The organism is Nocardioides alkalitolerans (assembly GCA_038184435.1).
GTDB lineage: Bacteria > Actinomycetota > Actinomycetes > Propionibacteriales > Nocardioidaceae > Nocardioides > Nocardioides alkalitolerans_A.
Window position 1 is genome coordinate 2,091,655 of record CP116227.1, and the last position, 57,671, is coordinate 2,149,325.

Consider the following 57,671-nt stretch of genomic DNA (forward strand, 5'->3'; position numbering starts at 1 on the left):
ATGTACGAGCGGGTGGTCGACGTCCCCCGCCTCCTCCACACGTACGGCGCGGGCGAGCCCCTCCCGCACCCCGGCCTCGCGGCGGCCCGGGACGCCCTGTCGGAGCACTACGCGGACGAGCTGGGCGAGCCCTTCACGACGGCGGGGTGCTGCTTCTACCGGGACGGGTCCGACTCGGTGGCGTGGCACGGCGACACCATCGGGCGCGGATCGACGCACGACACGATGGTCGCGATCGTCTCGGTCGGCGACCCGCGGCGGCTCGCGCTGCGCCCCCGGGGAGGCGGCGCGTCGATCGCCGTGACGATGGGCCACGGCGACCTGGTCGTCATGGGCGGCTCCTGCCAGCGCACCTGGGAGCACGCGGTGCCCAAGGTGGCGCACGCCGGCCCCCGCCTGTCGGTCCAGTTCCGCCCGGCCGGGGTGTTCTGACCCCGCGGCATGCTGGAGGGGTGAGCACCTCCGACGCCGACGGCCTCGAGCGCGCCGTCCTCGACCTGCTCGACCGGCGTGCCGCGGGCGCCACGATCTGCCCGTCCGAGGTGGCGCGGGCCGCCGCCTCCGACGGTCAGGAGTGGCGCGACCTCATGGACCCGGTGCGCGCCGCCGTCGGACGCCTGGTGGAGCGCGACGAGGTCGACGTGACGCAGGGCGGCGAGGTGGTGGACCTCGCGAGCGCACGCGGCCCCATCCGCGTGCGCCGGCGCGCCTGAGCGGACGGACGCGGTCCCCGAACCCCGCAACGGCACGAGGCCCCCGCTCCGGACGGAGCGGGGGCCTCGCGTGTGGTTCAGCGGCGGGCGGGACTCAGAAGTCCATGCCGCCCATGCCACCGGTCGGGTCGCCGCCACCGGCGGGCGCCTTCTCCGGCTTGTCGGCCACGACGGCCTCGGTGGTGAGGAAGAGCGCCGCGATGGAGGCGGCGTTCTGCAGCGCGGAGCGCGTCACCTTGGCCGGGTCGATGATGCCCTCGGCGACCAGGTCGACGTACTCGCCCGTGGCGGCGTTGAGACCGTGACCGGGGGTCAGGTTGCGCACCTTCTCAGCCACGACGCCGCCCTCGAGGCCGGCGTTGATCGCGATCTGCTTGAGCGGGGCCTCGATCGCGAGCTTCACGATGTTGGCACCGGTGGCCTCGTCGCCCTCGAGCTCGAGCTTGTCGAACGCGACCGCGCCGGCCTGGACGAGCGCGACGCCGCCACCGGCGACGATGCCCTCCTCGACGGCCGCCTTGGCGTTGCGCACCGCGTCCTCGATGCGGTGCTTGCGCTCCTTGAGCTCGACCTCGGTGGCCGCGCCGACCTTGATGACGGCCACGCCGCCGGCCAGCTTGGCGAGGCGCTCCTGGAGCTTCTCGCGGTCGTAGTCGGAGTCCGAGTTCTCGATCTCCGCACGGATCTGGTTCACGCGACCGTTGATCTGGTCGCCGTCGCCGGCGCCCTCGACGATCGTGGTCTCGTCCTTGGTGACGACGACCTTGCGGGCCTGGCCGAGGAGCTCGATGCCGGCGGTCTCCAGCGAGAGGCCGACCGTCTCGGAGATGACCTGGCCACCCGTGAGGATCGCGATGTCCTGCAGCATGGCCTTGCGGCGGTCGCCGAAGCCGGGGGCCTTGACGGCGACCGACTTGAACGTGCCACGGATCTTGTTGACCACCAGGGTCGACAGCGCCTCGCCGTCGACGTCCTCGGCGATGATCAGCAGCGGCTTGCCGGTCTGGATGACCTTCTCCAGCAGCGGCAGCAGGTCCTTGACGTTGGAGATCTTGCCCTCGACGAGGAGCAGGTAGGCGTCCTCGAGGACGGCCTCCATGCGCTCCATGTCGGTGGCGAAGTACGCCGAGATGTAGCCCTTGTCGAACCGCATGCCCTCGGTGAGCTCGAGGTCGATGCCGAAGGTGTTCGACTCCTCGACGGTGATGACGCCTTCCTTGCCGACCTTGTCCATCGCCTCGGCGATGATCTCGCCGACCGTGGTGTCCGCGGCGGAGATGGAGGCGGTGGAGGCGATCTGCTCCTTCGTCTCGACGTCCTTCGCGAGCTGCAGCAGCTGCTCGGAGACGGACGCCACGGCGGCCTCGATGCCACGCTTCAGCGCGATCGGGTTGGAGCCGGCGGCCACGTTGCGGAGGCCCTCGCGGACCAGCGCCTGGGCGAGGACGGTCGCCGTCGTCGTGCCGTCACCGGCGACGTCGTCGGTCTTCTTCGCGACCTCCTTGACCAGCTCGGCGCCGATCTTCTCGTAGGGGTCCTCGAGCTCGATCTCCTTGGCGATGCTCACGCCGTCGTTGGTGATCGTGGGCGCGCCCCACTTCTTCTCGAGCACGACGTTGCGGCCCTTGGGACCCAGGGTGACCTTGACGGCGTCGGCGAGGGTGTTCATCCCGCGCTCGAGACCGCGCCGGGCCTCCTCGTTGAAAGCAATGAGCTTCGACATGTTCTCCTGCGATTCCTTGTCTGCTGGAGAGTGGACAAGGCCCGGGTGGCCGCCCGCGACGGACGATCAGGCCGACCGGCGGACCCTTCCCGCCGTCGCTGCTGACCTCGACCCCACCGAGCCGGGTTGCTGCACGTTCGTTGTCACTCTCATGAGGAGAGTGCCAGCGTCATGTTTAGCACTCGCCCCCTGCGAGTGCAAGCAGCAGGTCAGCCGATGCGGGCGGCCACCAGGTCGGCGAAGTGGCCCGCCATCGCCGGTGCGACGTCGAGGTAGAGGCCCGGTTCGATCGCCTCCACCTCGCTGACCGCCCAGCGGTCGTCGTGGCGCAGGAGGTCGATCCGGGCGTAGTCCAACCGCTCCCCGCCCAGCTGCTCGGCAGCACGCACGGCGGCGATGGCCGTCGCGGCCAGGTCAGCGTCCAGGGGTACGGCGCGGGAGGAGCCCCCGAAGTGCTCGTGCACCCGGATCTCGTCGCCCGCCGGCACCTTGTCGACCTGGAGCACCGGCGTCCCGTCGAGCACGAAGACGGAGATCTCGCCGTCGGTGCGCACCGAGGCGACGAGCGGCTGCACCACCCACGGCGCCGCCCCCAGCCCCTCCAGACGGGGGTCGTCGGCGGAATCCGCCAGCACGACCCCGAGACCGCCGGCGCCCGTCGCCGGCTTGACGACGACGGAGCCCCACTCCGCCGTCGCCTCCCGCAGCACCGGCAGCAGGGTCGCGTCGCCGAGCGTGCGGGTCGGCACCGTCGGCACCTGGTCACCGAGCGCCACCAGGTAGGACTTGTCCGCGTTCCAGGCGAACGTCTCCGGGCCGTTCAGCACGCGGGTGAGCGCCGCCGTACGCCGCGCCCACGCCAGGAACTCCGGGAGCCGCCGATGGTAGTCCCACGTCGAGCGCACGGCGACGAGGTCAGCGGCCGACCAGTCGACGTCGGCGTCGTCCCAGACGGCCCAGGCGGCATCGATCCCGCGCTCCGCGAGCGCGGTGAGGAGCAGGTCGCCACCGTCCTCGCCGGTCGGGGCCAGCTGGTAGGTGGCGAGGAGGACCCGCGGGCGGGGCGAGGTGTCGGTGGGCACGGAGGAGGTCACGCGGCCGAGGTTAGGGCGTCGGGACCAGCCGGGCTCACGCCTCCCGGCGGTCGAAACCGCTGCCGTCGACCTGGTCGTCGATCCCCCAGTCGTCGTGGCCGACGTCGGGCATCGCGCGGAGGTGGGGGCGCTCGGCCGGCGCTTCCTCCGCCACCGCGGGCGCGTGGTGGCCGAACGGCACGGCGTCGACCTCGCCCAGCGCGGCGAGCACGGAGGGCAGCACGGCCTTGGCGGTCCGCTTGTAGCCGGCGGCGCTGGGGTGGAACCGGTCGAGGCTGAACATCTCGTCGGGGTTGGTGATGAAGAACGGGCCGACGACGTCGGCGAGCGACACCGCCCACGCGCCTGCACCGAGGGCGGCCTCCCGCTGGGCGGCGGCGAGCTGGCGCGACGCCCGCGACCCCAGCGACCGCAACGGCTGGGGCACCGGCCGCAGCGCCCCCAGGTCGGGGCAGGTGCCCACGACGACCCGCGTGCCGCGGGCCGTCAACGCCTCGATCGTCTCGCGCAGGTGCCGCGCCGACTCCGCGACCGGCACACGGTGCGTCACGTCGTTGCCGCCGACGACGACGACGGCGACGTCCGCGGCGTACGTCGCCGGGAGCGCCCCCAGCTGCTCGGCCAGCATGCTCGACTCGGCCCCCACCCGCGCTCCGGTGCGGAGCCGGACGGGACGCTCGGTGCTCCGCGCGACGTGCTTCGCGAGCCGGGCGCCGAAGGTGTCGCCCGGCACCTCGGCCCCCAGGCCCGCCGCGATCGAGTCGCCGAGCACGAGGAGCTCGACCGGGCGGCCGCCGTACCGCTTCTTGTAGACCTTGTCGGCGTCGAGGGCCTGCTCCCCCAGCGGCTTGCCGATGAGGCGTCGGGCCGTGGCGGCCTGGCGCTTGAGGATCGACCTCCCGCCGTACCCGACAGCGACACCGACCCCACCAGCAGCGGTCGCGACGGCCAGGGCCGCGCGCGCCTTCGACGTTGCAGACATGGGTCCTTGGATGCCCGACCAGCACGAGCACGAGGTGAACAGCACGCCAACCCCGGCCGCCCTGGCCGCGACGGTTGGTGGGGCCGGACCGGGGTGGCACTTTCCCCGGTCAGCCGGGGAACACGCCACTTAGACCATCAAATTTGATGGTCCAAGTGGTTGGTTCCCCGGTCAGCCGGGGAACCGACAGCTTTGACCATCAACCGACCGCTTTGACCATCAACCGACCGGTGAGGGTTGGGCGGGCGGGTCAGCCCCCGGCGACGGCCGGGATGATCGAGACCTGGGCGCCGGGGGCGGTCGGGGTCGCGAGGTCGTCGAGGAACCGCACGTCCTCGTTGCCGACGTACACGTTGACGAACCGGCGGAGGTCCCCGTCGTCGTCGAGCACGCGCGCCTTGATGCCGGGGTGGTGCGCGTCGAGGTCGTCGATGACCTCGGCCAAGGTGGCGCCGGAGGCCTCGACCTCGGACGCGCCGCCCGTGTAGGTGCGCAGGATGGTCGGGATGCGGACGGAGATCGACACGGAGTACCTCGGCTTCGGCGGGAGGGGTCGGTCAGGCGAGACCGGTGGCGGCGAACGCGGCGTACGTCGGCGCGATCGTCGCGGCGGGCGCGACCCGGTCGGCGACGGCGTCGAGTGTCTTGAGGCCGTGACCGGTGTTGATGACGACGGTCTCGAGGGAGGTGTCGAGCTGGCCGGTCTCGACGAGCTTCTTGAGGACGCCGACGGTGGTGCCGCCCGCGGTCTCCGTGAAGATGCCCTCGGTCCGGGCGAGCAGCACGATGGCCTCGCGCACCTCGTCGTCGCTGATGTCCTCCACGACACCGCCCGTGCGGCGGCAGACGTCGAGCACGTAGGGGCCGTCGGCGGGGTTGCCGATGGCCAGCGACTTGGCGATGGTGTCCGGCTTGACCGGCCGCACGACCTTCTTGCCGTCCTTGAACGCGGCGGACACGGGCGAGCAGCCGGTGGCCTGGGCGCCGAAGATCTTGTAGGGCTTGTCCTCGACGAGACCGAGCTTGATGAGCTCGGAGAAGGCCTTGTCCACCTTGGTGAGCTGCGAGCCCGAGGCGACGGGGATGACGACCTGGTCGGGCAGGCGCCAGCCGAGCTGCTCGGCGATCTCGTAGCCGAGCGTCTTCGAGCCCTCGGCGTAGAACGGCCGCACGTTGACGTTGACGAACGCCCAGCCGTCCTCCTCGCCCGCGATCTCGGAGGCCAGCTTGTTGACGTCGTCGTAGTTGCCCTCGACGGCGACGAGCGAGTCGGTGAAGACGGCCGAGTTGATGACCTTGGGCGTCTCGAGGTTGCTGGGGATGAACACGACGGTCTTGATGCCGGCGCGGGCGCCGGCCGCGGCGACGGCATTGGCCAGGTTGCCGGTGGAGGGGCAGGCGAAGACGCGGCTGCCGAGCTCGCGGGCGGCGCTCAGCGCGCAGGCGACGACGCGGTCCTTGAACGAGTTCGTGGGGTTGGTCGAGTCGTCCTTCACCCACAGCTTCTCGAGGCCGAGCGTGGCGGCGAGGTTCTTGGCCTCGAGCAGCCGGGTGAACCCGGGCTCGGTGTTGGGGCTGGTCTCGATGTCGGTCGGCACCGGCAGCAGCGCCTTGTAGCGCCAGATGTTGCGCGGGCCGGCCTCGATCTCCGCGCGGGTCACCGCGGGGAACTCGTAGGCGACCTCGAGGGGACCGAAGCACTCGGGACAGGCGTAGAAGGGACCGAGGTCCACCTGGTGGCCGCACTCGCGACAGGCGAGGGCCGTGGCGTTGCCGAACGCACCCTCCCGGAGGCCGTGACCGGGCGTGGCCTCGGCGTTCTCGGCGGGGGCGGGGCTGGTCTCGACGACAGACGTGCTCATGAGTCCTCCTCCTCATCTTCCCCGCGGCGACGGTCGCCGTGGGCGGATTTGGCACCGTTTCCACGACCGCCGCAATGGTGCGGCGGGGAGTTCGTGGCGGTTGCCGGGACGTCGACGGGCCGTTCCCTCAGTCCCTCTCGATGAGCTGTGCGTCAGGTTAGGAGGACGCCGCGGCGCGGGGCCAATCCCGGTCCCGCGATGTGGGACGCGGCGCCACATGTTGAGATGGTGGCGGGCGCGGCTCCGCCCCCGAGCCGGGTACGGCGCGGATCAGGTACGCACGGAGGCCGCGTCGGCCGTGAGGCGACGCAGCAGGTCGAGCACCCCGTCGGGGCCCTCGACGACGACGTCGGCCAGGTCGGCCAGCGCGCTCTCCTCGTCGGAGGCCGAGGCCACCAGCAGCGTCGGGAGGCCCTGGTCACGGAGCTCGGCGACGGCGTGGAAGGCCTCGACGTCGCCGAGGTCGTCGCCACCGAAGAGGAAGCCGCCGGCCCGCGTCTCGCGCACGAGGATCTTCACGGCCTCGCCCTTGTGCATGCCGGGCGAGCGCACCTCGATGACGTTGCGGCCCGGCTCGACGCCGAGGTCGTGGGTGGCCGCGAGCTCGGTCACGAGGGGCAGCAGCCGGTCGTAGGCAGCCTGCGGGTCCTCGAGCCGACGGGTGTGGACGGCGATCGCGAGGCCCTTCTCCTCGACGTACGCGTCCTCGGCCTTGGCGGTGCGCAGCACCTTCGGCAGGCCGAGCAGGAACGACGCCAGCCCGTGGGGCGGCCGCGGGGAGCGCACGCGGCGGTCCTGGGTGTCCCAGCGCTCGTTGCCGTACTGCCCGAACACGTAGAGGTCGCTGCCCGCGTCGTGCACCAGCTCGCCCACCTCGTCGAGGCCGCCGAGCGCGAGCACCTGGCGCGCGGGGCGGCCGGTCACGACGGCGACCGCGCGCACGTGGACGGCGAGGTCGACGAGCACCCCGGGGGCCTCGTCGTGGATGTGGGCGGCGGCGGGGTCGTCGACGATCGGCGACAGGGTGCCGTCGAAGTCGAGCGCGATCACGGAACGCGCGGCCACGCGCACGAGCTCGTCGTAGCGGCGCGATGCCTCCGCCGAGGTGAACTGCATGGCGCCTATCGAAGCACGCGCAGCGTCCATCCGCCGCACGGACGGCCCTCGTCGCGGCCCGGCGGTGAGCCAGGTCTCAGGAGGCGGAGTAGTCCGACGTCAGGATCACGGTCAGGCGGTCGCCCCGCATGGGGTCCACGGCCGGCATGAGGCGCGTGATGCCGAGGTCCTCGGCGAGCAGCTGGGCCTGCGCCTCGAGACGCTCGGGGTAGTAGACCGTCGAGCTCGGGATCGTGCCCACCCAGTTGTCGGAGCCGACGACCTGCCAGCCGGCCGCCGAGGCGGTCTCCCCCGTGCGCGACGCGAGGCCGGCGATCCCGGAGTTGTTGTAGACCTCCACGACGGTCTGCGACTTGTCGACCTCGGGCTCCTCCGCCGTCGGCGGCGCCGCGGGCTCGGGCTCCTCCGTGGCGGGGGGCTCGGTGGTCGAGGTCACGGCGGGCGCGGCCGCCGAGCGGATCTCCTCGTCGCCGTCGTCGCCCCCGGTGAAGGCGAAGGCCAGGCCGGCCATCACGACCGCGACGACACTCAGGGCGACGAGCGGTGCCGGGTAGGCCGCACCCCGCTGGTCACCGGTACGGCGCACGTCCGCGCGACGCGACATCGCGGGCCTCACGCGTCGAAGCCCAGGCGTCGGGCCGAGCGCTGCCGCTGCCGCGCCGCCCGGAGGCGGCGCAGGCGACGGACGAGCAGCGGGTCGGCGGCCAGGGCGTCGGGAGAGTCGATGAGCGCGTTGAGCACCTGGTAGTAGCGGGTCGAGCTCATCGCGAACTTCTCGCGGATCGCCTGCTCCTTGGCCCCGGCGTACTTCCACCAGTGCCGCTCGAACTCGAGGATGTCGAGGTCGCGCTCGGACAAGGCAGGGCTCCCGGGGGTGTTCCGCGCATCGGCGGCGACGGCGTTCGCGGCATCCATGGTCAGGACTCCCTCGGAGGATACGGTCCGCCGGCGGCTTCCGGACGCCCCGGCGGGTGACATCGGCCTCGATCGTACGCGCCGAATGACAGCAGTGTCATTCACTGCGCGGCGTGGCGTGGCGCCTCCCGCGAGCCACTAGGGTGGACGTCGTGGCTCGCACCGGCACGGCAGACCTGGTCATCGTCGCGAACCGACTTCCCGTCGACCGCACGACCAATCCCGACGGCAGCCGCGGGTGGCGTCGCTCCCCCGGCGGGCTGGTGAGCGCGCTCGAACCGGTGATGCGCTCGGGCGACGGCGCGTGGATCGGCTGGCCCGGCGTCGCCGGCCACGACGACCTCGAGCCCTTCGTCGAGGACGGGATGCAGCTCGTCCCCGTCGGGCTCAGCGCCGAGGAGGTCGAGGAGTTCTACGAGGGCTTCTCCAACTCGACCCTCTGGCCGCTCTACCACGACGTGGTCGCCAAGCCCGAGTTCCACCGCGAGTGGTTCGACTCCTACGTGAAGGTCAACGAGCGCTTCGCCGCCGCGGCGGCCGAGGTGGCCTCCGAGAACGCGACGGTCTGGGTGCAGGACTACCAGCTGCAGCTCGTCCCCCGGATGCTGCGTGACCTGCGGCCCGACCTGCGCATCGGCTTCTACCTGCACATCCCGTTCCCCCCGAGCGAGCTCTTCCAGCAGCTGCCGTGGCGCCGCCAGGTGCTCGAGGGCCTCCTCGGCGCCGACCTCGTCGGCTTCCAGCTGCCGGCCGCGGCGCAGAACTTCATCCGCCTCGTGCGCCAGCGCGTCGGCCACAAGACGCACCGCGACACCGTCTACCTGCCCGACGGTCGCACCGTGAAGGCCGCTGCCTTCCCCATCAGCATCGACACGGCCGGCTTCGAGGAGCTGGCCCGCTCCGAGAGCGTCGAGCGCCGTGCCCGCGCCATCCGCGAGGCGCTCGGCAACCCGGCGAAGATCTTCCTCGGCATCGACCGGCTCGACTACACGAAGGGCATCTACGCCCGGCTGCGCGCTTTCTCCGAGCTCATCGCCGACGGGCACTTCGGGGTCGAGGACGCGGTCTTCGTGCAGGTCGCCACCCCCTCGCGCGAGCGGGTGGAGCAGTACCGCATCCTCCGCGACGAGATCGACCGGCTCGTGGGACGCATCAACGGCGACCTCGGCCGCATCGGGCGGCCGGCGATCTCCTACCTCCACTCGTCCTACCCGCGCGAGGAGATGGCCGCGCTCTACCGCGCGGCCGACGTGATGGTCGTGACGCCCTACCGCGACGGCATGAACCTCGTGGCCAAGGAGTACGTCGCGTGCCGCTTCGACAACGACGGGGCGCTCGTGCTCTCCGAGTTCGCGGGAGCGGCGGAGGAGCTCCGGCAGGCCTGGCTCGTCAACCCCTACGACATCAACGGCATGAAGCAGGCGCTGCTCGCGGCGTACGAGGCCGACCCCAAGGACCTGAACCGCCGGATGAAGGCGATGCGGCGCACGGTGCGGGAGAAGGACGTCGCCTTCTGGGCCGACCACTTCCTCGAGGAGCTCGCCGCGACCCGCCCCGACCACGGCAAGCCGCTGCGGCCCGCGCGCAAGTCCTGAGGAACAGCCTGCGGGACCCTCCCCGCGGGGGGTGACTCGCGAGTACCTTTCGGGCCATGGACCTCCTCCCGAAGCCCGACCAGGTCGTCGCGGCCACCGGCAACGTGGCCCACAAGGTGCTGTACGGCGGGCTGGCGGACCTGCGCCCGATGCCCCGGGTGCTGATCGACGACGGGCAGCTGCGCGAGGTCTACCACTACCGACCCGACCCGTCCGTCCCGGAGACGGGCGACCCGGTCCTGCTCGTGACGCCGCTGGCCGCGCCGGCGACGTGCTTCGACCTGCGCCGGGGGTGCTCGCTGGTGGAGCACCTGGTGCGCGGCGGGCGGCCGACCTACCTGGTGGAGTACGGCCAGGTGTCCTTCCGCGACCGCAACCTCGGGATGGAGCACTGGATCTCGGAGGTCGTGCCCACGGCGATCCGCGAGGTGTCGGAGCACGCGGGCGGGCGCCCCGTGCACGTGGTCGGCTGGAGCCTCGGCGGCATCTTCTCGGTGCTGACCGTGGCGAACGACCCCGACCTGCCGGTGGCCTCGCTGTCGGTCGTCGGCTCGCCCTTCGACCTCAGCCGGGTGCCGCTCATCGCGCCGCTGCGTCCGCTGCTCAACCTCGACCTGCTGCCCCCGCAGCTGCGGGCCGTGACGCGGGCCTACCAGGCCTTCGGCGGCGCGCCCCGCCCGCTCGTGCGGTGGGCGTTCCAGCTCTCGGCGTTCCAGAAGCTGGTCACCAAGCCGCTGGCGCTGCTGCAGAACCTCGACGACCGGGAGTTCCTCGCCCAGATCGAGGCGGTGGACCGCTTCACGGCCGGGATGATCGCCTACCCGGGCCGCTCGTTCGGGCAGCTCTACCACCGCATGTACCGCGGCAACGCGCTCCTCTCGGGCGTCTTCGAGCTCGACACCCCCGACGGGATCGAGGAGGTCTCGCTCGACGCCATCATCTGCCCCGTCCTCGTCTTCGCCGGCGCGAACGACGGCATCGCCCCGGTCAGCGCGGTCAAGCCCCTGACGACCCTGCTGCCCAACGCGTCCGAGGTGCAGTTCGAGGTCGTGCCCGGCGGCCACCTGGGGATGCTGACCGGCCGCGCGGCGCGCACCACGACGTGGACCGCGCTCGACGAGTGGGTGGACCGGTGGTCGACGCCGACCCCGGTCGACGGGCCCGACGACGCCCCCACCTCCCCGAGCGCCCCCCGGGCCGACCGCATCGGCTCCAACCCGGCGCGCCGCTACGGATCGGCGTCGTCGCGTGCCTTCGGCTGAGGTCGCTCCGTCGGCGGCCTCCGGGGCGCTCCCCCGCTCCGTCCGCATCGGCTACGGCAGCGGGTCGGTGGCGACGGGCGCCTTCGGCACCGTCCCGGGCCTCATGCTGCTGCCCTACCTGACCGACCAGCTCGGCATCGCGGCGCTGCTGGCCGGCGCGATCGTGGTGGCACCGAAGGCCTGGGACGTCGTGCTCAACCCGATCGCGGGCCGCATCACCGACCGCAGCACCGATCCCCGCGGGCCACGCCGCCCGTGGCTGCTCCGCGCGGGCCTTCCCCTCGCCGTCCTGTTCGCCGTCATCTTCGCCTCGCCCGGCTTCGACTCCCGTGCCCTCGAGGCGGTCTGGGTGCTCGTCGCGTTCCTGGCGTGCGCGACGGCGTACGCGTTCTTCCAGGTGCCCTACGTCGCCATGCCCGCCGAGATCACCGACTCCTACGACGAGCGCACCCGGCTCATGACGTGGCGCGTCGCGCTCCTCGCGCTGACGATCCTGCTGGCCGGGGCGAGCGCTCCCGCGATCCGGGACGCCGTCGGCGGACGGGACGGCTACCGCGTCATGGGCGTCGCGATGGCCCTCCTCATCGCCGTGGGCGTGCTCGCGGCGTACGTCGGCACGCGGCGTGCGCCCGTCGGCGCGCCCGCCGCCGGGGTCGGCAGCCTGCACGAGCAGCTGCGGGTCGTGGCGCGGGCCCGCGACTTCCGCCTGCTGCTGACGACGTTCCTCCTGCAGGCGCTCGCCACGGGCACGATGCTGGCGGGCGTCGACTACGTCGCGCGCCACGTGCTCGGCAACGCGGGTGCGGCGACCATCCTGTTCGTGTGCTTCGTCGGGCCGGCGCTGGTGCTGACGCCGGCGTGGACGGCGTACGGCGAGCGGGTGGGCAAGCGCCGGGGCTACACCCTGGCGTCGCTGCTGCTCGCCGCGGGCGCCGTCGTGCTCGTCGGCGCGGAGGTGCTGCCGGCGGCCGCCGTGTACGGCGCGGTCGCGCTGGTGGGGGTCGGGTACGCCGGGTGCCAGGTCTTCCCGCTCGCGATGCTCCCCGACGCCGCGGCGGTCGACGCGCGACGCACCGGCGAGAACCGCGCGGGCGTCTACACGGGCGTGTGGACCGCCGGGGAGACGCTCGGGCTCGCGCTCGGCCCCGGTGTCTTCGCCGTCGTGCTCGCGCTCGGCGGCTACGTCTCCGGCACGGACGGCGGCACCAGCCAGCCCGGCTCCGCCGTCACGGCCATCGTGCTCGGCTTCTCGCTGCTGCCCGCGGCGCTCACCCTCGTGAGCCTGCTGTGGCTGCGCCGCTACCGCCTCGACGCGGCCACCGTGGCCGCCCCCGAAGGGAGTCCCGCATGAACGGCGACGACGTGCTCGCCCGGCTGGCCGAGCTGCAGCAGGGCGACCTGCCGACGCACGGCGGGCGGACGCTGGCCTACGTCTACGACTCGGGCCTGGCGGAGGTCGACCGCGTGGGGCGGGAGGCGGTGGCGGCGTACGCCGCGACGAACGGCCTCGACCCGACCGCCTTCCCCAGCACGCTGACGATGGAGAACGAGGTCGTCGGGTTCACCGCCGACCTCCTCCGGGCGCCGGACACGGTGGTGGGCACGGTGACCTCGGGCGGCACCGAGTCGGTGCTCCTGGCGGTGCAGGGCGCGCGGGACGCGCGGCCCGACGTGGTGGCCCCCCGGATGGTGCTGCCCTCGACGGTGCACGCCGCGTTCCTCAAGGCGGCGCACTACTTCGGTGTCGAGGCCGTCGTCGTGCCCGTCGGGGCCGACCACCGCGCCGACGTCGCCGCCACCCGGGCGGCCGTCGAGGCGGACCCGGAGCGCACGGTGCTCGTGGTGGCCAGCGCGCCGTCGTACGCCCACGGCGTCGTCGACCCCGTCACCGACCTCGCGGCGATCGCCGCGGAGCACGGCATCCGCTGCCACGTCGACGCGTGCATCGGGGGGTGGGTGCTGCCGTACGCCGCGCGCCTGGGCCGCGACGTACCCCCGTGGACGTTCGCGGTGCCCGGGGTCACGAGCATCTCGGTGGACCTGCACAAGTACGCCTACGCGCCCAAGGGGACGTCCGTGCTGCTGCACCGGACGCCGGAGCTGCGGCGCCCGCAGTTCTTCGCATCGGCGGACTGGCCGGGCTACACGATGCTCAACACGACACTGCAGTCGACGAAGTCGGGCGGGCCGCTCGCGGGGGCATGGGCGGTGCTGCGCACGATCGGCGACGAGGGCTACCTCGAGCTGACGCGCACGCTGCTCGACGGGGTCGACGCGCTGGTCGCGGGCGTGCGGGAGATCGACGGGCTCCACCTCGTCGCCGAGCCCGAGTCGAGCCTCGTGACGGTCGCGACCGACGGCACCTGCGACGTCTTCACCATCGCCGACGAGCTCGCCGCGGCGGGGTGGCTGGCGCAGCCACAGCTGACCTTCGCGGGCCAGCCGCCGACGCTCCACCTGTCGCTGAGCGCAGCGACGGACGTGGGGGCGTTCCTCGAGGCGCTCCGGGCGGCGGTGGCCGTGGCGGTCGAGCGCGGACCGGTCGCGGTCGACCCGGGCATCGTCGAGTTCGTGCAGGCGCTCGACCCCGCCGCGCTCTCCGACGCCGACTTCGACGGCCTGCTCGCCGCGGTCGGGATGGTCGGCGGCGAGGACGGCCCGGGCCTGCCCGAGCGGATGGGCGAGATCAACGCGCTGCTCGACGTCGCGAGCCCGCGGCTGCGGGAGGCGCTGCTGACGGCGTTCCTCGACCGCCTCGCGCGGCCGGCGCGGGGGAAGATCTGACGCACCAGGTGGGTCGGATCCTCCGCCTCACGCGTCCCGGCTCGGCGTCTCGCCCAGCGCCTTCGCGGCCTCGTAGATCTCGATGACGAAGTCGGGACCGTCGAACCGGTTGCGCTCCGGCACCTCCTCGCCCTCCGCGGCGGGCACGATCATGAAGGTCTCACTGGCGAGCCGGTTGCCGACCTGGCCGGTCTTGCGGGAGACGACGTTGCCGGTGACCTCGACCTTCCCGATGGCGCCGTTGAACCACTTCACCTCGCAGCTGTGCGGGCGCACGAGGTAGCCACCCTTGCTGGTCTCGAAGTCCGGCGCGTCGTCGAGCTCGTAGCTGATGGCGGTGATGCGGCGCGGCTTGCTGAGGCGGACGGCCATGGGGGCTCCTGGCGTACGGCGACGGGTCGGCCCGCGACGTACCCGACGGTCGCCCGGGCAAACGCGGACCCGCGGGTTGGGAGGCCCTGTCACCGTGAGGGGCATGAGCGCACCTCGGGTCTTCGACCACGTCATCGTCGGCGGCGGGATGGCCGCCGACGCCGCAGCGAAGGGCATCCGGGAGCGTGACACGGATGCCTCGATCGCGATCCTCGGGGAGGAGCCGACGGCGCCCTTCCCGCGCCCGGCGCTGTCGAAGAAGCTGTGGACGGACCCGGACTTCACGTTCGACGACGCGGCCCTGGAGACCGAGGAGCAGACGGGCGCGACCCTGCGCCTCGACGACGCGGTCGTCGCGATCGACCCCGAGGCGCGGGAGGTGCGCACGCGCACGGGCGAGGTCTACGGCTACGGCAAGCTGCTGCTCGCCACCGGCGGGCGGCCGCGGCGGATCGACGGGCTCGACCCGGGCGAGCGGGTGCTCTACTTCCGCACGCTGACCGACTACCACCACCTGCGTCGACTGTCGGAGGACCACCCGCACGTCGCGGTGGTGGGCGGTGGCTACATCGGCTCCGAGATCGCCGCGGCGCTCGTGCAGAACGGCTGCACGGTGACGCTCGTCCACCCCGACGACGTGCTGGGCGGCTCGATGCTGCCGCCGACGCTGGCGCACCGCTACGAGACGCTCTTCGTCGACGCCGGCGTCACGCTCCGTCCCGGCACGAAGGTCAGCTCGGGCACCGCCGACGCGACGGGCGCCGAGCTCGTCCTCGACGACGGGTCCACCCTCACGGCGGACGTCGTCGTGGTGGGTCTCGGCATCGAGCCCGCGGGCGAGCTGGCCGGCGACGCCGGCATCGCGCTCGCCGACGACGGGAGCATCGAGGTCGACCGCCACCTGGCCACCAACGTGCCCGACGTGCACGCGGCCGGTGACGTCGCGACCTACACCGACCGCATCCTCGGCCGCACCCGCGTCGAGCACGTCGACAACGCCACCACGATGGGCACGGTGGCCGGGCGGATCCTCGCGGGCAGCGACGAGACCTACGACCACACCCCGTACTTCTACTCCGCCGTCTTCGGCACCCGCTTCGAGGCCGTCGGCACGCTCGACGCGTCGCTGCCGATCATCGAGGACCACCTCGACGACAAGCGGGCGGTGGCCTACTACCTCGACGAGGCCGGACGCGCCGTCGTCGGCGTGCTGCTGTGGGCCGTCGAGGAGCGTCGCGACGCCGCCCGCGAGGTGCTGGCCTCCCAGCCCCTCGCCGGGGGCGCGGACCCCGCGACGCTGGTCGGTCTCATCGGGGCATGATCGGGGCGTGAGCCTGCACGGACTGGTGGAGAAGGGTCTCGTCGCCGCGGACTGGGCCGAGGCGATGCGCGAGGTCGACCCGACGATCGACGAACGGGTGGCCGCCCTGGGGCAGTTCCTCCGGGCGGAGATCGCGGCCGGGCGGCCGTACCTGCCCGCGGGCGAGCACGTCTTCCGTGCGTTCGCCCGGCCGCTGGCCGACGTGCGGGTGCTCGTCGTGGGCCAGGACCCCTACCCCACGCCCGGCCACCCCATCGGCCTCAGCTTCGCCGTCGCCCGCGACGTGCGTCCGATCCCCCGCAGCCTCGCCAACATCTACCGCGAGCTCCACGACGACCTCGGCGTCACGCCGCCGGCGCACGGCGACCTCACGGCCTGGGCCGACCAGGGCGTCATGCTGCTCAACCGGTGCCTCACGGTGCGCCCCGGCGCCTCCGGGTCGCACCGCGGCCAGGGCTGGGAGCACGTGACGGCGACGGCGATCACGGCGTGGGTACGACGCGGTGGACCCCGCGTCGCCCTCCTCTGGGGCCGCGACGCGCAGGGCCTCGCCCCGCACCTCGGCGACGTGCCCTCCGTCGCGTCGGTGCACCCGTCGCCGCTCTCGGCCAGCCGGGGGTTCTTCGGGTCGCGGCCGTTCTCGAAGGTCAACGCGCTGCTCGAGGAGCAGGGCGGCGAGCCCGTCGACTGGGCGTTGCCGGGCTGAGGGTCGCGGGCGCGGCGGGCCGGGACTCCATCTGGCCCCGGAAATGTGCGCCTGGGGCAGGTCAGAGGCGGGCGGTTTCAAGGGGTTAGTGCAACGCCCTGTGTGGATGGGGTGTGTGGTGGCGATCTTGAGGTCGGTGCGGCTGGTGTTCTGGGCTGCGGTCGGGGAGGGGATGTCGATCGATGCGGCCGCGAGGTCTGCGGGTGTGTCGAGCCGGGCTGGGCATCGCTGGTTCGCTCAGGCTGGCGGGGTGAAGCCAGTTGCTGCACCGACCGCAGCCGGGTATCGACGGCTCTCAATCCTCGAGCGTGAACGGATCCATGCCGGCATGGAGCGAGGTGAGTCGATCCGGATGATCGCGGCGGCGCTCGGTCGGGCGCCCTCGACGGTGAAGCGTGAGATCGACAAGAACCTGTTCCACCAGCGGTACGGCTCCCCGGGTAGCCGTGGCCCGAAGCGGCGGGTGCCGTGGAACTACTCGCCCCACAGCGCGCAGCTACGGGCAGAGCGTCGGGCTCGTTGCCGGGCCCGGCCCGCGAAGCTGGTGCTGAACCAGCGGCTGCGGCAGGAGGTGCAGAATCGGCTGAGCGATGAGCACAGTCCCGCTCAGATCGCCTGGCGGCTGCGCCGTGACTTCCCCGACGATCCGGAGATGTGGGTGTCTCACGAGACGATCTACCAGTCGCTGTATGTGCAAGGCCGCGGCGCGTTGCGTCGCGACCTGCATACCCGGCTACGGACGGGACGAGCGTTGCGCAGACCGCGGCGCCGAGACGGTGAGCGACGCGGTCGGATGCCGGGCATGGTCAACATCAGCGAACGCCCCGCCGAGGTGGCCGACCGAGCTGTGCCCGGGCATTGGGAAGGCGACCTGATCATGGGCGGCACCGCCTCACGCAGCGCGATCGGCACCCTGGTCGAGCGGGCCACGCGTTTCGTGATGTTGCTGCACCTGCCCGAGGGCTACGGCGCCGACGCCGTCGAGCGCGCCATGGTCACCACGATGAGCCAGCTGCCCGAGGTGTTGCGCAAGACCCTGACCTGGGACCAGGGCCGAGAGATGAGCAACCACGTCCGGATCGCTGCCGCAACGGATCTGGAGATCTACTTCTGCGACCCCCACTCGCCCTGGCAACGCGGCACCAACGAGAACACCAACGGGCTGCTGCGTCAGTACTTCCCCAAGGGCTCCGACCTATCGGTCTATCAGGCCGACTACCTCGACCACGTCGCCCGCAAGCTCAACAACCGGCCACGCGCCACCCTTGACTGGAAGAGCCCAGCCGAAGCCCTCGACGAACTACTGTCCAACCCGACAGGACCAACCGGTGTTGCGCTAACAGGTTGAAACCGCCGCGACCGGGACTGCCCCAACGTCCCATTTCAGGAACCGGGCCGGCCCGACGTCAGCCGTCGAGCGTGCGCAGGTCGGACTCGTCGAGGTTGCTGCGCATCGTCGACGCGATCGCGGTGAGCTGCCGCACCTGGTCACGGTCGAGCCCGTCGAAGACGAGCTGGCGCACGGCGCGCACGTGGCCGGGCGCGGCGTCGACGAGCACGTCGTACCCCGCCGGGGTCAGCGTGCACTCCGTGACCCGGCGGCTGGTCGGCGAGGGCCGGCGCACGATCCAGCCGCGCAGCTCCAGCTTCTTCGCGACGTGCGAGAGACGCGAGAGGGAGGCGTTCACCCGGTGGGCGAGCTCGCTCATCGCCAACGTGCGCTCGGGGGCCTCGGAGAGCATCGCCAGCACCTGGTAGTCGAAGTGGGTCATGCCCGAGTCGCGCTGGGCCTGCGAGTCGAGGGCCGGACCGAGGCGCAGCAGCACCCCCACGAGGGCGAGCCACGCGTCCATCTCGTCGTCGTCGAGCCAGGGTGCGTCCGCCACGGTCCGCACCCTAGGCCATGGTCGAGGCGCACCGAGCGGGTGCGATCGAACCGAAATGCTTGAAACTTCAACCTTGTTGTCCTAGCATCGCACCGACGACAAGGAGAACCACCATGAGCACGCAGTCCGACCGCATGCCGGCCCTCTACATCGGGCACGGAGCCCCGCCGCTCCTCGACGACCCGGTGTGGTCCGGACAGCTCGCCGCCTGGGCCGCGACCATGCCGCGCCCGAAGGCCGTGCTCATCGTGTCCGCGCACTGGGAGTCGGCGCCGATCAGCCTCTCGGCCTCGGGCCCGGGCGTCCCGCTCGTCTACGACTTCGGCGGGTTCGCGCCGCACTACTACCAGATGCAGTACGCCACCCCCGACGCGTCCGCGCTGGCCGCCCGGGTGGCCGCGATGATGCCGGACGGCGAGCCGGTCCACCAGCACACCTCCCGCGGCCTCGACCACGGCGCGTGGGTGCCGCTGAAGATCATGTATCCCGAGGCCGACATCCCGGTCCTGCAGATGTCGCTCCCCACCGACGACCCCTACCGTCTCCTCGCCCTCGGCGAGCGCCTCCGCCCGCTGCGCGACGAGGGCGTGCTCGTCATCGGCTCCGGCTTCCTCACCCACGGCCTGCCGTTCCTCCGCGACTTCAGCATCGACGCGAAGGCGCCGGGCTGGTCGGTCGACTTCGACCTCTGGGCCGCCGACGCGCTCTCCCGTGGCGACGTGGACGAGCTCGCGGCGTACCGCTCCAAGGCCCCCGGCATGCCCTACGCCCACCCGAGCGTCGAGCACTACACGCCGCTCTTCATCACCCTCGGCGCTGCCCTGAAGGCCGACGAGCCGGGTGACCAGCGCATCGACGGCTACTGGATGGGCCTCTCCAAGCGCTCGCTGCAGATGGCCTGACGCCCTCACCCGTCCGCGGGCGGCGGGTCGGCGGGTCGTCGTGGCAGGATGCTCGGCCGTGAAGATCCTGTCGATCCAGTCGTCGGTCGCCTACGGCCACGTCGGCAACTCCGCCGCCACCTTCCCGCTCCAGCGCCTGGGTCACGAGGTGTGGCCGGTGGTGACGGTGCACTTCTCCAACCACACGGGGTACGGCGCGTGGCGCGGCCCCCTGCTCGCCCCGAGCGACGTCGCGGACGTCATCACCGGCATCGGCGAGCGGGAGGTCACGGGCACCGACGGCAAGCCGGTGAGCGTGCTCGCGACGGCGGACGCGGTGCTCTCGGGCTACCAGGGCGCGGAGGACGTCGGCGCCGTCATCCTCGACGCGGTCGCCCGCGTCAAGGAGCTCAACCCGGCCGCGGTCTACTGCTGCGACCCCGTGATGGGCGACGTCGGCCGCGGGATGTTCGTGCGGCCGGGGATCCCGGAGTACATGCGCGACCACGTCGTGCCCCACGCCGACATCCTCACGCCCAACCACTTCGAGCTCGACTTCCTCAGCGACCGCACCACACGCACCGAGGCCGACGTGCTCGACGCCGTCGACGCCGTCCGCGACCGCGGCCCCCGCGACGTGCTGGTCACCAGCGTCATCACCGACGAGACCCCCGCGGGCACGCTCGAGGTGCTCGCCGTCTCCGACGACGGCGCCTGGGCCGTGCGCACCCCCCAGCTCCCCATCGCCCCCAACGGTTGCGGCGACCTCACCTCGGCGCTCTACCTCGCGCACCTGCTGACGACGCGCTCGCCCCAGCTGGCCCTCGAGCGCACCACGTCGAGCGTCTTCAGCGTGCTGGAGGCGACGATCGCGGCCGGGACGCGCGAGATCCAGCTCATCGGCGCCCAGGCCTCCATCGCCAACCCGCCCGAGCGGTTCCAGGCGCGCCAGCTGCGCTGAGGTCGCAGCCCCGGCCCGGCCCGGCCCCGGCCCCTGCCCCGGCCCCGGCCCCGGCCCCGGAAAGAAAACGCGGACCGCGCCCGACCGGCCCAGATCCGGTCGAAAGAAAACGCGGACCCGAGCCCCCTCCCGATCGGCGTGTCGGGCCCACGGGTCCGCGTTTTCCTTGCCCCGGCCTCCGGCCCCGCGCACTTTCTTTCTCTGCGTCCGCGTTTTCCTCAGCCCGGTGCCGGCGCCGCCCCGACAGGCGTACGACGCCGGGAGCGGCGCCACGCACGCCGTACCGTCCCGTGGTCGTGGCCCCACCGCCCGGGAAACGACCCCCTGCGGCCACAGATCGAACCGGGAACATCTTGCGCCCCCATCTAGTTCAATGTTCAACTAGATCACCCGAGCCGAGGAGACCCCGATGCCTGCTGTGAACGTGCCCGACTGGACCGTCCTCCCCCGTACCGTCGCGGCGCTCCCCGGCGCCGAGGACCGTGCGGTCGTCAGCGTGACCACCGCCCCGCAGGGCTACGAGGGCGAGGGCTTTCCCGTGCGCCGCGCCTTCGCCGGCGTGGACGCCCGCCTGCTCGACCCGTTCATCCACCTCGACCAGATGGGCGAGGTGGAGTACGCGCCGGGCGAGCCCAAGGGCACCCCATGGCACCCGCACCGCGGCTTCGAGACCGTGACCTACATGATCGACGGGGTCATGGACCACCAGGACAGCCACGGCGGTGGCGGGTCCATCACCGACGGCGACACGCAGTGGATGACGGCCGGCTCCGGCCTGCTCCACATCGAGGCCCCGCCGGAGTGGCTCGTCAGCAAGGGCGGCCTCTTCCACGGCCTGCAGCTGTGGGTGAACCTGCCGAAGGCGTCGAAGTGGCTGCCGCCGCACTACCAGGACCTCCGCTCCAGCGAGGTCGGCCTCGGCACCTCCCCCGACGCGGGCGCGCTCATCCGCGTCATCGCCGGCGAGGTCGACGGCATCCACGGTCCGGGCAGCACCCACACCCCGATGGCGATGGTGCACGCGACCGTCACGCCGGGCGCCGAGGTCGTGCTCCCGTGGCGCACGGACTTCAACGCGCTGGTCTACGTGATGTCGGGCAACGGGTACGTCGGCGGTGAGCGCCGTCCGATCGGCACCGGTCAGCTCGCCGTGCTCGGTCACGGCGAGACGGTCACCGTCGGCGCCGACCGCGCGCAGGAGTCGCGCCACGAGGCGCTCGAGGTCGTGGTGCTCGGCGGCCAGCCGATCCGCGAGCCGATCGCCTGGATGGGCCCGTTCGTCATGAACACCCGCGCCGAGGTGCTGCAGGCGTTCGAGGACTTCAACAAGGGCCGGCTCGGCACGATCCCGGCGGTGCCCCACGGCGACGTCCAAGGCGAGATCCGCTGACGCGGAGGCCCGACCGAGGGCCGGCAGGACGAGGAGGAGGGCCGCCTGCGGGACTCGAACCCGCAACCTTCGCATTACAAGGGCGCTGCGCTACCAGTTGCGCCAAGGCGGCATGCCGCGTCGGCGAGCGAGCGGCACGGGCATCGTAGAGGGCTGAACGGCCCGCGATGTTCTAGGGTCGGGCGCGGAGGAACCCATGGCACTTCGCATCGTCGCGAGCCGGCCCGACCCGGCGCTCCTCGCCCTGCCTTGGGCGACCCCGCTCGAGGAGTGGACCGAGCACGTGGTCCCGCTCCCCCGCGGCCTGTCGCGCCACGTGGTGCGCATCGTCCAGCTGCCCAGCACGCGCGGGCCGGGGCCGATCGTCGCGGTCAAGGAGACCGTCGAGCAGATGGCGTTCCGGGAGCACCGCACGCTGCGCGACCTGCAGCGCGCGGGGCTCCCCGCCGTCGTACCGCAGGGAGTGGTGACCGGCCGCACCACGCCGGACGGCGAGGAGCTCCCCGCTGCCCTGCTGACGGAGCACCTTCGCTTCTCGCTCCCCTACCGCAGCCTCTTCGCGCGCGGCTCCGGGACGGACTACGTGCCCTCGCTCGTCGACGCGCTCGTCGTGCTGCTGGCCCGGCTGCACCTCGCGGACTTCTACTGGGGCGACGTGTCGCTCTCCAACGTGCTCTTCCGGCGCGCCGCGGGCGGGTTCGCGGCGTACCTCGTCGACGCCGAGACCGGCGAGTGGCGCAATCCCCTGTCGGACAACCTGCGGGCGTACGACGTCGAGGTGGGGTGCCAGAACGTCTTCGCCGAGCTGCTCGACCTGCAGGCCGCCGGGTCGCTCGCCGCCGACGTCGACATCCGCGGGGTCGTGCGGATGGTGCAGGAGCGCTACGAGGCGCTGTGGGCCGAGCTCACCAGCACCGAGGAGTTCTCGACCGACGAGATGTGGCGGATCGAGCGTCGCATCGACCGGCTCAACGAGCTCGGCTTCGACGTCGAGGAGCTCGACATCGTGACGGACTACGACGGCGACCGGGTGCAGATCCAGCCCCGGGTCGTCGAGGCCGGGCACCACTGCCGCGAGCTGCGCGCCCTCACGGGTCTCAACGTCGAGGACGCGCAGGCCCGGCGCCTGCTCAACGACATCGCGGCCTTCACGGCCCACCACGGCCTCGGCGGCGCGGACCGCTCGCTGGTGGCGCACCGGTGGCTGACGGAGGTCTACGAGCCGTTGTCGGCGATGATCCCGCCGGACAGCCGCGGCAAGCGCGAGCCGGCGGAGGTGTTCCACGAGGTGCTGGAGCACCGGTGGTACCTCTCCGAGCAGGCCGGCCACGAGGTCGACATCTTCCTGGCGGCGCGGGACTACGTCGATCACGTGCTCACGCGCCTCGAGGAGGAGGCCGTCACGCCCGACGTCGCCACCGAAACCGAGTCGATCGAGGACGCGTCCCGCCCGTAGGTTCCTCCCATGGCCCTCCACACCCGCCGGCTCGGTCCCGACGACACCCAGGAGGTGCTCGACCAGTCGCTCGCGCTGGGGGTCGAGGCGTTCGGGCCCTACCCGGCGCACCTCCCCCGGCCGCCGATGCCGGAGCCGGGGTCGTGGCCCGACGGGGTCTCGATGTGGGCGACGTTCGAGGATGCCGCCGACGACGCCGGGGACCCGCGCATGGTCGCCCGCGTGCGCACCCACGCCTACACCTCGTGGTGGGGCGGCGCCGCGATCCCGACCTGCGGCTTCGGCGGCGTGGTCGTGGCGGCCGAGCACCGCGGCGCCGGGCTGCTCACCGAGCTGTTCGCCTCGTCGCTGCGGGAGGCCGCCGACCGGGGCGACGCCATGTCGGGGCTGTTCCCGACGGCCCCCGGCATCTACCGGAAGTTCGGCTACGAGGTCGCGACCGCGCTCGACACCGTGCAGGTCCCGCTGGCCGACCTGGCCGGGGTGCGGCCGGCGCCGTCCGTGCGGGTGCGCCGCGCGACCCCCGCCGACGAGCCGGCGATCGCCGCGACGTACGACCTCTGGGCCCGCGAGCAGAACGGGCCCCTCACCCGCCGCGGCCCGCTCTTCGCGAAGCCGAAGGAGCGCGGCCCCGCCGAGGGCGTGACGCTCGCCGAGGAGCGGTCGCCGGACGGTGGGTGGCGGGCGGTCGGGTACGTCGCGTGGGAGCGGGAGGCCGGGTACGGCGCGGACAAGTCCCTCCAGGTCGACGACCTGGTCGCGCTCACGGGCGACGCCGCCCGCGCGCTGTGGAAGGTGGTCGCGTCGTTCTCGTCGGTCAACGGGTCGGTGCAGCTCGAGACGTCGGACCCGGACGCGGCGCGCCTCGTGCTGCCGTCACTGGCGTGGCAGCGCGTGAAGTCCCACCCCTACATGGTGCGGGTGCTCGACGTGCCCGGGGCGCTGCTGCCGCGGACCTATCCCGTGGACGGGACGGCCGTGTTCGAGGTGGCCGGGGACGTGCTGGGGCTGGTCGAGGGGACCTGGGAGCTGGGGGTGGTGGACGGCGTCGCGTCGGTACGGCGCGTGTCCGGGGCCGAGGCGCCGCGGCTGACCGTCAACGGGTTGTCGCTGCTGCAGGCCGGGGCGCAGTCGTGCGCGAACCTGCGGATGCTGGGGGTGCTGGACGGGCCGCGGGAGCACGACGGGCTGCTCGACGCGTGGTTCGGGGGGCGGCAGGTGCACGTGCGGGACTACTACTGACCACCTGACACGTCGCTAAGGTGGGGGTCATGTCGAGCCCCGAGGCAAACAAGCAGGGGGTTGCCGGTCACGCCGTCAGCCCCCAGCACCCCTGATCCCGGTCCCCTGACCGGCGCTGGCGCCGTGACGAGACGTCCCTGTCGACCTCGTCCCTCGGAGCCCACCCGTGCCTGCCCTGCCCAGACTTCCCCTTGCCCTCTACCTGCTCGCCCTGGCGGTCTTCGCCATGGGTACGTCGGAGTTCATGCTCGCCGGCCTCGTGCCGCCGATCGCTGTGGACCTCGGCGTCTCCGTCGGCGCTGCCGGCCTGCTGACCTCGGCGTTCGCCGTCGGCATGGTCGTCGGGGCCCCCGCCATGGCCGCCTTCGCCCGCCGGTGGCCGCCGCGCGCCACCCTGCTCGGCTGCGTCGTCGTCTTCGCGCTCTGCCACGTGGTCGCCGCGACCACCCCGGACTTCGCCGTGCTGCTCGCGACCCGCGTGGTCGCGGCCGTCGCCAACGCCGGCTTCCTCGCCGTCGCGCTCGCCACCGCGACGCGCATCGTCCCGCCCGACCGCACGGGGCGCGCGGTGGCCGTGCTGCTGTCCGGTACGACGATCGCGATGGTCGTCGGCGTACCCGCCGGTTCCCTCCTCGGTACGGCGCTGGGCTGGCGCTCCACGTTCTGGGCGGTCGCGCTGCTCTGCGTGCCGGCGGCGCTCGGGATCGTGCTCGGCGTGCGGGTCGGTCGTGTGGTCGATCCCGACGAGCGCCACACTCCCCTGGGCCGCGAGCTCGCTGCGCTGCGCGCACCTCGGTTGCTGGTCGTGCTGCTGCTCGCCGCGCTGGCCAACGGCGGCACCTTCGCGGCGTTCACCTTCCTCGCGCCCGTCGTGACGGAGACGGCCGACCTCGGTGAGGCGTGGGTGTCGGTGGCCCTCGTGCTGTTCGGGGTCGGATCGTTCCTCGGGGTCACCGCCGCCGGGCGGCTCGCCGACCAGCACGCCCGGACCACGTTGCTCGCGGCGACGCCGCTCGCGGTGCTCGGCTGGGCGCTGCTGGCCCTGCTCGCGGCACACCCCGTCGCCCTGCTCGGGCTGGTCCTCGCGCAAGGTGCGGCGGCGTTCCTCGTCGGCAGCGTGCTCATCGCGCGGGCGCTGCACGCCGCGACGGACGCGCCCACGATGGGCGGCTCCTACGCGACGGCCGCGCTCAACCTGGGCGCCACCGTGGGTCCGGCACTGGGTGCGGTCGCGATCGCTGGCGCAGGCGCGCGGGGGCCGCTGGGGGTGGCCGTCGCGCTGAGCGCGCTGGCCCTCGTCGTGCTCCTCGGGGCGCGACGCGTCGTCGTACCGCGGGAGTGACGGCGCCGCGGGTGGGATCGGTTGCTCATGGAGCAACGGATCCCACCCACCGCGTCAGAGCGTGCGGATGAACGCGTCGACCCGCTCGCGCGTGATGACGAAGCCGGGCGGCAGGTCGGCCATGTAGCCGTGGCCGCCCGGCTCGATGTCGAACGGCGGGTCGCCGCACGGCAGGTGGGGCAGCAGGGTGTCGGAGTCGAACGGCTCGTCCTCGGCGACGAGCTCGACGGTCGTGGGGTCGATGACGCGGATCTGCAGCTGTGAGCCCCACACCTCCCACGTGGTGGTGCGCCCCTCGATCTGGTCGGTGCACTCGAGCCGCACGTACTCCGACCCCGGCACCACGTCGACGCAGATGAGCGCGTTGAGGTCGTCCCACTCGTTCACGTCGGACGGGAGCGCCCACGGGCGGTCGAGGCCGATCGGCGTGTAGAAGCCGCGCAGCTCCGGCGCCTGGTCGGGCACCTCCAGGTCCTCGATCGCCATGAGGGCCTGCATCTGCTCGACATCGCCCGGATAGGGCTGGGCCCCTGCCACGACCGCTTCCTGGCGACAGGCGGGCCCCATCTCGACGGAGGTCGGGTCGATGGTCGGGAGCTCGGTCGGCGTCGTCGATGCCTCCGACGACGCGTCCGGTGGCCCGGAGCGGGACTCGTCCGGCGACGCACCGCTGCACCCGCTCGCCGCCAGCAGGAGCACGAGCCCGGCCCACCCGGCCACCCGCGCCTCGCGCGATCGACCGCGCATCCGCTCCACCTCCCTGACGAGTGTTGCCAGAAAATTGTTACCACACATATGTTTGCCCGGTCGTCTGGTGGGGAGGACGACCGCAGGGCTCTCACCGGGGGGAGCCTCGGGTTTCAGGGGGAGACTCATGGCAGACGTAGTTCTCGACGACGAGCGCGTGGCGCTCGTCCGCGCCGCCATCGGACGGCTCACCGAGAGGCTGGCGCAGTGCGCCGACGGCATCGCCGCCGTACCGTCCCGCAGCTTCGGCGGCTCCGCCGTCGGCATCGAGGCAGCGGCGCAACGAGCGGGCGCCCTGCGCACGCAAGAGCTGGAGCTGCGGTCGGTGGTGCAGTACCTCGACGAGGTCCTGGGCGCCTTCGACGCGGCGGCCGACGACGTACGCACGTCCGACGAGCACGCCAGCGACCTGCTCCACGAGGTGCTGATCACCCTGAGCACCGTGGCCGACCGCGTCGGGCGGTGCGCCCGCGAGGCTTTCTGATGGGCCCGAACGAGCGCGCCCTGCTCGAAGCGCTGCAGGGCGCGGACGACACCGACCCGACGGCGGCGATCGGCGCGGGACCCTTCGCCGTCCTCGGCAGCCTCGCCGCCGTGGGCGACACCCACTGGTCGGGGGTCGGGCAGGAGGTCGCCGACACCCGCACCGAGCTCGGCCCCGTGGTCAGCGACGTGCGCGACGGCACCGTCCTCGGCGCCACCCCCGCCAGTGCGATGCTCGCCTCCATCGAGCGCGCCGCCGCCGACCTCACGGCGCGCGTCGAGGCGCTCACCACAGGCGCGGGCGCCGAGGCGACCGCGGGGTGGGCGCTGTTCGCGGCCCGGGCGGCGTACCAGTCCGAGGGTGACCCCGCCCCCGCCCCCGCTCCCCGCGCGACGCCCGTCCCCGCCGGTACGCCGCCGGATGAGCGCGTCGCGACGGCGCTCGCCGACAGCCAGGCGCGCCAGGCCCACGAGCAGGCGCTCGCCGCGCGCGAGGCCCGGATGGGCCAGATCCTCACCACGCTGACCGCCGAGCTGGCCGCGTCACGTGACGCGTTCGCGGCGATCAACGCGGAGACGGGGCGGGACCGTGGAGGCGACGGAGGTACGTCGCAGCACGACGCCCGCGGCACCGGAAGCGGCACGGTGACGGCCGGCGGTGCGGGTGACGTCGTCCCTGCGCGCGCTGATCTCGATGGGTCGCAGCCGCACACCGGACACTCGGCAACGAGCTCGCCGCACGGCCTCGTCCTGGGCAGCCCGGCATCGGCCGACGCCGGGACCTCCGGTCCCGCGGGCGCCGGTCTCACCCTCGGCGGCGGGCTCGCGACGGGCATCGGCGCCGCTGCGGGTGCCGCGGCGCTCGGCGCCGGTGCCGTCGTCGCCGCGCGCCGGGCCCTCGGCGGCCTGACGGCGCGCGGAGCCACCGGACCGGTCGGCTCGGCGAGATCGACCACCCGCACCACCGCCCGGCCCACCTCTCGACCAGGTGTCCTCGGCGCCCCGGCGACGGCAACGTCCACCGCGAGCCGGGCGGCCAACAGCACGGCCCGACCGGCGGGCACCGGCGGAACGCGCGGCGCTGGACCGCTCGCGGCCGGGCACTCCGCGAGCAACGCCGCCGGCGGACGACGCGGCCGCCGCACCGACCGCGACCGCGCCGCTGACCGCGTCCACTACCCCGGCGACGGCGACGGGCTGGACGACCAGCCGAGCGGACCGCCGGTCCTGCGCTGACGCCGTACGTCCACGCTCATCTCACTCTCGGGGGAACATCGACATGCTGGAGCTCGACGTCGACGCCGTCACCACGGCCGGCACGTGTGCTGCCGCCGCCGGCGAACGCCTCGCCGCCATCACCACGCCCGACGCACTCGCGGGGGTCGCCAGCGCGCTCGGCCTCGGCCAGACACCGGCGGCCGTCGCCGCGGTGACGGCGCGCTGGGAGGGACTGCGTACGGCGCTGGCGACCGGCATGACGACCTACGGCGCCGGCCTGGTGGAGGCCGCGGCGACGGTGCAGGAGACCGACCTGGTGCAGGTCGGTCGCTACGACGCGCGGACACCGCTGTGAGCGCCGTGCTGGGCTGGCGCCCTGACGTGCTGGCTGCTGCGGCCGACGCCCTGGCCGCCGCGCGGACGCAGCTCGCCGCGCTCGAGGGCGACGTCGAGGCGGCGCGGCCGCCGCGGACCTGGCAGGGCGCGGCAGCGGAGGCTGCGCGGGCGCAGTTCCGGGTGCTCGACGCCGACTACCTCGACCACGTCGCCGAGGTGACCGTCGTGGTCGCGGCGCTCGACGAGGCGGCCACCACGATCCAGCGCGCGCTGCGGGACATCGACACCGCCCTCGCCGCCGTCCGCGGCCGCGGGTGGAGCGTCGTCATCGTCGGTGACGCCGTGACCTGCACGCCTCCGCCCGCGAGCGACGGCGACCTCCTCACGCCGCTCGAGCGTCCGGCGATCACCGAGCTGACCACGCAGATCACCGACGCGATCGCCGCGGCGCGGGACGCCGACGCCGCCCTGGCCGCCGCGCTCGCGTCGGTGGCCAACGGCGAGGTCGACACGACCGCCCAGTCCGCACCGCGCGCCGCATTGCCTCCCGAGCTGCGCGCGCTCAGCACTGCCGACCTGCTGGAGCTGGCGCTGGACGACCCGGGCGCGGTCGCGCCGTACGCCGAGTTCCTCACCACCGCCCAACGCGAGGCGATCACCGCCCGCCTGACGAGCGAGAACCTGGCGGTCGCCCAGCTCGGCGCCGAGCCGGTGACCGAGGCCGACGGCGAGCGCGTGCTGCGGATCGCGGGCGCGACTGCCGCCTTCGCCGCCGATCCGGGCATCGCCACCGGCGTGCTCGAGCAGCTGGGGCCCGAGGGCTTCCTCGACGCGCAGCTCACGGCCCAACCGTGGAGCACCAGCCTCGGCGACGTCACCGCAGGCGACCCGGTCGGCGCGCACCAGAACGCCATGCGGGAACTGCTGGCCCGCGGTGACGCGCTCGACCCCGTCTGGGCCGATCGGCTGGTCGCGCACGCCGGGGCGACGACGTACGGCGCACCCGACGGCAGCGCCGGCGTGAACGGCCTCCAGGTGCTCGGCCCGCTGCTCGCCGGGGAGGGCCACGCGCCCCACCTGCTCACCGCGGCCGGGGGCGCGATCCTCGACCACGAGCGCGCCGTGCTCGTGGCGAACGGCGGCGAGCCGCACCCCTGGGCGCCGGACGGCAGCACGTGGCGCACGGACTACGGCGACGGCCGCGGCACAGGTGCCGACCCGCTCGTCGGCGTGCTCGACGGGGTGGCCCACACCCCGGAGGCGGCGACCTCGTTCGTCCTCGACCTGGCGCCGCCGGAGGGCGCGGGGACGGACTTCGCGACGTACGACGGCTCTGAGCTTGCCTATCTCCTCAAGGACCGCAGCTGGCCCGACGAGAGCGGTGGCTCGCTCGTCGGCCACGAGGCGCTGCGCGACACGCTCGCGGCGGCGGTGACGCCGGACGCCGGCTACGCGCCCGGCCCTGGCGACGACCCCCGCTCCCCCGGCACCCGCGCCGCGGAGGCGATCGTCGGCGTCGCGGGCAGCGACGTCGACCACGTGGGGTCGCTGACGGCGCCGTTGGCAGAGGGGTACGCCGCGGTGCTGGCGACGCACGTCAACGACGTGTTCGGGGTGTACAACCCCCTGGCCGAGGCGTCTCCCGCCGCCGCGATCCCCGGGTGGTATGACCCCCCGTGGGGACATGCGGACTTCGCGACGGCAGCCCTCGACAACCTGCTCCCCGCGATCGGCGGCCACCCGGAGGCCGGCGCGATGCTGGCGCAGCAGACCCGTGCGTACGCCGAGACCGGCCTGCTGACCACGCTTCAGGGCGCCGAGCACCTCGACGCCGACGGGTGGGAGGACCGGGTCGAGCACGCGCGCCTGACCTACGTCGAGGAGCTGGGCACCGTCCGGGGGCACCTGTCGGACGGGTATGCGGCGGCCGCAGCCGCGAACCAGGAGGCCTCCGACGCCGACGCCAACGAGCGGGGCTTCTTCGAGGCGCTGGAGCACGGGACCGGCTACGCGCTCACGATCGGCGCGGGCGAGGTCGTGAACACCGCCACGGAGCGCTACGGCCTCGCGGGACCGTTGTCGGGCGTGCTGGGCGATGTCGTCAACGCAGGGGTCGACTGGTCTGTGAGCGAAGTGTTCGAGGAGCCGCCCCCGGTCGACACCTCCCGCGAGAGCGCCTGGCAGGCATCGCTCGACCTCGGCGACCTCCGTCTGCAGAACACCCTCGTCATCAACAACGCCGTCTACGAGAGCGTGCCGGTGGAAGAGCTGCCCGATGAGCTGCGAACGGACGACGGCGCGCGGGTGCGGATGACAGAGATGACGCCGGAGCAGCAGAACGCGTGGGCGGCCCACACGCTCTCAGGGACGTCGCGGTGGTCGTCGGCCGCAACCGCGCTGGCGATGGCCGAGGACCGAGGCTCTCGGACCGGCGGCGACTCGTGAGACGGCCCGCCCGACGCACGCTTCTGATCGCTGGCGCCGCGCTCCTGGTCATCGTCGGCGTGACACTCGTAGCGCTGCGCTCGGGTGACGACCGGGGACCCAGCGACGACCTCAGGGAGGCCGTCGCCGACGAGCCGGTCGGCGCCTGGTGGAGCACCGAGATCGAGGGGGCTGGCGCGCCCGGCAGCCCGGACCGCGTCCGCCACCTGCTCACCGAGGTCGCCTGGAACGACGGTCAGGCTGCCGCCTTGGCGCGCGGCCTGGCGGAGTCGACGGCGACGCTCGCGGACGCAGCACCGGACCGGTACGACGCGGCCCGCGACCGTGCGCGTGCCCTGCTCGTCGGCATCGGTGGCGCCGACCAGGACGTGGACGTCCGGCTCCAACCTGCGGTGCTCGACTTCCTCCAGCCGTGGACAGGTGCGATGAACGAGGTCCTCACCGGCATGATCGTCCCGGCGCCGCCAAACGCCAATCCCGACGACACCACCGAGGCTGGTCGACTCGCGCTCGCGCTCTGGTACGTCGGCCCCGATCCCATCGACGTCAGCGCGCCCGAGGAATGGCTCGTCGACAGCGACGTCCTGCTCGACGCGTTGGCGAACGTGGGCGACGACCCCGACGCCGCGGCCGAGTTCGTCCGCGCCTGGGCCGCGTGGACGGTGCCGCTCGCCAGCGCCGATCTGATGGCGGGTGGTCATGCCGAGACGGTCGGGCTGACCTGGTTCGCGCCGCTCGCTGACGCCGTCGCCTCCTTCACCTACGACCGCTGCCTCGGCGAAGCCCGCGGCAGCACCGCGTGCCTGTCGGAGGAGATCGCCACTCTCGTTGTTCCGTCCGCGCTGCGCGCCGCGTACGACGCGGTGCCGCCCTCGCTGCTACCGGAGCGCGTCGTCGTGAGCGGCCAGCGGGTCGACTGGGAGAAGCTTGATCGGAACCAGCGGGCGGCGCTCGCCATGTGGTGGAATTGGGACGGCTACCCGGGGCCGAGGGACTTCTGTCCCGGGCTGGTCGACAGCTGGAGTGCGTGTCCCGCGCCCGAGGTCGACGTCGGAGGATGGCGATGAAGCGCCTATTCCGCCGGTCGGTGCTGGCGGCCGCACTGGTGCTCACTTTCGTCGGGGTGGTCGCCGTTCTGCTGCGGCCCGACGACGGCCGCGCTCCGAGCGACGACCTCGTCACCGCAGTCGCGGACGACCCCGTGGCCGTGTGGTGGAGCAGCGAGGACGAGGACGCTGGTGCGCCCGGCAGCCCCGAGCGGCTCCGTCACCTGATCACCGAAGTCGGCCGAAGCGACGACCAGGCAGCGGCTCTGGCCCGCGGTCTCACGGCATCGACCGCCGGCCCGTAGGACGCGGCTCCCGAGCGGTTCGACGCGGCCCGCGACCGCTTGCGATCCCTCGTCAGCGCTCTCGGGGACCCGGACCTCGTCGTTGGCACACGACTGCAGCGGGCCCCCCTCAAGTTCCTCGCACCGCGGACCGGCACCTTCTCAGCAAACACAGGTCGGATCTCCCCGCGCGAGGTGAGCGCTTCCGATGATCCCACGGGGCGTCTCGCTCTGTGGCGAGCCGGTGACCCCCAACCTCCCGTGACAGCCAAACCCCTTTTCAGCGCAATGGCGGAATCTGGGCGACGTACGCGACTACCGCGATCCGGCGCCGCTAGTCGTGGACTTGGGCTGCACCACGTCTAGGCCGGAACGGTACGTCATCCTTCGTGCGCGGCCACACCGACTAGATTGCCCAGCTGGTCGCCCTCTAGCCGTCGGTGTGCTGGGCGGTGACTGGGGGCGCACCGTCGAACGTCGGTGGTCCGCGCCGGCGGCGACAATCGTGGGCGCGCTTGGTCCGCGAGCGGTGCTTGCGCGCTGCAGGGTCCGTAATGCACTGTGAGAACCGGGCCGTTAGCGGGTGCTCAGATCGGTGACGTTGCGCTCGACGTGCGAGAACGTACCTGTCGCACAGTTGTCGGACCGGACGTGCTTGATGGCGAGCGCGTCGGTGGACGACCTCGAGGATGAGCAGGCCGAGGCGCTCGTGACATGAGGAGTCGTTCCAATGATCCAACTCGCGGAACTGTTGGAAGCCCGCCGAACGGGCGACCCAGTTCGTAGGGTACCGGCACCCCATTGGCTACGGCCAGACGACTTGAGCGCGGCAGCATATGCGGACAATTACGTGTACGCAGAAACAATTCGCGATGCAATCCTGAGCAAGGAGAGGAGCGACCCCAGGGGCATCAGCCTGGTTGGACTGGTGATCATCGGCGACCTGACCTTGAGCTCATGCAAGTTGAACATTCCGCTCAGCATCAGCGGCTCGCACGTCCTCGGAAAAGTTGAACTTACCGATTCGCGAACCATGCGCCTGAAGCTCTCTGACCACCGCTCCCCAACGGTATATCACGAACCTGTCTCTCTAAGTGGCGCGGAGATCGATGGGGCGTTGTTTGCTGCGTCCGCGCAATTCCGCGACGGACTGAGCATGATTAGCACCTCGATTCACGGACTGGTCTCACTATTCAATGCTGACTTTTCTGCCACAACTCGAAACTCCGCACTAATTGCAGACGGCCTGCGCGTCGAGGGAGACACGCTCTTATCCGAGGCGTCCATGCACGCTTCGGTGTCGATGCGGCGGAGTGAGATTGGGGGCGACCTCATGCTTGGCGGCGTGAGCTTCGACCGCCCATATGCAGCGGCGTTTATCGGAGACGGCATGCGCGTCGGTGGATCGCTCCTAGCTCCCGATACAACAGCCGCGGGCTCAATCTCGATTGTCGGTGCGAAGATCTCAGGACAACTTGTTCTCGGCGACAGTGTTCTCGTGGCGCCACCCGAGGAGGGGGCCTCGGTAGTCGCAGACGGCGTCACAGTCGGATCGGACTTCGTCGCAGACCGGCTTTACTCGTTGGGCGCACTGCGCATGCCCGGGGCAGTAATCCATGGTCAACTGCGGTTACGTTCGGCCAACCTTCTTGGATCACCAATAGCATTTCTCGGGGACTCGATGGAGGTGCGCGAAATCGCCTCATTCGAATCAACTTATGCGCAGGACAGTTTTAGACTCATTGGCTCTGAATTCAAAGGTCAACTCGATCTGCAGAAGTTCATTCAGCGAGGCTCATCCGATTCGGAAGAGGCGACTATGCTGCTTGAGGGGATCAGAGTTTCGGGCGGCGTTTTCGGGGAAAAGGTTTCTGCAACTGTCTCAGTGTCGTTCGCCCGAGCGCGGATCTCGGGCGCCTTGGATCTAGAGCATCTCAATATGCACACCGATTCGTCCCAACCTGAGCTCAATCTACGCGGCATGGTTCTAGACGGCGACCTACTCCTACAAACCGTTTCCGGGGCACCGTCAATAGGCCTGTCAGACGCTCGGATTCACGGATCAGTCACATTGGCGGAGTCCGCAGTTGATCTCGTCCGCGCAGATCGACTTGAAGTGGCCGGCGTGCTTGATCTTTCAACCAAAAAAAGATTCAAAGCCTCTTTCGAAGGTGCTTCAATATCAAGGTTCCATATTCGGAACAATCAGAAGCCAGTCGACTTGATCGCAATGGAGAGCGTTTTTGGCTGGAAAATCGGAGCATTCAGCGGTCCTCCCTTTCAGAATGTTCGACACGTCGAACAGTGGCTATCGTCGTCCAGTTCACCTGAGTCCTCAGACGGCGGCCAAGCCTGGGAGGAAGTTGCACGAGCATTCGAACGCGGCGGTCGCCCCGCTGACGGAAGGTGGCTGCGTTACCGTTCCTCGGTTCGATCGACGCGGACAGCTTCCACCTCCGCGCGAGCTTGGCGAACTGCATATCGAGCCATTTGTGGTAGCGGACATTATCCGTGGATGGCTGTGGGCTGGTTGATTGTCGTCTTTGTTGCCGCCTTCGCGGCGGCCTCGCTGTCGGGCCCCAACTTCACAACGGCCGCCACAATTGGGATTCGTGCGGACCTCTCGAGTTCGAGCCCGACAGGAGAACAATCGTTTATCAAACCCACCGTGGGGCGACCGAAAGCATCTCAATGGAACCAAAATTGGGAAGTTTCGCAATTTTCGGCAACCTCCTACGCAGCAAGTATTGCATTCCCGGTTACCAACTTATCGGTGTCCGACTCTTGGACTCCGCCTCGTGGACCTCTGAGTTTGTACTTTTCGCTACTGAAGGCGGCGGCATGGATATTAACGGCACTGCTACTTGCGGGAGTGGCAGGCGTGCTCCGACGTGTACCGTAACCTATTCGGCTTTCTCATTGGGCGAAGCTAACACTTCAAGACCCCTATGCCGATGTCCAGCAAGCTGCGCCGCGCAAACGCAGGGACACCGCCGTGCGGGTTCGCGCGCTGAATCAGCTCTCAACCATGCGAGCAACCCAGCCTCCCTGGCGGGGAACCTCTCTCTGACTGAGGACACCCGTCTGGTGCAGGCACCCAGAGGTGCAGGGGCTTCGATAATCGAGGCTTGATCGCTCACAAAAGGAGTCGCCAACACGGTTGCCACCAATTGTCGACGTCACGCCCCGGGATTTTCGCTGCGCGGGGCCCCGACTGCTTCGCGCCCGCACTACGACGGCGACCTGCTGCATCGCTGCCGCGTCGTTGATCCACTTCATGGTCACGTCGTTGCCAGACGCTAGGAATGAGATGGAGCGTCCCACCATTCCATTGGCCTGCTCGAACAAAGAGACAATGCCGAACGGAAACGGCTCAAGATCGCAGCCGCCGAGGTTCTTCGCGTTACAGAGGATCCGGCTGTCCGTCGCGATCAGAACACCCGTCCGAACAGTGTCCAAGCCAAGACTCTTGACTTCGTAGGTCCATTGGACGCGCCTTGCCACCTGCTCACCAGGGTTCCGGTATGCGATGGCTCGTTTCAGCAACTTGTCAAGGTTCACAGTGTAGTGAATTTAGCGCCGACGCTGGCCCCGGCCTACGGCGCCTGCGTCTCCGACCCGTCTCCCGTCGCGGCATCCCCGCCGTCACCATCCTCCAACGGCACCACATCCGTCGGCCCCGTCGGCGCGGTCGGCTCGATCGGCTGCTCGACGTCCCCCGCGGCGTACTCCAGCGGCACGTACTCCCCCACGTCGAACCGCCCGTTGGGCTGCAGGATCACCCACTGCATCCCGACCGGCCGCCCGTCGCGGTACGTGATGAGCGTCGTCTCCGCCTGACGCCGTGGCTTGCTGCCGACGGCGATCGCATAAGCGGCACCGCCGGTCGTGCCCGCCGTGAACGTGTAGCCGATCTCCCCGTTCTCGCCCTCGACCGGCGTCGGCCCGGAGCGCACGTGGATGTGGCCGCCGATCACCAGGTCGACACAGCCGGCCGACAGGGCGTCGCGGCCCAGCGAGGCGTCGTGCACGAGCAGCGTGTTGATCCGCTCCTCCGACGCGCAGGCATCCTCGGTGATCCGGTCGCGCACCTCGTCGAAGGTCAGGCCCGGCTCGTCGCGCCAGTTGCCCAGCCCCGAGGAGCGTGGGTCGTCGATGCCCATCAGCGTCGAGTCACCCGGGCCGTCCACGACGGAGCCGTCGAGGCGCACCCACCCGAGGTCACCCAGGTAGTCGCCCACGAAGTCGCCGTGGTCGTGGTTGCCGATGACCGACCAGCGGTCGTAGTCGGAGAACGCCCGCTGCACCGAGTCGAGCGAGAACGCCTCCCACGGCTGCCCGGTCGACGTGTCGTCGCCGCCGTCGAACACCGCGGTCGCGCCGGCCGCGTCACCGATGGCGCGGGCGACCGGGTCCATGCCGATGTTGTCGTGGCGGTCGGTCACGAACACGACCACCGTCTCGTCGTCCTCCGGCTGCCGCAGCTCGAGGTCGTCCACCTTGTCGACGGCCGCGGAGTAGAACGTCAGCGACGTGTCGTAGGTCGACACCGCGCTCTCGATGAGACGCCGCGACTGCGTCGTCGTCACGTCGGAGCGCAGCTCCAGCGACGCTGCCTCCGCGGGGAGCGGGACCTCGGGGCCGAGGAAGTCGGCCAGCGTGATCCAGGTGTCGTCCTCGTCCTGGGCCTCCCCCGTGGTCACGTCGTCGCCGTCCCACGGCTGCCACACGAGAGCCACGGCGACCGCCAGCGCCGTCCCCGACGCCAGGCCGCGACGGCTCACCGCGCCGCGCACCAGCTCGCGACGCCGCCGCGCGCCGAGCAGCAGCCAGAGGGCGACCGGTACGGCGCCTGCGACCGCCCCGCGCAACGCCGCGGAGATCGCCATGTCGGTGACGAGGTCCGTCACCTTCGCGATCTGGGCATCGGGCTGGGAGGCGATGAACGCATACCGCGACACCAGTTCCTCCGTCGTCGCCGCCTCCGTCTTGCCGAGGCGCACGTCGACCCCGACGGGGCTGTCGATCGGCAGCCGCACGTCGGGCAGGATCGCGCCCGGTTCGACGACGGCATACTGCGAGAGCGTCGGCCGCACCACCGCGTCGTGGCCCGCGATCACCGTCTCCCGGCTGCTGCCGAGGAAGAGCATCATCCCGACGACGCCGGCGATGACCACCCACGCGGCCAGCAGTCCGAGGACGGTGACGGCCCGCGCCGTACGGCGGCGGAGCCGCCCCTCAGCGAGAGCGGGCGCAGCGGCGGAGGACGCCTCGGTCACGAGCCGGCGAGCCTCGCCTGCGCGACGGCGTAGAGCGCCACGGAGGCCGCAACCCCCGCGTTGAGCGACTCGACGTCGTTGGCCATCGGGATCGAGACGAGCTGGTCGCAGTGCTCGCGCACGAGCCGCGACAGGCCCGCGCCCTCGGAGCCGACGACCACGACGAGCGGGCCGTCGGCGAGGTCGAGGGCCGGGAGGTCCACGTCGCCCTCGGCCGCGAGACCGACGACCATGAGGCCGGCGTCGGCGTAGGCCTTCAGCTGCCGGTTGAGGTTCACCGTCTGCGCCACCGGGATGCGGGCGGCCGCACCGGCGGAGGTCTTCCACGCCGACGCGGTCATGCCCGCCGCGCGTCGCTCCGGGATGACGACGCCGTGGGCGCCGAACGCCGCGGCCGACCGTACGACGGCACCCAGGTTGCGCGGGTCCGTCACCGAGTCGAGGGCGACGATGAGCGCGGGCTCGCCGAGCTCGTCCGCGCGGTCGAGGAGGTCGTCGGGGTGGGCGTACTCGTAGGGCGGGATCCGCGCCGCCAGGCCCTGGTGCACCGCACCGGAGGTCAGGCGGTCGAGCTCGCTGCGGCTCACCTCGAGCAGCGGGATCGTCCGCTCAGCGGCCTCGGCGAACGCCTCGCGCAGCCGGCCGTCGCGCTCGGCGCCCTCCGCGACGTACAGCGCGTTGATCGGCACGCCCTCGCGGAGCGCGTCGACGACGGGGTTGCGCCCGGCGATCCACTCCGCGTCGCCGCTGCCGCGCTTGCGCTGCGCACGCGGGGACGACGAGCGCTTCGCGGCGAGGCGCTCCTTGGCCTTCTTCGCCTTGTGGGTCTTGTGGTATTCGCGGTCCTCGGCACGCGGCGTCGGCCCCTTGCCCTCGAGACCACGCCGCACGCGCCCGCCGGACCCCGCGGTGGGGTTGCCCTTCGAGCTCTTGCGGACCGATCCGCGTCGCTGGGAGTTGCCCGCCATGTCCTACTCGTCTCCTCTAGTTCGTGCGCGCTGGGTGCGCGTCACGCGATCGTCCAGGTCGCCCCGTCGGGCGTGTCGGTGACCTCGATGCCGGCCGCCTTGATGCGGTCGCGGATCGCGTCCGCGGCCGCGAAGTCCTTCGCCGCCCGCGCCGCCGCCCGCTCCTCGAGCAGGCCGGCCACGAGCACGTCCACCGCCGCGGTCAGGCCAGCGTCGGCCGACGGCGTCGGCCACGCCTCGTCGGCGGGGTCGAGGCCGAGCACCGCCAGCATGGCGCGGACCGCCACGCCGTGGACGCGGGCCGCGGCGGCGTCGCCAGCGGCCAGCGCCTTGTTGCCCTCGCGCACGGCGTCGTGCAGCACGCCGACCGCCGTCGACGTGCCGAGGTCGTCGTCCATCGCCGCCACGAAGCCCTCGGGCAGCACGTCGAGGAGCGATCCAGGGAGCTCGAGCGCGCCCGTCGCCGCCGCCCGCTCGAGGAAGTGCTCGACCCGGGCGAACCCGGCCGCCGCCTCCGCGAGCGCCTCGAAGCTGAACTCCACGTGGGAGCGGTAGTGCGCCGCCACCAGGTAGTAGCGCAGGTCGATGCCCCGGAACTCCTCAAGGATCACCGGGATCGACAGCGTGTTGCCGAGCGACTTGCTCATCTTCTCGCCGGCGGTGGTGATCCACGCGTTGTGCATCCAGTACGACGCGAAGTCACGCCCCGCGGCACGCGACTGGGCCTGCTCGTTCTCGTGGTGGGGGAAGCGCAGGTCGAAGCCGCCGCCGTGGATGTCGAAAGCGTCACCGAGGTACTTCCCCGCCATCGCCGAGCACTCGATGTGCCACCCCGGACGGCCACGGCCCCACGGGGAGGGCCACGACGCGGTGAGCGGCTCGCCCTCCTTGTGGCCCTTCCAGAGGGCGAAGTCGCGCGGGTCGCGCTTGCCGCGCGGGTCGGCGTCGGCCGCCGCCTCCATGTCGTCGATGCCCTGGCGCGTCAGCTCGCCGTAGGCGGGCCACGAGCGCACGTCGAAGTAGACGTCGCCGGAGCCGTCCTCCGCGGCGTACGCGTGCCCGCGCCCGATGAGCTCCTCGATGAGCTCGAGCATCTCGGGCACGTGGCCCGTCGCCGCCGGCTCGTAGGTGGGCGGCTCGACGTTGAGCGACGCGTACGCCGCCGTGAGCTGCCGGTGCATGAGCTGGGCGTGGGCGTACCAGGGGCGTCCCGCCGCCGCGGCCTTCGTGAGGATCTTGTCGTCGATGTCGGTGACGTTGCGGATGAAGGAGACCGCGTAGCCGCGCACCTCCAGCCAGCGCCGCAGCACGTCGAAGTTCACGCCCGAGCGCACGTGGCCGACGTGGGGCTCCGACTGCACCGTGAGACCACAGACGTAGACACTGACCTCGCCCTCGCGGAGGGGTCGGAAGTCACGGACCTCGCGGGTCGCGGTGTCGAAGAGCCTGAGCGTCACCCGGATGAGTCTAGAGGCGGTCGGACGCCACCTGCGCATCCCGGACGACCGCCGCGCTCGGTGGATATCGCCCCCGGCACCGCGCACCTACGGTTCCCGCTCAACCCGGGCCGCACGAGGCGGTCCGACCCGAGCGAAGGAGAGGCCGCATGCCCGTCTCCACGGACCTCACCGGTCGCACCGCCGTCGTCACCGGCGGCGCCACCCTCATCGGCCGCGGCGTCGTCGCCGCGCTCGCCGAGGCGGGCGCGAACGTCGTGGTCGCCGACATCGACGAGGCGGGCGGCCAGGCGGCCGCCGACGACCTCGCCGCGGCGCTCCCCGCCGGCAGCGGCGCGGTCACCTTCACCCGCACCGACGTCACCGACGACGCCGCGCTCACCGCGCTGGTCGAGGGCACCGTCGCCGCGCACGGCGGCATCGACATCGTCGTCAACCTCGCCGCGACGTACCTGGACGAGGGGTTCGCGACCCCCCGCGCCGACTGGCTGACCGCGCTCGACGTCAACCTGGTCAGCATGGTCGCGCTCGTGCAGGCGGCCCACGGCGCGCTGAAGGCCAGCGAGCACGCCGCCATCGTCAACTTCACCTCGATCTCGTCGTCGGTCGCGCAGACCGGCCGCTGGGTCTACCCCGCCAGCAAGGCCGCCATCGCCCAGCTCACGCGCTCGATGGCCATGGACCTCGCCGCTGACGGCATCCGCGTCAACTCCGTCAGCCCCGGGTGGACCTGGTCCGCGATCATGGACGGCCTCTCCGGCGGCGACCGCGCGAAGACCGACCGCGTCGCCGCGCCGTTCCACCTGACCGGGCGCGTCGGCGACCCCCACGAGATCGGGGCCGTCGTCGCCTTCCTCGTCTCCGACGCCGCCTCCGTCGTCACCGGTGCCGACTGGGCCGCCGACGGCGGCTACTCCGCCATGGGACCCGAACAAGCCGTCCCCGCCATCCCCCTGCTCGCCGAGTGAGTGAGGACCACACCATGACCAGCCCCAGCCCCACGAAGAAGAAGATCGGCATCGTCGGCGCCGGGTTCGCCGGCCTCTCCTCGGCCCGCGTGCTCAGCGCCCTGGGCCACGACGTCGTCGTCTGGGAGAAGACCCCCGACGTCGGCGGCGTCTGGAGCGCCACGCGCCGTTACCCCGGCCTCAAGACCCAGAACAACAAGGGCACCTACGCGCTCTCCGAGCTGCCGATGCCGAAGGACTACCCCGAGTGGCCCTCCGGCGCGCAGGTGCAGGCCTACCTCGAGCAGTACGTCGCCGAGTTCGGCCTCGAGCCGCACCTGCGGCTGGCGACGGAGGTCGTCGCCGCCGAGCCCACGCCCGGCGGTGGCTGGGACGTGACGACGGCCAACGAGGAGGGCACGCTCACGACCCACGTCGACCACCTCGTGCTCGCCAGCGGCATCTTCTCCCGGCCCTTCGTGCCGCCGTGGGAGGGCCGCGACGTCTTCGAGAAGGTCGGCGGCGAGGTGCTCCCCGCGGGCGACCTCCACAGCCTCGACCAGGTGGCCGGCAAGGACGCGATCGTCGTCGGCTACGGCAAGTCGGCCTGCGACATCACCGTCGAGGTCTCCACCGTCGCCGCGTCCACGACCGTCGTGGCCCGCGAGCTGCTGTGGAAGCTGCCGCGCAAGCTCCAGGGCGTGCTCAACTACAAGTTCCTCATGCTGACCCGCATGGGCGAGGGGCTGTTCCGCTACCGCTCCGTCAACGGCATGGAGAAGGTGCTCCACGCCCGGAACTCCCTGCTGGCCAACCAGATGGTCGGCAGCGTCGGCGGCGTCTCGACCCGCCAGCTCAAGCTGAAGCAGCTCGACCTCGTCCCGCTCGGCACCTTCGCCGACATCGCCCGCTCCACCGTCTCGCTCGCCACCGAAGGCTTCTTCGAGGGCGTCGCCGACGGCCGCATCACCGTGCACCGCGACATCGTCATCAGCCGCCTCGGCGAGCGCGACGGCAAGCCGATCGCCGAGCTGGCCGACGGCACCGTCATCCCCGCCGACGTCGTGCTCGCCGCGACCGGCTGGACCCAGGAGATCCCGTTCCTGCCCGACGACGTCGTCGCGCGGTTCACCAACGACCAGGGTGACTACCTGCTCCACCGCCAGATCCACCCGATCGGTGTGGAGGACCTCAGCTTCGCGGGCTACAACTCGTCGTTCTTCTCGCCGCTCTCCGCCGAGGTCTCGGCGCTGTGGATCGGGTCCTACCTCGGCGGCGGCCACACGCTGCCCGACGAGGACACGATGCGCGCCGAGGCGGAGGAGATCCTCGACTGGATGCGCGAGCGCACCCGCGGCCAGCACGCCCGGGGCACCAACATCATCCCGTTCTCGGTGCACAACATCGACGAGACGCTCGACGACCTCGGGCTCAACGTCGGCAAGGCCACCAAGGCCAAGCAGTGGCTGCTGCCGCTCGACCCGAGCGACTACGCGGGCGTGCTCGGCAAGCTGCGCGCCAGACTGGCCCGATGAGCACCTACGACGCCATCGTCATCGGGGCCGGCATCAACGGTCTCGTCGCCGCCGCCGAGCTCGCGGGCGCCGGCTGGTCGGTCGCGCTCGTCGACGAGCGCGACCGGCTCGGCGGCTTCATCGCCTCCGACGAGCTGACCGCCCCCGGCTACGTGCACGACACCTTCAGCTCTTGGCACCCGCTCTTCGTCACCAGCGGCGCCTACGGCGTGCTCGGCGACGACCTGCACCGCCACGGGCTGCGCTACTGCAACACCGACGGCGCCGTCACCGCCTCGGTCTCCGAGCGCGGTGCGGTCGTCGCCGACCGGGACCCCGGCACGACGGCGGCCGGGTTCACCGACGGGGGCGACGCCGCGGCGTACGCCGCGATGCTCGGCCAGCTCGAGAGCTGGGCGCCGCACGTGTTCGGGGCCCTGGGCTCCGAGCTGCGACCGCAGGACCTCGTCGGCCTCGGCGCCCGCGCGGCCCGCGGGCTCGGCGTCGACGGCCTGCGCGAGCTCGTGCGGGTCAGCGCCCAGAGCGGGCGCGGGCTCGTGCGCGAGCGGTTCGTCGGCCACGAGGTCGACCAGCTGTGGACGCCGTGGCTGCTCCACGCGGGGCTCGGGCCCGACCACGCCACGGGCGGCCTGATGCTGCCGGTCATGGCGTTCTCCATGCACGCCGCCGGGCTCCCCGTGGTCGAGGGCGGCGCCGGCTGCTTCGTCGACGCGTTCGCCGCCCTCCTCGCCGAACGCGGGGTCGACGTGCACCTCGGCTCCCCCGTGACCCGCATCGAGGTCGCCGAGGGGCGGGCGCGCGCCGTACGGCTCGGCGGAGCGGCCGACCGCCAGCGCCTCGTCGCGCGTCGCGCGGTGCTGGCCTCGACCTCGACGTCGCGGCTGTACGGCGAGCTGCTCGGCCCCGACACCCCCGAGGCCGGTCGGCGCGCGGCCCGGCTACACCGGCCCGGGCGCGCCGCGATGCAGGTGCACCTCGCGCTCGACGCCCCGCTGCGCTGGTCGGACGACCGGCTCGACGCGGTGCCGCTCGTGCACGTCAGCGACGGCGCCGCCTCCACCGGCGTCGCCTGCGCCCAGGCGGAGGCAGGGCTGCTGCCCGCCGCGCCCACCGTGGTCGTCGGCCAGCAGTCCGTGCTCGACCCGTCGCGGGCACCCGCGGGTGCCGCGACGCTGTGGCTGCAGCTGCAGGAGGTGCCGTGGGCGCCGACCGGCGACGCGGGCGGGAGCATCGCCACCGGCTCCGGCTGGGACGGCTCGGTGACGGAGGCCTACCTCGACCGGGTGCTCGACCGGATCGAGGAGCACGCCCCGGGGCTCCGCTCGTCGATCGTCGGCGTGCACGCGCTGCCGCCGACCCGCCTGCAGCGCGAGAACGCGAACGCCGTCGAGGGCGACCCCTACGGCGGCGCGGCCGAGCTCGACCAGTCGCTGCTCTGGCGCCCGGGCACCGCGACCGGGCACCGTACGGGCGTGGACGGCCTGTTCCACGTCGGCGCCTTCACCCACCCCGGACCCGGGCTCGGTGCCGGCTCCGGACACCTCGTCGCCCAGCAGCTCCTCGCCCCACCCCCCGTCCAGCGGCTCGCCTCGCGGGCCCGCGCCCTCACCGAAAGGCTCCACCGATGACCGTCGTGGACTCCCTGCTCAGCGCCCTCGCCACCGGCGAGGCCCGCCTCGTCGACCTCACCGCGCCGCTGTCGCCCAGCACGCCGGTGCTGCAGCTGCCGCCGCCGTTCGCCAACACGATCCCGCTGTCGCTGGAGAAGGTGAGCGACTTCGACGACGACGGGCCGTTCTGGGGCTGGAACAACATCCACACCGGCGAGCACACCGGCACCCACCTCGACGCCCCCGTGCACTGGGCCTCGGGTCGCGAGGGCCACTCCGTCGACACCATCCCGCCGGCGCGCCTCGTCGGCCCCGCCGTCGTGCTCGACTTCACCGCCGAGGTCGCGGCCGACCCCGACTTCCTGCTGGAGCCGGAGCACCTCGAGAAGCACGTCGCCGACAACGGCCCGTTCCCCGACGGCGCCTGGCTGGTCTTCCGCACCGGCTGGAGCGCGCGCGGCGGCGACCCGGAGGCATTCGCCAACGCCGACGAGAACGGCCCGCACACGCCGGGCGTCTCCCCCGCCGGCGCGCAGTGGCTCGCCGCGTCGCCGATCTCGGGCTTCGCCGTCGAGACCGTCGGCATCGACGCCGGCCAGGCCGGGGGCATGGAGCCGGCGTTCCCCGTGCACTACTTCCTGCTCGGCGCCGACAAGTACGGCCTCACCCAGCTCCAGAACGTCGACCAGCTCCCCGCCACCGGCGCCATGGTCGTCGTGTCCCCCCTGCCGATCGTGGGCGGCACCGGCTCGCCGGCGCGCGTCTTCGCGATCGTCCCCGCCTGATCCCGCACCGAAAGGCACTCCCGTGACCCGCACCGTCGCCGACCTCGTCGGCTCCACCCTCGCCGACCTGGGCGTCGGCCACGCGTTCGGCGTGGTCGGCAGCGGCAACTTCGCCGTCACCAACGCGCTCCGGGCCGCGGGGGTGCCCTTCACCGCGGCGCGCCACGAGGGCGGCGCGGCCTCGATGGCCGACGGCTACGGACGCCTCGGGACCCTGCCCCCGGTGCTGTCCCTGCACCAGGGCTGCGGGCTCACCAACGCCGTCACGGGCATCGGGGAGGCGGCCAAGAGCCGCACCCCGATGCTCGTGCTGGCCGCCGACACCGCCGGCGCCACGGTCAACTCGAACTTCCGCATCGACCAGGACGCCCTCGTCGCCAGCGTCGGCGCCGTCCCCGAGCGCGTGCACTCCGCCGCCTCGGCCGTCGCCGACGTCGTGCGCGCCTACCGCACCGCCGTGCACGGCCGCCGCACCGTCGTGCTCAACCTGCCCCTCGACGTCCAGGCCCTCCCAGCTCCCGACGACGCCCGTACGCCGCGGCTCACCGCCCCGCTGCCCGTGCGGCCCGCGCGGCGCGCGGTCGAGGACCTGGCGGCGCTCATCGAGGCGGCCGAACGCCCCGTGTTCGTCGCCGGGCGCGGCGGCCGGGGTGCCGGCCCCGAGATCTCGGCCCTCGCCGCGGCGTCGGGCGCCCTCGTGGCGACCTCGGCCGTGGCCAACGGGCTGTTCCGCGGCGAGGAGTTCGACCTCGGCATCTCCGGCGGGTTCTCCGCGCCCCTGACCGCCGAGCTCATCGCCGGTGCCGACCTCGTCGTCGGCTGGGGCTGCGCCCTCAACATGTGGACGATGCGGCACGGCTCGCTCATCGGGGCGTCCGCCCGCGTGGTCCAGGTCGACGACGACCTCGCCGCGCTCGGCGCCCACCGGCCCGTCGACCTCGGCGTGCACGGCGACTGCGCAGCCACCGCCGCGGACGTGCTCGACGCGCTCACCACGAAGTCCACCGGCTACCGCACCGCCGAGGTCGCGGCCCGCCTCGCCGAGGCGCGCTGGTGGAACGACACCCCCACCCCCGACGTCTCCACCGCCGAGCAGATCGACCCGCGGGTGTTCAGCCGCGGCCTCGACGCGCTCCTGCCCGCCGAGCGCGTCGTCGCGATCGACTCGGGCAACTTCATGGGCTACCCCTCGACGTACCTCCGCGTCCCCGACGAGAACGGCTTCTGCTTCACCCAGGCCTTCCAGTCCATCGGGCTCGGCCTCGCCAGCGGCATCGGCGCCGCGCTCGCGCAGCCGCACCGGCTCGCGGTCGTCGGCACGGGCGACGGCGGGTTCTGGATGGGCATCAGCGAGCTCGAGACGGTCGTGCGGCTGGGGATCCCGATGCTGGTGGCGGTCTACGACGACGCCGCCTACGGCGCCGAGGTCCACCACTTCGGCGACGGCTCCCACGGCACGCCCGACCTCGGCACCGTCACCTTCCCGGACACGGACATCGCGGCGGTCGCGCGCGGGTACGGCGCCTGTGGCGTCACCGTGCGCACCGAGGCCGACCTGGCGGAGGTGGCGGCCTGGGCGGCCGACCCCCACGGCGTGATGGTCGTCGACGCGAAGATCGCGAGCGACGGCGGCGCGTGGTGGCTGCAGGAGGCGTTCAAGGGGCACTGAGGGCGGGCGCTCCCTCCCCGTCCCTCCCCCAGGTCGTGGTGCCGGGCCTGCGAAGACCCGCGGGCTCCCACCACGACCGGGGCCGGGACCGGGACGGGGACCGCGTGGCGTATCACGGATCTTCGACGACCGTAATGCGCACGCAATACGGCTCGGTTATGATCGGGGTCACACTCGCGCACGAGGAGCGTGACCATGACCGTGCAGCTGCTGTCCCGCCACACCCGGCTGGCGACCTCCGACCTCGACCAGGCGCGCGCCGAGGTCGGGCGGTCGTTCTGCCCGCACGAGCTGTCGCTGACCGAACGCGGCGGACGTCTGTCCATGGTCCACAACGCCGCGGACGTCGGCGGGATCAGCGTGCACTACCTGCGGTACGGCGACGAGGTGCGCATCACCCCGGGCCGCTTCGAGAACTTCTACCTCATGCAGGTGCCGCTCAAGGGGCGCGCACGGGTCAAGGTGGGCGACCGGGTGGTGGCGTCGAACCGCGGGTACGCGTCGCTGCCCTCCCCCTCCCTGCCCGTCGACATGATCTGGTCGGCCGACTGCGAGCAGCTGCTCGTCCACCTCCCGCGACGCGCGGTGGAGGAGGCGGCCGGCGGGACGGGCGACGTCGTCTTCGACCCGCTCGTCGACCTCGGGTCCCCGGCGATCCGCAGCTGGCTGCGCCTCGTGCACCTGGCCTGCGACGAGGCCGAGCTCGGCCGCGGCGTGCTCAGCAGCCCGCTGGCCGCCAGCCACTTCGAGCAGGTCATCGTCTCGGGCCTGCTCGCCGCCCAGCCGAACAGCTCGACCCTGGCGCCGACGGCCGCCGACAGCGCACCGGTGTCCCGCACCGTCCGAGCCGCCATGGCGCTCATCGAGGACTGCCCGGAGCGGCCGTGGCGGGTCGCCGACCTGGCCGGCGAGGTCGGCGTCAGCCCCCGCACGCTGCAGGAGGCGTTCCAGCGCGAGCGCGGCACGACGCCGCTGGAGGAGCTGCGCCGCACCCGCCTCGCCCGCGCCCACGCCGACCTCCTCGAGGGCTCGCCCGAGACCACGACCGTCACCGAGGTCGCGGCCCGGTGGGGCTTCTTCCACCTCGGGCGGTTCTCCCAGACGTACCGCGCAGCGCACGGTCAGGCGCCCTCGACGACGCTGGCGTCCTGAGGGAGCGAGGCGAGCTCGCGAACTGGGACGCTGGTGCGACCTGGACCCGGTCGAGCACGTCCCAGCCGCACATTTCTGTGGGCCGGGGTACGTCGCGCGGCCAGCCCCTCGGGCCGACCGGACTGGCTGCGGCGTCGCGCCTCCAACGCGCACCCGGGCCGGGTCGCGAACTGGGACGTTGGTACGCCGCGGACCGTGTCCGGCGGGCCCCAGCCGCACAATTCGCGGCCCGGCATGGGCCCGGCCCCGACCCAGCCGAGCCCAGCCGAGCCCGACCTACCGCCCGCCGACGCCCAGCCGCTCCAACCAGTCCGCGGGCCACGGCGCCGCGGCGGCGCCCGTGCCGTGGTCGGCGCTGCTCCGGTCGAGGTGCACGGTGACGGAGGCGCCGCGGGCCGCGACGTACGCCGGCCGGCCGGCGTGCGCCTCCCCGCGCACCTCGAACTCCAGGCGCATCGAGGAGCGGCCGACGTGCGCGACCGTCACCGTCGTCACGACCTCCTGGCCGAAGAACAGCGGCGCGAGGAAGTCGACCTCGTAGCGCGCCCGGGGGGCCGCCGGGAAGTAGCCCGCCAGCCCCCGCTCGCGCATCAGGGCAGCCTCCGCCGCCTCGACCCACCGCACGACGGTGCTGTTGTGGTAGATCCCCGCCGCGTCGGTGTCGATCCACTCCACGCGGGAGCGGGTCGACCCGACGGCGACGGGGACCTCGTGACCGGGTTCCACGAACGGCTCAGACCGCCACGGCGGCGACCGGCTTCCGCGGCGTCCACCGCACGTGCACGCCGTCGTCGGCGCCCGCACGCAGGAGCGACAGCCGCGGCGGCACCCGGTCGGTGCGCGACGTCGGCGGACGACGACGGCCGGCCGCCCACTGCACGGGCCACGGCGCGCCGTCGCCCCGGTAGTCCTGCTCCGCCGCCGCGTGCAGGGTCCAGCTGGGGTCGTAGAGGTGGGTGCGGCCCAGCGCGCAGAGGTCCGCACGCCCCGCGAGCAGGATCGAGTTCACGTCGTCGGCCGACGAGATCGCCCCCACCGCGATGACCGGCACGCCGGCGGCCGCGGCCACCTCGTGGCGGATCCGGTCGGCGAACGGGGTCTGGTAGGACCGGCCGAACGCCGGCTGCTCCTCCTTGCCGACCTGGCCCGACGAGACGTCGATGGCCGCGGCACCGTGGGCGACGAACGCCCGGGCGATCTCGACCGCGTCGTCGGCGGTGTTGCCGTCGGGGATCCAGTCGGTGGCCGAGATGCGCACCGTCACCGGGACGGACGCCGGCACCGCGGCGCGCACCGCGTCGAACACCTCGAGCGGGAACCGCAGGCGGTTCTCGAGCGGACCGCCGAGCTCGTCGGTGCGCCGGTTGGAGATCGGCGAGAGGAACGACGACAGCAGGTAGCCGTGCGCCGCGTGCACCTCGATCAGGTCGAAGCCCGCCTCCACGGCCCGCCGGGCCGCCGCCACGAAGTCGGCCACCACCCGGTCCAGGTCGGCCCGCGTCGCCTCCCGCGGCACGTGGCACCCCTCGCCGTACGGCAGCGCGGAGGGCGCGATGACCTCCCAGTTGCCGGTCTCGAGCGGCTGGTCGATCCCGTCCCACATGAGGCGGGTCGAGCCCTTGCGGCCGGAGTGACCGAGCTGCACGCCGATCTTCGCGCGGCTCTGCTCGTGCACGAACGACGTCACCCGCGCCCACGCGTCGCGCTGCTCGTCCGTCCACAACCCCGGGCAGCCGGGCGTGATCCGCCCCTCCGGCGACACGCAGGTCATCTCCGCCATGACGATGCCGGCGCCACCCAGCGCCTTCGAGCCGAGGTGCACCAGGTGGAACTCCTGCGGCACGCCGTCGACGGCGGAGTACATGTCCATCGGCGAGAGCATCACGCGGTTCGCGAGCTCGAGCTCGCCGATGCGCACCGGCTGGAACATCGCCGGCGTGGCGCCGTCGCGCGCCGGTCCGGCCACGGCGACCTGCTCCGCGAACGCCGCCTGGATCTGCGCCGCGAACTGCTCGTCGCGCTCGCGCAGGTTGTCGAACGTGATGCGCCGCGAGCGGGTCAGCAGGTTGAAGACGAACTGCGCGGGGTCCTGGTCGGCATACATCCCGATCTGCTCGAACCACTCCAGCGACGCCTGCGCGGCGCGCTGCGTCGACTCCACCACCGGCCGCCGCTCGGTCTCGTACGCCGCGAGCGCGGTCTCGAGGTCGGCGTGCTCGTGCAGGCACGCGGCCAGGGCGAGCGCGTCCTCCATCGCCAGCTTGGTGCCGGAGCCGATCGAGAAGTGCGCCGTGTGGGCGGCGTCGCCGAGCAGCACGAGGTTGCCGTCGTGCCACCGCTCGTTGCGCACCGTCGTGAAGTTGATCCACTTCGAGTTGTTGGTGAGGATCTCGTGGCCGTCGAGCACGTCGGCGAAGAGCTCGCGGACGCGCTCCACCGCGTAGGTGTCGGAGACCCCGGGCGGGAACACCTCGTGCTCGGTGGCGTCGAGCCCGGCCCGGCGCCACACGTCCTCGTGCATCTCGACGATGAAGGTCGACCCCGCGTCGGAGTAGGGGTAGCCGTGGATCTGCATCGTGCCGTGCTCGGTGTTGCGCACGACGAACTGGAAGGCCTCGAACACCTTGTCGGTGCCGAACCAGATGTACTTGTTGTGCCGCCGGTCCAGGTCGGGGCGGAACACGTCGGCGTACCGGTCGCGGACGCGGGAGTTGAGCCCGTCGCAGGCCACGACGAGGTCGTGGGTCTCCCGCAGCTCGGCCACGTCGGGCGCCTCGGTGCGGTAGCGCACGTCGATGCCGAGCCCGGCGACGCGCTCCTGGAGGATGGCCAGCAGCTCCTTGCGGCTCATCGCCGCGAAGCCCTGCCCGCCCACCGTGAACTCGTGGCCGTCGACGTCGACGTCGATGTCGGTCCAGCGGGCGAACCCGCGCTCCATGGCGGCGTGGACCGCCGTGTCGGCCGACTCGATGCCGCCGAGGGTCTCGTCGGAGAACACGACGCCGAAGCCGAACGTGTCCTCGGGCGCGTTGCGCTCCCAGACGGTGATCTCGTGGTCGGGGCCGAGCTGCTTGACGAGGGCGGCGAGGTAGAGCCCACCGGGACCCCCGCCGATGATCGCGATCTTCATGTCAGGTCCTCTCAGGAGCCGGCCGGGACGGGGGCCGCGTCCGCGTGCGCGGCGGCGGCCTCCTCGGCGAGCCGGGCGCGGAGCGCGAAGTGCTGGAGCTTGCCGCTGGCGTTGCGCGGCAGGGCGTCGATGAAGCGCACCTCGCGGGGGTACTTGTACGGCGCGAGCGTCTGCTTGACGTGGTCCTGCAGCCGCACGACGGTGTCGTGGTCGGCGGGCACCCCGTCGCGGAGCACCACGAAGGCGCACACGATGGAGCCGCGGTCGTCGTCGGGCTTGGCGAGCACCATCGACTCGACGACGTCGGGGTGGTCGTCGAGCGCGGCCTCGACCTCGGGCCCGCCGATGTTGTAGCCCGCGGACACGATCATGTTGTCCGTGCGCGCGGCGAACCAGAAGTAGCCGTCCTCGTCGCGGGTGAACGTGTCACCGGTCAGGTTCCAGCCGTTGAGCACGTAGTTCCGCTGGCGCTCGTCGGCCAGGTAGCGACAGCCGACCGGCCCCCGTACGGCGAGCCGCCCCTCGACGCCCGGCGGCAGCTCCTCGCCGTCGGGGCCGAGGATCGTGGCCCGGTAGCCCGGCAGCGGACGTCCCGTCGCCCCCGGACGGATGTCGTCGCCGACCGCGGAGAGGTAGATGTGCAGCATCTCCGTGCCGCCGATGCCGTCGATGACCTTGAGCCCGAGGGCGTCGTGGAGCCGTTGCCAGGTGCTCGCCGGGATGTGCTCCCCGGCGCTCACCGCGGCCCGCAGCCCCGCGAGCCGCTGCACCTTCCCGGCGCCGATGATCTGCTTGTACGCCGTGGGCGCGGTCGCGAGCACCGTCACGCCGTGGTCCGCGACGAGGTCCGCCATGACCGGCGGCGGCGCGCCCTCCGTGAGGAGCGCGGAGGCCCCGGCCCGCAGGGGGAAGACGACGAGCATGCCGAGCCCGAACGTGAAGGCGAACGGCGCGGTGCACGCGACGACGTCGTCCGGCTGCAGCTGCAGCACGTGACGCCCGAAGGTGTGGTCGATCGACAGGATGTCGCGGTGGAAGTGCGTGCAGATCTTGGGCACACCCGTGCTGCCCGACGTGGGGCAGAAGAGCGCGACGTCGTCGGCGGAGGTCGCGACTCCTGCGAACTCCCCGGACTTGGCGGCGCAGCGCCGTACGAGGTCGTCGGCCGCGTCCCCGCCGAACGTCACGATCCGGAGGTCGGGCGCCACGTCGGCGCGCAGCTCCTCGAGGTCGTCGGCGCAGCGGTGGTCGGCCAGCGCGAGGGTGGGCCGCGTCTTCTCGACGATGGGCCGCAGCTCGCGCGCCCGGAGCGCGGCGAAGGTCGTGGCCGCGATGCCGCCCGCCTTGAGGACGCCGAGCCACGCGGCGACGGTCCAGGGGTTGTTGGGCGAGCGGAGCAGCACGCGGTTGCCGGTGACGAGCCCGAGGTCCTCCGTGAGCACCTGCGCGACCTGGTTGGCGCGCGTCAGGAGCTCGGCGTAGGTCCACGTCTCGCCCTCGGGCGTGCGCAGCGCGACACGGTCGGGCCAGCGCGCCGCCGGCACGTCGATGAGCTCGACGGCGGCGTTGAGGCGGTCGGGGTACTGCAGCTCGTCCGTCGTGAACTCCAGCGCCGGCCAGAGCTCGGCGGGCGGCAGCTGCTCGCGGGCGAAGGTGTCGTCGTGGAGGCTGGGGTGCAGGGTGGGGTGGAGCGTCGGAGCGGTCATGTCACGTCCCTTGTCCTGATCGGATCATGCCCTCCTGGACGACCGTGGCCAGGTGGTCGGTGGCGGTGAAGAAGCGCCCCAGGCCGGTGCCGCGACCATCGTCGGCCGCGACCGCCTCCTGGGCATAGAGCAACCAGTCGTCGAAAGCGCCGGTCGGTGGGCGGTGGAACCACATCGCGTGGTCGAGGCTCGCCGTGACGAGCCCCGGCTGCGCCCAGGGCAGCCCGAGCGTCCGCAGCACGGGCTCGAGGATCGTGTAGTCGCAGGCGTAGGCCAGCGCCGCCAGGTCACGCTGCGCGTCGGTCAGGCCCTCGACCGGGCGGAGCGCGTCGAACGGCCGGATCCAGATCGCCTGGTGGGGCACCTGCTCGCCCTCGACCCGCAGGTAGACCGGCCCCGGCACGTGCCGCATGTCGAAGCTGCGGCCGCCCGACCAGTAGGCCTGCGACTCCGCCGTCATGGTGGTGCCGTTCCCCGGCTCCTCCCCCGCCAGGTACGCCGCGGACGACGGCAGCTCGTCCGGCGAGGGGAGGTCGGTGGGCGGGCGGACGGCGTGGGTGCCGCCCGCCTCCCCGGCCGCGAAGCCGGCCAGGCAGACGTAGGCGACCTTGCCGTTCTGGATGCCCCGCACCTGGCGCGTCGAGTAGCCGCGACCGTCGCGCAGGAGCTCCACCTCGTAACGGATCTCGGCGCCGATGTCGACGGGTCGCATGAAGTAGGAGTGCATCGAGTGCATCGACTTGCCGTCCGTGACCGAGCGGGCGGCGGCCGCAGCGGCCTGCGCGACCATGTCCCCGCCGTACGCCTTCGGCCACGGGCAGGGCTGGGTGACCGCCGTGAAGGCGAGGTCGAACAGCTCCGGCTCGGTCGGCGTGAGCGCCAGGGCGTCGGTGACGGTGCGGGAGGTGGGCTGCTCCGGGGCGGTCACGGGCGGTCCATCCAGTCGCGCAGGGCCGCGTCGGCGACCTGCTCGAGGTTGACCACGATGTTGTCCGGGGTGCGGCACGTCATCCACGTCAGCGGCTTGTTGCGGTCGAGGTTGCACTCGACGTGCGGCATGAACGGCGGCACGAAGACCCAGTCGCCCTCCTCCATGTCGACGTAGTCCTCGTAGCGCTCGCCGAAGTAGATCCGCGCGCGGCCGCGGAGCACGAAGCCGCCCGTCTCCGCCTCGCCGTGGTGGTGGGGCACCGAGCGGAAGCCGGCCTCGTTGCTGACCTGGCCGTACCAGATCTTCGTGGCCGGGGTGTGCTGCGGGCTGACCCCGGAGATGCGGTGGGCGCCCTCGGACTGGCCGGTGCGGCCGGTCTCCAGACCGCCGCGGGTGACGACCGGTACGACGAGCCCCGAGGGGCCCGCGTACATCGAGTTGTCGCCCTCGAGCACGTGGTCGGCGTGGGGGTCGATGTGCATCGTTCTCCTCGGTTCTCGTCGGGTGTTCGTCCGGTGGGGGTGGGTGGATCAGGAGTCGGTGAGGCGGACCGTGTTGCGCAGGACCCCGATGCCCTCGACCTCGGTCTCGACGACGTCGCCGTCGGCGAGGTACCAGGCCGGGTCGCGGGTCATGCCGATGCCGCCCGGGGTGCCGGTCAGCACCACGTCGCCGGGGCGGAGCACCGTGAAGGTCGAGATGTAGGCGAGCAGGTCGACCGCGTCGAAGACGAGCGTCGCCGTGCTGTCACGCTGCACCTCGACCCCGTTGACGCGGCAGCTGATGGCGAGGCCGGCCGCCGGGTCGACCTCGTCGGGAGTGACGACGACGGGGCCGAGCGGGGTGGTGGCGTCCCAGGCCTTGCCCTGGAACCACTCGAGCGTGCGGCGCTGCCAGTCGCGCACCGACACGTCGTTGGCGACGGTGTAGCCGAGCACCGCGGCGGCGGCCTCGTCCCGGCCCGCCCGGCGCAGGGGGGCGCCGACGACCACGGCGAGCTCGGCCTCCCAGTCGGCCTGGACGCCCGCGGGCAGCACCACGTCGTCGGTCGGGCCGACGAGGGTGTCGGCGTACTTCGGGAAGAGCGTCGGGAACCGCGGGCGCTCGCGGCCGGTCTCGGCGATGTGGTCGCCGTAGTTGAGGCCGCAGCAGATCACCTTGGTGGGCGCCGGGAGCGGGTTGACCGGTACGGCCCCCGCGATCGCGACGCCGACGGGCGGGGTGCTGCCCGTGCCCAGCGCCCCCGAGGCGAGCAGCGCGGAGAGGTCCCCCTCTCCCAGCGCGTGCCAGGACCCGTCACGCTGCACCGCGGCGCGCGGCCGGTCGGGCCGGGTCGGGTCGATCACGGTGGCGTAACGCATGTCGCTCTCCTGGCGGACGTCGTGAACTCGATATAGCGAGATTTGCACGACCGTCGCCAAACGTCAATAGATCGTCTAGGGTCGATCTCGACCGCACGACGACGCCGCGTCCGCCGCGGCCCACCACGAGGAGGACCCATGTCCAGCAGCAGCCCCGTCGCGATCAACCCCGCGTCGCTCCCGGCCCCGAGCGGCTACTCCCACGGCACGCTCGCGGGCAACACGCTCTACCTGGGCGGGCAGACGGCGCTGGACAAGGACATGCGGATCGTCCCGGGCGGCATCGTCGAGCAGTTCCGCCAGGCGTTCTCCAACGTGCTGACGACGTTGGCGGAGGCCGGCGGCGAGCCGGGCGACCTGGTGAGCATCACGATCTTCCTCACCGACATCCCCGACTACCAGGCGCACGGCCGCGAGATCGGGGCCGTGTGGCGCGAGCTCGCCGGGCCGGTCTACCCCGCCATGGCGGGCATCGGCACCACCGCGCTCTGGCAGCCGGAGGCCCTCATCGAGATCCTCGGCGTGGCCGTCATCCCCGACGAGCGCCTGCGGGTGCCGCAGGCCTGAGAGCGAGCGGTCAGGCCCGGCTGGTCCGGTCCACGGCGGTCCGGTCCACCGCGGTCCGGTCCACCGCGGTCCGGTCCACGGCGAAGTCGTGGGCCGGGCCGGCGAGCAGACGGCGCAGCTCGAAGAAGGTGTCCGCGGCCCGCGTGCCGCTCCAGCCCTCCGGCAGGAGGTCGGCGGGCAGGCCGGGGTCGAGGTAGGGGAACCGCCGCCACGCCGTCAGTGCGCGGACGTAGTCGGCGAAGGCGGTGCCGTCGGCCCCCGACGGCTCCCCCGCCGCCTGCCACCGCTCCAGGACGGGTGCCTGCGCGGCGAGGAAGTCGCGGTAGAGCCCGTCGAGCGCCCCGAGGTCCCACCAGCGCGCGACCTTGTCGCCGGTCGCACCGAACCCCAGGTGGTCGGCCCGGAACAGGTCCACGTAGGTGTCGAGCCCCTCGGCGGCGAGCACCTCACGGGTGTCGTCGACGAGGTGACCGGGGGCGATCCACACCCCGGCCGTCACCGTGCCGAAGCCGAGCCACGTCAGCCGGGCCCGCAGCGCGTGCCGCTTCTGCCGCTCCGACTCGGGCACCGAGAAGACGGCCACCACCCAGTCGACGTCGTCGTTCGCCGGACGGGCGAAGATGCGGCGGTCGCCCGCCCCGAGCACGTCGCGCGCGTAGGGCGACAGCGCGTAGCCCGCCGCGCTCCCCCGCCGCTCGCTCACGAGGATGCCGCGACGCTTCAGCCGCGAGACCGACGAGCGCACGGCCTGCGCGTCGACGCCGAGCTCGGCCATCAGCAGGATGAGGTCGCTGACGCTCATCCAGCCGCCGAGCTCCCGGGCGTAGAGACCGTAGATCGTGACGATGAGCGAGCGCGGCGGCGCGTCCGCCCCCGGGGACACGGTGCCCCCCTGCTCGTCGTCGATCACGCGGTCGAACCTACCGCGCTGCCGCCCCTCCTCCCCTCCCCTCCCGAGTCGTGGTGCGAGGCCGTCACCTCTCGCAGGGCTCACACCACGACCCGGGGAGCTGGAACGTCGCATCCGTCTCTCGCGCAACTCCTGACACGGGCGTCACCGCGACGTACGCTCGAGCGGTGAGCGAGCAGACCGTCCCCACCGGGCCCACCGACCAGCCGGCCGCGACGCGGCGCACCCTGCTGCGGCTGCCCGCCGTGGCCGTCGGTGGCGCGGCAGTCGCGTCCACGACGGGCCTCCTGCCGGGGCTCGCCGCGCCCGCGTCCGCGGACTCCACGCGCCAGATCATGTGGCGCGCGTGGGAGGGCTCCCGCCTGCTGCGCAACGGCACCTTCGACCGCACGGCGCTCGACTCCTCGGGCCGCCTCGTCATCGCCAAGCCGCGCCTGACGACGACGCTCAACGGCAAGACCTACGAGGGCGGCGCGTGGCACTCGCCGTGGGTCTCCGAGGGCTTCGGCTTCACCCAGCTCATCGCCTCCTGGAAGGCGACGACGCCGGGCGACACGTTCATCGACGTGCACGTCCGCGGCCGCGACGGCTCCGGACGCACGACCAGCTGGGACACGCTCGCGCGCTGGGCCGCGTGGGACAACCGCGTGAAGCGCACCAGCTCGGGCCGCCAGACCGACGACCTCGCGTTCGTCGACGTCGACACCTGGAAGACGCACAGCGCGACGGGGCTGCGGCAGTACCAGCTGCAGGTCGTGCTCTACCGCGCCCGCGGCATCGCCGGCACCCCCACGGTCAGCTCCATCGGCGCCATGACCTCCCGCGTGCCCACCACCTTCACGCGCGCCTCCGCACCCCGCGGGATCACCAAGACGCTCAACGTGCCGCAGTACTCCCAGATGGTCCACTCGGGGCACTACCCGCAGTACGGCGCCGGCGGCGAGGCCTGGTGCTCCCCGACGTCGGTCGCGATGGTGCTGGGCTACTACAACGCGCTCCCCCCGGCGAACGAGCGCGCCTGGGTGCCGGCCGGGCACCCCGACCCGTGGGTCGACCACGTCGCGCGGAACGTGTACGACAACGCGTACAAGGGCTGCGGGAACTGGCCGTTCAACACGGCCTACGCCAACCAGCGCGTGCCGCACGCCTTCGTGACCCGGCTGCGCGACCTGCGGGAGGCCGAGGAGTTCATCGCCTACGGCATCCCGCTCATCGCGTCGGTCAGCTTCGCCCGCGGCGAGCTCGACGGCGCCCCGATCAGCGCGACCAACGGCCACCTGCTCGTCATCGTGGGCTTCACGCCCGAGGGCGACGTCGTCGTCAACGATCCCGCCGCGTCGAAGAACTCCGGCGTGCGGCGCGTCTACCAGCGGGCGCAGTTCGAGCGAGCGTGGCTGCCGCGCTCGGGCGGGCTGGTCTACGTGATCCGCGACGCCGCCCACCCGGTGCCGCCCCGGGGCACGCGCCGCAACTGGTGAGCACCGGGGTGACCGGGCCCTGAG

The 57,671-nt window shown here is 72.5% G+C and carries 51 protein-coding genes, 1 tRNA gene and 1 riboswitch (1 of these 53 running past the window's edge); of the genes, 30 read left to right on the forward strand and 22 right to left on the reverse strand.

Going from position 1 to position 57,671, the window contains the following annotated elements:
* Both PIR53_10055 and PIR53_10060 read left to right on the forward strand, forming a co-directional pair.
* Positions 1–432, forward strand: the 3' portion of a protein-coding gene (locus PIR53_10055) for an alpha-ketoglutarate-dependent dioxygenase AlkB (GenBank protein WZH54436.1). Its footprint begins 147 nt before the window's first position; 432 of the gene's 579 nt are visible here — the last part of the coding sequence; its start codon lies off the left edge, out of view; its stop codon occupies positions 430–432.
* 20 nt (positions 433–452) lie between these two features.
* Positions 453–713 (forward strand): DUF3253 domain-containing protein, encoded by a 261-nt coding sequence (locus PIR53_10060; GenBank protein WZH54315.1) that lies wholly within the window; start codon positions 453–455, stop codon positions 711–713.
* A gap of 94 nt (positions 714–807) precedes the next feature.
* Here PIR53_10060 and groL read toward each other — a convergent pair whose 3' ends face one another.
* The 8 genes from groL to PIR53_10100 form a co-directional block, all read right to left on the reverse strand.
* Positions 808–2,436, reverse strand: coding sequence for a chaperonin GroEL (gene groL, locus PIR53_10065; GenBank protein ID WZH54316.1), 1,629 nt, complete (start codon positions 2,434–2,436; stop codon positions 808–810).
* A gap of 209 nt (positions 2,437–2,645) precedes the next feature.
* Positions 2,646–3,530, reverse strand: a complete 885-nt coding sequence (locus PIR53_10070; protein ID WZH54317.1) for a hypothetical protein — start codon at positions 3,528–3,530, stop codon at positions 2,646–2,648.
* 34 nt (positions 3,531–3,564) lie between these two features.
* Entirely contained in the window at positions 3,565–4,512 is a 948-nt protein-coding gene (locus PIR53_10075; protein ID WZH54318.1) for an SGNH/GDSL hydrolase family protein, read from the reverse strand.
* A 250-nt stretch (positions 4,513–4,762) separates the two neighbouring features.
* Positions 4,763–5,038 carry a MoaD/ThiS family protein gene (locus PIR53_10080; protein ID WZH54319.1) on the reverse strand — a complete coding sequence of 92 codons (276 nt, stop codon included), beginning with the start codon at positions 5,036–5,038 and terminating at the stop codon, positions 4,763–4,765.
* 31 nt (positions 5,039–5,069) lie between these two features.
* Positions 5,070–6,374: a threonine synthase gene (thrC, locus tag PIR53_10085; GenBank protein WZH54320.1), complete on the reverse strand. Its 1,305-nt coding sequence runs from the start codon at positions 6,372–6,374 to the stop codon at positions 5,070–5,072.
* A gap of 9 nt (positions 6,375–6,383) precedes the next feature.
* Positions 6,384–6,521, reverse strand: a riboswitch (SAM riboswitch).
* Between the two features lie 123 nt (positions 6,522–6,644).
* Positions 6,645–7,490, reverse strand: a complete 846-nt coding sequence (otsB, locus tag PIR53_10090) for a trehalose-phosphatase (GenBank protein ID WZH54321.1) — start codon at positions 7,488–7,490, stop codon at positions 6,645–6,647.
* Positions 7,491–7,566: 76 nt separating this feature from the next.
* A complete protein-coding gene (locus PIR53_10095) occupies positions 7,567–8,094 on the reverse strand; it encodes a LytR C-terminal domain-containing protein (GenBank protein WZH54322.1) in 528 nt (175 codons plus the stop codon).
* Between the two features lie 8 nt (positions 8,095–8,102).
* Positions 8,103–8,405 carry a DUF3263 domain-containing protein gene (locus PIR53_10100; GenBank protein ID WZH54323.1) on the reverse strand — a complete coding sequence of 101 codons (303 nt, stop codon included), beginning with the start codon at positions 8,403–8,405 and terminating at the stop codon, positions 8,103–8,105.
* Positions 8,406–8,557: 152 nt separating this feature from the next.
* Here PIR53_10100 and PIR53_10105 point away from each other — a divergent pair, with 152 nt between their 5' ends.
* From PIR53_10105 to PIR53_10120, 4 genes are read left to right on the forward strand one after another with little or no spacing between them, the layout of a single operon-like run.
* Positions 8,558–10,000 carry a trehalose-6-phosphate synthase gene (locus tag PIR53_10105; protein ID WZH54324.1) on the forward strand — a complete coding sequence of 481 codons (1,443 nt, stop codon included), beginning with the start codon at positions 8,558–8,560 and terminating at the stop codon, positions 9,998–10,000.
* A 56-nt stretch (positions 10,001–10,056) separates the two neighbouring features.
* On the forward strand, positions 10,057–11,262 hold the full coding sequence (locus PIR53_10110; GenBank protein WZH54325.1) for an alpha/beta fold hydrolase: 1,206 nt from the start codon (positions 10,057–10,059) through the stop codon (positions 11,260–11,262).
* Complete coding sequence (locus PIR53_10115; GenBank protein WZH54326.1) at positions 11,249–12,613, forward strand: MFS transporter; 1,365 nt, start codon at positions 11,249–11,251, stop codon at positions 12,611–12,613. The genes PIR53_10110 and PIR53_10115 overlap by 14 nt, the downstream gene beginning before the upstream one ends.
* Positions 12,610–14,046, forward strand: a complete 1,437-nt coding sequence (locus PIR53_10120; GenBank protein WZH54327.1) for an aspartate aminotransferase family protein — start codon at positions 12,610–12,612, stop codon at positions 14,044–14,046. The genes PIR53_10115 and PIR53_10120 overlap by 4 nt, the downstream gene beginning before the upstream one ends.
* Positions 14,047–14,073: 27 nt before the next feature.
* On the opposite strand, the gene PIR53_10125 is transcribed toward PIR53_10120, so the two are convergent.
* Entirely contained in the window at positions 14,074–14,418 is a 345-nt protein-coding gene (locus PIR53_10125) for a hypothetical protein (GenBank protein ID WZH54328.1), read from the reverse strand.
* A gap of 103 nt (positions 14,419–14,521) precedes the next feature.
* Here PIR53_10125 and PIR53_10130 point away from each other — a divergent pair, with 103 nt between their 5' ends.
* The 3 genes from PIR53_10130 to PIR53_10140 all read left to right on the forward strand — a co-directional run bounded on the left by PIR53_10130 (position 14,522) and on the right by PIR53_10140 (position 17,793).
* Positions 14,522–15,739 (forward strand): FAD/NAD(P)-binding oxidoreductase, encoded by a 1,218-nt coding sequence (locus PIR53_10130; GenBank protein ID WZH54329.1) that lies wholly within the window; start codon positions 14,522–14,524, stop codon positions 15,737–15,739.
* 7 nt (positions 15,740–15,746) lie between these two features.
* Complete coding sequence (locus PIR53_10135) at positions 15,747–16,445, forward strand: uracil-DNA glycosylase (protein ID WZH54330.1); 699 nt, start codon at positions 15,747–15,749, stop codon at positions 16,443–16,445.
* 106 nt (positions 16,446–16,551) lie between these two features.
* Positions 16,552–17,793 (forward strand): IS30 family transposase, encoded by a 1,242-nt coding sequence (locus tag PIR53_10140; GenBank protein WZH54437.1) that lies wholly within the window; start codon positions 16,552–16,554, stop codon positions 17,791–17,793.
* A gap of 58 nt (positions 17,794–17,851) precedes the next feature.
* Here the strand turns inward: PIR53_10140 and PIR53_10145 are convergent, their stop codons facing one another.
* A complete protein-coding gene (locus tag PIR53_10145) occupies positions 17,852–18,331 on the reverse strand; it encodes a MarR family transcriptional regulator (protein ID WZH54331.1) in 480 nt (159 codons plus the stop codon).
* A 113-nt stretch (positions 18,332–18,444) separates the two neighbouring features.
* Here PIR53_10145 and PIR53_10150 point away from each other — a divergent pair, with 113 nt between their 5' ends.
* The 3 genes from PIR53_10150 to PIR53_10160 all read left to right on the forward strand — a co-directional run bounded on the left by PIR53_10150 (position 18,445) and on the right by PIR53_10160 (position 21,563).
* Complete coding sequence (locus tag PIR53_10150) at positions 18,445–19,233, forward strand: class III extradiol ring-cleavage dioxygenase (GenBank protein WZH54332.1); 789 nt, start codon at positions 18,445–18,447, stop codon at positions 19,231–19,233.
* A gap of 58 nt (positions 19,234–19,291) precedes the next feature.
* Complete coding sequence (pdxY, locus tag PIR53_10155; protein WZH54333.1) at positions 19,292–20,173, forward strand: pyridoxal kinase PdxY; 882 nt, start codon at positions 19,292–19,294, stop codon at positions 20,171–20,173.
* A gap of 409 nt (positions 20,174–20,582) precedes the next feature.
* A complete protein-coding gene (locus PIR53_10160; protein ID WZH54334.1) occupies positions 20,583–21,563 on the forward strand; it encodes a pirin family protein in 981 nt (326 codons plus the stop codon).
* Between the two features lie 39 nt (positions 21,564–21,602).
* On the opposite strand, the gene PIR53_10165 is transcribed toward PIR53_10160, so the two are convergent.
* Positions 21,603–21,675: transfer RNA gene (locus tag PIR53_10165), tRNA-Thr, on the reverse strand.
* Between the two features lie 84 nt (positions 21,676–21,759).
* Between PIR53_10165 and PIR53_10170 the strand changes: the two genes are divergently transcribed.
* The 3 genes from PIR53_10170 (at position 21,760) to PIR53_10180 (ending at position 25,603) form a co-directional block, all read left to right on the forward strand.
* Entirely contained in the window at positions 21,760–23,019 is a 1,260-nt protein-coding gene (locus PIR53_10170; protein WZH54335.1) for a DUF4032 domain-containing protein, read from the forward strand.
* Between the two features lie 9 nt (positions 23,020–23,028).
* Positions 23,029–24,261: a GNAT family N-acetyltransferase gene (locus PIR53_10175; protein ID WZH54336.1), complete on the forward strand. Its 1,233-nt coding sequence runs from the start codon at positions 23,029–23,031 to the stop codon at positions 24,259–24,261.
* Positions 24,262–24,427: 166 nt separating this feature from the next.
* A complete protein-coding gene (locus PIR53_10180; GenBank protein WZH54337.1) occupies positions 24,428–25,603 on the forward strand; it encodes an MFS transporter in 1,176 nt (391 codons plus the stop codon).
* A gap of 54 nt (positions 25,604–25,657) precedes the next feature.
* Here the strand turns inward: PIR53_10180 and PIR53_10185 are convergent, their stop codons facing one another.
* Positions 25,658–26,350, reverse strand: a complete 693-nt coding sequence (locus PIR53_10185) for a hypothetical protein (protein ID WZH54338.1) — start codon at positions 26,348–26,350, stop codon at positions 25,658–25,660.
* 127 nt (positions 26,351–26,477) lie between these two features.
* Here PIR53_10185 and PIR53_10190 point away from each other — a divergent pair, with 127 nt between their 5' ends.
* From PIR53_10190 to PIR53_10220, 7 genes are all read left to right on the forward strand, one after another.
* Entirely contained in the window at positions 26,478–26,834 is a 357-nt protein-coding gene (locus tag PIR53_10190) for a hypothetical protein (protein WZH54339.1), read from the forward strand.
* A complete protein-coding gene (locus PIR53_10195) occupies positions 26,834–28,069 on the forward strand; it encodes a hypothetical protein (GenBank protein WZH54340.1) in 1,236 nt (411 codons plus the stop codon). The genes PIR53_10190 and PIR53_10195 overlap by 1 nt, the downstream gene beginning before the upstream one ends.
* 43 nt (positions 28,070–28,112) lie before the next feature.
* Positions 28,113–28,406, forward strand: a complete 294-nt coding sequence (locus PIR53_10200) for a hypothetical protein (GenBank protein WZH54341.1) — start codon at positions 28,113–28,115, stop codon at positions 28,404–28,406.
* Positions 28,403–30,832: a hypothetical protein gene (locus PIR53_10205; GenBank protein ID WZH54342.1), complete on the forward strand. Its 2,430-nt coding sequence runs from the start codon at positions 28,403–28,405 to the stop codon at positions 30,830–30,832. Before PIR53_10200 ends, PIR53_10205 begins: the two co-directional genes overlap by 4 nt.
* Complete coding sequence (locus PIR53_10210) at positions 30,763–31,899, forward strand: hypothetical protein (protein ID WZH54343.1); 1,137 nt, start codon at positions 30,763–30,765, stop codon at positions 31,897–31,899. Before PIR53_10205 ends, PIR53_10210 begins: the two co-directional genes overlap by 70 nt.
* Positions 31,896–32,183 carry a hypothetical protein gene (locus PIR53_10215; protein WZH54344.1) on the forward strand — a complete coding sequence of 96 codons (288 nt, stop codon included), beginning with the start codon at positions 31,896–31,898 and terminating at the stop codon, positions 32,181–32,183. The genes PIR53_10210 and PIR53_10215 overlap by 4 nt, the downstream gene beginning before the upstream one ends.
* 799 nt (positions 32,184–32,982) lie before the next feature.
* Entirely contained in the window at positions 32,983–35,064 is a 2,082-nt protein-coding gene (locus PIR53_10220) for a hypothetical protein (GenBank protein ID WZH54345.1), read from the forward strand.
* Between the two features lie 694 nt (positions 35,065–35,758).
* On the opposite strand, the gene PIR53_10225 is transcribed toward PIR53_10220, so the two are convergent.
* The 3 genes from PIR53_10225 to cysS are packed head-to-tail and all read right to left on the reverse strand — an operon-like array spanning position 35,759 to position 39,905.
* Complete coding sequence (locus tag PIR53_10225) at positions 35,759–37,441, reverse strand: metallophosphoesterase (GenBank protein ID WZH54346.1); 1,683 nt, start codon at positions 37,439–37,441, stop codon at positions 35,759–35,761.
* Positions 37,438–38,409, reverse strand: coding sequence for a 23S rRNA (guanosine(2251)-2'-O)-methyltransferase RlmB (gene rlmB, locus PIR53_10230; GenBank protein ID WZH54347.1), 972 nt, complete (start codon positions 38,407–38,409; stop codon positions 37,438–37,440). The genes PIR53_10225 and rlmB overlap by 4 nt, the downstream gene beginning before the upstream one ends.
* Before the next feature lie 41 nt (positions 38,410–38,450).
* Positions 38,451–39,905 (reverse strand): cysteine--tRNA ligase, encoded by a 1,455-nt coding sequence (gene cysS / locus PIR53_10235; GenBank protein ID WZH54348.1) that lies wholly within the window; start codon positions 39,903–39,905, stop codon positions 38,451–38,453.
* Between the two features lie 110 nt (positions 39,906–40,015).
* On the opposite strand from cysS, the gene PIR53_10240 reads away from it, so the two are divergent.
* The 6 genes from PIR53_10240 to PIR53_10265 all read left to right on the forward strand — a co-directional run bounded on the left by PIR53_10240 (position 40,016) and on the right by PIR53_10265 (position 47,564).
* On the forward strand, positions 40,016–40,834 hold the full coding sequence (locus tag PIR53_10240; GenBank protein WZH54349.1) for an SDR family oxidoreductase: 819 nt from the start codon (positions 40,016–40,018) through the stop codon (positions 40,832–40,834).
* A 14-nt stretch (positions 40,835–40,848) separates the two neighbouring features.
* Positions 40,849–42,348, forward strand: coding sequence for an NAD(P)/FAD-dependent oxidoreductase (locus tag PIR53_10245; GenBank protein WZH54350.1), 1,500 nt, complete (start codon positions 40,849–40,851; stop codon positions 42,346–42,348).
* Complete coding sequence (locus tag PIR53_10250) at positions 42,345–43,976, forward strand: NAD(P)/FAD-dependent oxidoreductase (protein WZH54351.1); 1,632 nt, start codon at positions 42,345–42,347, stop codon at positions 43,974–43,976. The genes PIR53_10245 and PIR53_10250 overlap by 4 nt, the downstream gene beginning before the upstream one ends.
* Entirely contained in the window at positions 43,973–44,743 is a 771-nt protein-coding gene (locus PIR53_10255) for a cyclase family protein (protein WZH54352.1), read from the forward strand. Before PIR53_10250 ends, PIR53_10255 begins: the two co-directional genes overlap by 4 nt.
* A 22-nt stretch (positions 44,744–44,765) precedes the next feature.
* Entirely contained in the window at positions 44,766–46,412 is a 1,647-nt protein-coding gene (locus PIR53_10260; protein ID WZH54353.1) for a thiamine pyrophosphate-binding protein, read from the forward strand.
* A 195-nt stretch (positions 46,413–46,607) separates the two neighbouring features.
* Complete coding sequence (locus tag PIR53_10265; GenBank protein WZH54354.1) at positions 46,608–47,564, forward strand: AraC family transcriptional regulator; 957 nt, start codon at positions 46,608–46,610, stop codon at positions 47,562–47,564.
* 276 nt (positions 47,565–47,840) lie between these two features.
* On the opposite strand, the gene PIR53_10270 is transcribed toward PIR53_10265, so the two are convergent.
* The 6 genes from PIR53_10270 to PIR53_10295 are packed head-to-tail and all read right to left on the reverse strand — an operon-like array spanning position 47,841 to position 54,692.
* Positions 47,841–48,290: an acyl-CoA thioesterase gene (locus tag PIR53_10270; protein WZH54355.1), complete on the reverse strand. Its 450-nt coding sequence runs from the start codon at positions 48,288–48,290 to the stop codon at positions 47,841–47,843.
* 7 nt (positions 48,291–48,297) lie between these two features.
* Positions 48,298–50,694 carry a bifunctional salicylyl-CoA 5-hydroxylase/oxidoreductase gene (locus PIR53_10275; protein ID WZH54356.1) on the reverse strand — a complete coding sequence of 799 codons (2,397 nt, stop codon included), beginning with the start codon at positions 50,692–50,694 and terminating at the stop codon, positions 48,298–48,300.
* Between the two features lie 11 nt (positions 50,695–50,705).
* Positions 50,706–52,400 carry an AMP-binding protein gene (locus PIR53_10280; protein ID WZH54357.1) on the reverse strand — a complete coding sequence of 565 codons (1,695 nt, stop codon included), beginning with the start codon at positions 52,398–52,400 and terminating at the stop codon, positions 50,706–50,708.
* Position 52,401: 1 nt separating this feature from the next.
* The gene (locus PIR53_10285) at positions 52,402–53,328 is read right to left on the reverse strand and encodes a thioesterase family protein (protein WZH54358.1); all 927 of its coding nucleotides are present in this window, start codon (positions 53,326–53,328) and stop codon (positions 52,402–52,404) included.
* Positions 53,325–53,813, reverse strand: a complete 489-nt coding sequence (locus tag PIR53_10290; protein WZH54359.1) for a cupin domain-containing protein — start codon at positions 53,811–53,813, stop codon at positions 53,325–53,327. The genes PIR53_10285 and PIR53_10290 overlap by 4 nt, the downstream gene beginning before the upstream one ends.
* Positions 53,814–53,861: 48 nt before the next feature.
* On the reverse strand, positions 53,862–54,692 hold the full coding sequence (locus PIR53_10295) for a fumarylacetoacetate hydrolase family protein (protein ID WZH54360.1): 831 nt from the start codon (positions 54,690–54,692) through the stop codon (positions 53,862–53,864).
* Between the two features lie 138 nt (positions 54,693–54,830).
* On the opposite strand from PIR53_10295, the gene PIR53_10300 reads away from it, so the two are divergent.
* Positions 54,831–55,259 (forward strand): RidA family protein, encoded by a 429-nt coding sequence (locus PIR53_10300; GenBank protein ID WZH54361.1) that lies wholly within the window; start codon positions 54,831–54,833, stop codon positions 55,257–55,259.
* Positions 55,260–55,269: 10 nt separating this feature from the next.
* On the opposite strand, the gene PIR53_10305 is transcribed toward PIR53_10300, so the two are convergent.
* Positions 55,270–56,169 (reverse strand): PaaX family transcriptional regulator C-terminal domain-containing protein, encoded by a 900-nt coding sequence (locus tag PIR53_10305; protein WZH54362.1) that lies wholly within the window; start codon positions 56,167–56,169, stop codon positions 55,270–55,272.
* 167 nt (positions 56,170–56,336) lie between these two features.
* Here PIR53_10305 and PIR53_10310 point away from each other — a divergent pair, with 167 nt between their 5' ends.
* Positions 56,337–57,647, forward strand: coding sequence for a C39 family peptidase (locus tag PIR53_10310; protein WZH54363.1), 1,311 nt, complete (start codon positions 56,337–56,339; stop codon positions 57,645–57,647).
* Positions 57,648–57,671: the final 24 nt, after the last annotated feature.

Excerpts from the sequence above, each read along its gene's own strand:
- groL (WZH54316.1), bottom strand. The coding sequence starts at position 2,436 with ATGTCGAAGCTCATTGCTTTCAACGAGGAGGCCCGGCGCGGTCTCGAG.
- PIR53_10075 (WZH54318.1), bottom strand. The coding sequence starts at position 4,512 with ATGTCTGCAACGTCGAAGGCGCGCGCGGCCCTGGCCGTCGCGACCGCT.
- thrC (WZH54320.1), bottom strand. The coding sequence starts at position 6,374 with ATGAGCACGTCTGTCGTCGAGACCAGCCCCGCCCCCGCCGAGAACGCC.
- otsB (WZH54321.1), bottom strand. The coding sequence starts at position 7,490 with ATGCAGTTCACCTCGGCGGAGGCATCGCGCCGCTACGACGAGCTCGTG.
- PIR53_10095 (WZH54322.1), bottom strand. The coding sequence starts at position 8,094 with ATGTCGCGTCGCGCGGACGTGCGCCGTACCGGTGACCAGCGGGGTGCG.
- PIR53_10100 (WZH54323.1), bottom strand. The coding sequence starts at position 8,405 with ATGGATGCCGCGAACGCCGTCGCCGCCGATGCGCGGAACACCCCCGGG.
- PIR53_10110 (WZH54325.1), top strand. The coding sequence starts at position 10,057 with ATGGACCTCCTCCCGAAGCCCGACCAGGTCGTCGCGGCCACCGGCAAC.
- PIR53_10120 (WZH54327.1), top strand. The coding sequence starts at position 12,610 with ATGAACGGCGACGACGTGCTCGCCCGGCTGGCCGAGCTGCAGCAGGGC.
- PIR53_10125 (WZH54328.1), bottom strand. The coding sequence starts at position 14,418 with ATGGCCGTCCGCCTCAGCAAGCCGCGCCGCATCACCGCCATCAGCTAC.
- PIR53_10130 (WZH54329.1), top strand. The coding sequence starts at position 14,522 with ATGAGCGCACCTCGGGTCTTCGACCACGTCATCGTCGGCGGCGGGATG.
- PIR53_10140 (WZH54437.1), top strand. The coding sequence starts at position 16,552 with ATGGGGTGTGTGGTGGCGATCTTGAGGTCGGTGCGGCTGGTGTTCTGG.
- PIR53_10150 (WZH54332.1), top strand. The coding sequence starts at position 18,445 with ATGAGCACGCAGTCCGACCGCATGCCGGCCCTCTACATCGGGCACGGA.
- PIR53_10160 (WZH54334.1), top strand. The coding sequence starts at position 20,583 with ATGCCTGCTGTGAACGTGCCCGACTGGACCGTCCTCCCCCGTACCGTC.
- PIR53_10170 (WZH54335.1), top strand. The coding sequence starts at position 21,760 with ATGGCACTTCGCATCGTCGCGAGCCGGCCCGACCCGGCGCTCCTCGCC.
- PIR53_10175 (WZH54336.1), top strand. The coding sequence starts at position 23,029 with ATGGCCCTCCACACCCGCCGGCTCGGTCCCGACGACACCCAGGAGGTG.
- PIR53_10185 (WZH54338.1), bottom strand. The coding sequence starts at position 26,350 with ATGCGCGGTCGATCGCGCGAGGCGCGGGTGGCCGGGTGGGCCGGGCTC.
- PIR53_10190 (WZH54339.1), top strand. The coding sequence starts at position 26,478 with ATGGCAGACGTAGTTCTCGACGACGAGCGCGTGGCGCTCGTCCGCGCC.
- PIR53_10195 (WZH54340.1), top strand. The coding sequence starts at position 26,834 with ATGGGCCCGAACGAGCGCGCCCTGCTCGAAGCGCTGCAGGGCGCGGAC.
- PIR53_10200 (WZH54341.1), top strand. The coding sequence starts at position 28,113 with ATGCTGGAGCTCGACGTCGACGCCGTCACCACGGCCGGCACGTGTGCT.
- PIR53_10215 (WZH54344.1), top strand. The coding sequence starts at position 31,896 with ATGAAGCGCCTATTCCGCCGGTCGGTGCTGGCGGCCGCACTGGTGCTC.
- rlmB (WZH54347.1), bottom strand. The coding sequence starts at position 38,409 with ATGGCGGGCAACTCCCAGCGACGCGGATCGGTCCGCAAGAGCTCGAAG.
- cysS (WZH54348.1), bottom strand. The coding sequence starts at position 39,905 with ATGCGCAGGTGGCGTCCGACCGCCTCTAGACTCATCCGGGTGACGCTC.
- PIR53_10240 (WZH54349.1), top strand. The coding sequence starts at position 40,016 with ATGCCCGTCTCCACGGACCTCACCGGTCGCACCGCCGTCGTCACCGGC.
- PIR53_10245 (WZH54350.1), top strand. The coding sequence starts at position 40,849 with ATGACCAGCCCCAGCCCCACGAAGAAGAAGATCGGCATCGTCGGCGCC.
- PIR53_10250 (WZH54351.1), top strand. The coding sequence starts at position 42,345 with ATGAGCACCTACGACGCCATCGTCATCGGGGCCGGCATCAACGGTCTC.
- PIR53_10255 (WZH54352.1), top strand. The coding sequence starts at position 43,973 with ATGACCGTCGTGGACTCCCTGCTCAGCGCCCTCGCCACCGGCGAGGCC.
- PIR53_10265 (WZH54354.1), top strand. The coding sequence starts at position 46,608 with ATGACCGTGCAGCTGCTGTCCCGCCACACCCGGCTGGCGACCTCCGAC.
- PIR53_10275 (WZH54356.1), bottom strand. The coding sequence starts at position 50,694 with ATGAAGATCGCGATCATCGGCGGGGGTCCCGGTGGGCTCTACCTCGCC.
- PIR53_10280 (WZH54357.1), bottom strand. The coding sequence starts at position 52,400 with ATGACCGCTCCGACGCTCCACCCCACCCTGCACCCCAGCCTCCACGAC.
- PIR53_10290 (WZH54359.1), bottom strand. The coding sequence starts at position 53,813 with ATGCACATCGACCCCCACGCCGACCACGTGCTCGAGGGCGACAACTCG.
- PIR53_10295 (WZH54360.1), bottom strand. The coding sequence starts at position 54,692 with ATGCGTTACGCCACCGTGATCGACCCGACCCGGCCCGACCGGCCGCGC.
- PIR53_10300 (WZH54361.1), top strand. The coding sequence starts at position 54,831 with ATGTCCAGCAGCAGCCCCGTCGCGATCAACCCCGCGTCGCTCCCGGCC.